The 57,671-nt window shown below is 60.1% G+C and carries 12 protein-coding genes and 1 pseudogene (1 of these 13 cut by a window edge); 10 read left to right on the plus strand and 3 right to left on the minus strand.

Going from position 1 to position 57,671, the window contains the following annotated elements; all coding sequences use genetic code 11:
* Nucleotides 1-330 precede the first annotated feature (330 nt).
* The 3 genes from PM3016_RS38680 to PM3016_RS16110 form a co-directional block, all read right to left on the minus strand.
* Entirely contained in the window at nucleotides 331-492 is a 162-nt protein-coding gene (locus PM3016_RS38680) for a hypothetical protein (RefSeq protein ID WP_164923384.1), read from the minus strand.
* 87 nt (nucleotides 493-579) lie between these two features.
* Nucleotides 580-2,301 (minus strand): hypothetical protein, encoded by a 1,722-nt coding sequence (locus PM3016_RS16105; RefSeq protein WP_013916729.1) that lies wholly within the window; start codon nucleotides 2,299-2,301, stop codon nucleotides 580-582.
* A 24-nt stretch (nucleotides 2,302-2,325) separates the two neighbouring features.
* Entirely contained in the window at nucleotides 2,326-3,627 is a 1,302-nt protein-coding gene (locus PM3016_RS16110; protein WP_014370151.1) for an AAA family ATPase, read from the minus strand.
* 197 nt (nucleotides 3,628-3,824) lie between these two features.
* On the opposite strand from PM3016_RS16110, the gene PM3016_RS16115 reads away from it, so the two are divergent.
* From PM3016_RS16115 to PM3016_RS16165, 10 genes and pseudogenes are all read left to right on the plus strand, one after another.
* Nucleotides 3,825-4,304: a glutathione peroxidase gene (locus tag PM3016_RS16115; protein WP_014650941.1), complete on the plus strand. Its 480-nt coding sequence runs from the start codon at nucleotides 3,825-3,827 to the stop codon at nucleotides 4,302-4,304.
* Nucleotides 4,305-4,727: 423 nt separating this feature from the next.
* Entirely contained in the window at nucleotides 4,728-5,588 is an 861-nt protein-coding gene (gene larE, locus PM3016_RS16125; RefSeq protein ID WP_013916732.1) for an ATP-dependent sacrificial sulfur transferase LarE, read from the plus strand.
* 35 nt (nucleotides 5,589-5,623) lie between these two features.
* Entirely contained in the window at nucleotides 5,624-6,622 is a 999-nt protein-coding gene (locus PM3016_RS16130; protein WP_014370153.1) for a 2-hydroxyacid dehydrogenase, read from the plus strand.
* Nucleotides 6,623-6,811: 189 nt separating this feature from the next.
* On the plus strand, nucleotides 6,812-7,591 hold the full coding sequence (locus PM3016_RS16135; RefSeq protein WP_014370154.1) for an ABC transporter ATP-binding protein: 780 nt from the start codon (nucleotides 6,812-6,814) through the stop codon (nucleotides 7,589-7,591).
* Nucleotides 7,578-9,506 carry an FtsX-like permease family protein gene (locus PM3016_RS16140; protein WP_014370155.1) on the plus strand — a complete coding sequence of 643 codons (1,929 nt, stop codon included), beginning with the start codon at nucleotides 7,578-7,580 and terminating at the stop codon, nucleotides 9,504-9,506. Before PM3016_RS16135 ends, PM3016_RS16140 begins: the two co-directional genes overlap by 14 nt.
* 526 nt (nucleotides 9,507-10,032) lie before the next feature.
* Nucleotides 10,033-30,266: pseudogene (locus PM3016_RS16145) on the plus strand (non-ribosomal peptide synthase/polyketide synthase).
* Nucleotides 30,267-30,418: 152 nt separating this feature from the next.
* Nucleotides 30,419-43,501 carry a non-ribosomal peptide synthetase gene (locus PM3016_RS16150; protein ID WP_238540519.1) on the plus strand — a complete coding sequence of 4,361 codons (13,083 nt, stop codon included), beginning with the start codon at nucleotides 30,419-30,421 and terminating at the stop codon, nucleotides 43,499-43,501.
* A gap of 102 nt (nucleotides 43,502-43,603) precedes the next feature.
* Nucleotides 43,604-56,299, plus strand: a complete 12,696-nt coding sequence (locus PM3016_RS16155) for a non-ribosomal peptide synthetase (protein WP_014370156.1) — start codon at nucleotides 43,604-43,606, stop codon at nucleotides 56,297-56,299.
* A 230-nt stretch (nucleotides 56,300-56,529) separates the two neighbouring features.
* Complete coding sequence (locus PM3016_RS16160) at nucleotides 56,530-57,207, plus strand: response regulator transcription factor (protein ID WP_014370157.1); 678 nt, start codon at nucleotides 56,530-56,532, stop codon at nucleotides 57,205-57,207.
* Nucleotides 57,204-57,671 carry the start of a sensor histidine kinase gene (locus tag PM3016_RS16165; RefSeq protein WP_014370158.1) on the plus strand. Its footprint extends 594 nt past the window's final position, so only the first 468 of its 1,062 coding nucleotides appear in the window; the start codon lies at nucleotides 57,204-57,206; the stop codon falls past the right edge of the window. The genes PM3016_RS16160 and PM3016_RS16165 overlap by 4 nt, the downstream gene beginning before the upstream one ends.

The raw sequence follows: 57,671 nt of genomic DNA on the forward strand, positions 1-57,671 counted from the left end.
TGGGTGTCTATAGAATCAGGAAAGCAGGAGGGAAGTAGTTGATAGGAGCACTTCACCTAAGGAGATACCGCTACGCTGATGAACGCCCGGAAGCCTTGCTGTTACGCAGAAAGCTGCCTTCCCGCATATCACCGCTACGTTATCGTAACGGCCCATGCGGAATGCTGAAGTGAGAAGACCTGCACTGCATCGAGTGTGGGCGCAATGCATACGTGTGAAAACCGGCCAGTTGCGCTCACGGCGAAGCAGCTGGCTGGTCTGTTCCACTTGGAATTGTAGTGGTGTCTTCGGTAAGCAGGATGTAGAGCAGCGGGATACCATGGACTACCACTACCACACATAAGAGACGCCGCTGCGCAGACGGACGCCTGTACAAGCCTGCAGCAGTTCCGCTGCGCTGGCATAGCGCATACGCAGCGGGACACACGTTCGCTTCCTCAGCGTGCCAACTGCCGGCACGGCCCTCGGCTCCGTCGCGGGCCGTGGCAGCACAAATCAGCCCCACCTCCCTTTGGTCCGGAGGTGGGGCTGATCCTGCTCGGCCGGGGCACTTATAAGCCCGGCCACCGCCGTGCAGCCTCAGCCGCGGCGCACGCGGCTGTCTTTGAACACGTCGAGCAGCAGCTCGCTGCCGGACTGCGCTTCCCACGTGGAGGCGAAGCGCACATTGTGCGAGACGCCGAGCATCTCGTAGCGGCCCACGAGGTGCTGGCGCGCCGTGCCGATGACGAGCGTGTGCAGCCGCACGTCCTTCTCACGGCCGAGCTCGGCGAGCGCATCGCGCACGGGCGGCGACACGGTGCCGACGCCGTCGGTGACCATGACGAAGTCGGCATCCCCGTAGCGCTTCTCGGTGCGGACGATCTCGATGCCGCGCTTCAGCGGGGCGTCGAAATGCGTGCCGCCGCCGAAGGCGAGCTGCGACAGGGCGTGGAACGACGGCCAGTCCGGCTTGCGCCAGAAGAGCGGCCGTTCGATGAGCTCGCCCTTGGCGCCGAAGAGCATCAGCAGGAAGTCGCGCTGCTCGAGCAGGGAGAACGCGGCGAAGGTGCCGACGAACACCTGGGCGAGCTGCAGCTTGCTGCCGCGCATCGAGTGCGAGGTGTCGAGCATGCAGACGACGGGGCCCTTCTGGGGCTCCTGCGTCCAGCCCGTGATGTTGTAGGTGAGGAGCTTGCGCTCAAGCCACTTCACCATGAAAAAGGCTTCATAATCCGGGTCCGCGAGCAGGCTGGCCTCGCTCGGAAGCAGGTGCGAGATATCGCCGGACTGCCGCAGGTCGTCGTAGCTCTCCGGCACGCGCGGCGAGCGGAGCTTGCGCCGCTGTGCCTTGAGATGCTGCACGCTGCGCCCGACCTCCTGCAGGAAGGCCAGCAGCTGCGGCTGCTTCTTGAGCTTCTCGACCCACGCCTGGTAGTTCGAGAACGCCTGCCGCTGCAGCCGGCCGAGGTCGCTGCCCCAGAGGCGGTTGGCCACCCGCTGGCTCGCCTGCACGAGCTCGTGCACGCTGAGCGTCTCGGTCTCCTCGCGGCCGAGCGACTCCTGCAGCGCCTTGTTCAGCCAGCCGCCGAGCTGCTCCTCAAGCTGCCGGACCGATTCCTGCTCGCGCTTCGTAAGCCGCTCAAGCTGCTTCTCCCGCTCGGCGAGCTCGCTCTCGGCCTTCTGCAGCTTCTGGCGCAGCTTGTCCCGGCGCACGAAGTCCGTGCGCATCTCCTCCTGCAGGGAGCGAACCCGCTCCTTCAGCTCGGCGATCTCCGAGGCGGCGAGCGGGCGGCTGTCGAGGGCGGCCTGCTTTTCCTCCACATTGCGCTTGCCGCGCTGCAGCGTATAGCCGACGAGGCGCAGCTGCTCGACCTGCTTTTCCGTCAGGTGCTCCTGGATCTGGGATTGATCCTGTCCCTGCTGCCGCTGCTTGTCGTTCAGGCCGATCGTACGCAGTGTCTGCTCCTCCTTGCGCCGGCGCTTCACTTCCTCCTCGAAGCTCTCCGTGAGCCACATCAGCGCCTTCAGCGCGGTCTTGAATGAAGCGTTGACTTCGCCGGCGGTCCGGGGGTGAATCGTCCGGTAGAAGAACTGCTTCTGCAGCGCCCCCACGAGCCAGCGGTGGAACGGGGTGGCGTCCGTGCCCCGCTCGGTCTCGGGATTCGCGAGATAGAAGCACATGAAGAAGTCGGCAAAAAGCTCCAGGGAGAACCAGGGTGTCTGGGCCTGCGCCTGGCGGATCCACTCCTGGGCCGTTCGCGAGGAATGCACATAGCCGTCAAACACATAGCGGTCGATCCTGGCGGCGCGAATGATCAAAGGGATCCCCTCCTGGCGCTGCGGTTACAGCGTGTAGTCGTACTGCAGGCCGGGAATCTCCCGGTCGAACAGGGTGCGGTAGAGGCCCTGCAGACTCTGGAGCGTCCGCTCGCCCTGGATGCGCAGGTGCGTGTACTTGACCGCATACTGGGCCGTGTGCAGAAGCAGGAAATTGCGGTTGTGGATGAAGCCCGGCAGGTCCTTCTCCCGCTGCAGCCACTGCACCAGCTTGCCGCGCAGCTCGCGGGCCGTCTCTTCGAGCTCGGTGCGGCACTCCTCGAGGTTCGCCCTCGCTTTGTCGAGATCCTCCTTGCTCATCCGCGCGCCGACTTCCTTCTTGAACTGGAACGCGTGCAGCTCGTCTTCCTTCTGGAGCCAGTGCTTCGCCGTCTGCTCGTAGCGCTTCAGCGGCAGCTCCCGTTCCGTCTCGGCCTTCAGCGCTTCCTGGAAGGACTTCTGGAAGATCTCCTGGAGCGTGCTGTAATCCTCAGGCAAATCCCACAGCATGTGCGGGGTGAACACGGTATCCCACACGTTCACTTCCGTGCGGCCGTTGAGCGCGGCCGACGTCTTCCACAGCTGCCCGATCTTGCGCCAGCGGCGGTCGGAGAGCGAGTATTCCTTGGCTTCCATCTCGTTCTTGACGCCGTACAGCATGTAGATCAGGGACTCGGGGATCGTCACCTTCGCGGCGGCCTCCCGGATGCGGCGCACATCCGCCAGCGACAGGACCTCCGGCAGCGGGCCTTCGGGCACCTGGAACATGCGCTCGTAGCTAGACATGAGCTTCAGGTACCCGACCTCGTAGCGGATCAGGAAGCGGTCGTACAGGGCGGCGAGCTGTTCATTTTCTTCCGGCAGCTCGTTGGAGGCTGCCATGAGGAAGAGCAGGGGAACCTCCTGCTTCTCCTGGCCGTTGAAGAAGATCCGCTCGTTCAGGATCGAGAGAAGCGCGTTCAGGATCGCGCTGTTCGCTTTGAAGATTTCATCGAGGAAGGCAAAATCCGCCGAAGGCAGGTACCCCTCGGTCTGCCGTATATAGAGATCCTGCTTCAGCTGCTGGAGCGAAACGGGACCGAACATTTCATCGGGCGTGGTGAAGCGGGTAAGCAGGTAGTCGAACCACCGGCCGCCCCCGAACAGCTGGGATACGGCGCGCGCGAGCTGGGATTTGGCGGTGCCCGGAGGGCCGATCAGCAGGGCGTTCTCCCCGGCCATCAGGCCGAGCAGAAGGAGGCGGATAAGCTCCTCGCGTTCAAAAAACCGGGCTTCGAGCAGCGAAATGGCCCGCTCCATTTTGTCTTGAATCGTCTGGGTATCGTTCATTGCGGCAGTCCTCCTCGGGCATCGAAAGGTGTCGTGCATGGAATGCATTCCTATATTGTAGCAGACCTTCCGTATTTTCTCTAACCGGCAGGGAGCCGATGCGGTGGGTTTTATTTCCTGAGCCTCCTCATGATACAATAGGATCAACTGCCGTCAGTAGGGATACGGCCATTCCAAACCAGGGAGAGATGAATACGATGTCGGTATACGATTATGCGGTCCGCACGATCGACGGCCAGGAGAAGACGCTGGCGGAATACAAAGGCAAGGTGCTGCTCATCGTGAACACGGCGAGCGCCTGCGGCCTGACGCCGCACTACCAGGGACTCCAGGAGCTGTATGAAGGCTACAAGGACCAAGGGCTGGTCGTGCTGGGCTTCCCGTGCAACCAGTTCGCCGGGCAGGAGCCGGGCACCGAAGAAGAGATCAAGCAGTTCTGCGAGCTGAAATACAACGTAACGTTCCCGATGTTCTCCAAGGTGGATGTCAAGGGCGAGAATGCGCACCCGCTCTTCACGTACCTCGTCGGCAATGTGCCGGAGGACACGCGCACGGGCGACATCGAGTGGAACTTCGTGAAGTTCCTGGTCGACCGCGAAGGCAGGCCGGTCAAGCAGTTCAGCGCACGTACCGAGCCGTCGGCCCTGCGGGAGGACGTCGAGAAGCTGCTCGGATAGAAGGTATACAATAGAAGGGTAACCATAGGACGAGCCGTCGGCGGCAGTCCGTTTCCCGGAAGGGGGCGGGCTGCCGTTTTTGAATGATAGAATTGATGATGCCGGACGGCCTGTTTATTCATGGGAAAGTGACCTGGCGCATAGACTTTTGGGGTCACGAAGAAGCTTTTCTGCAATGCCCCCTAGTGCTCCCGGGAAAAAGAGACTATAATAAGCGGGAAGGGTGCGGCACATGCAATGCAAACGTGTGCACCAACCTGTCAGGCCATGCGCTGGAGCAGCCGGCCTCCCGGCCCCTGGAAAAGCGCTTTGCCGGACCCGGCCTTCGCAGGGCAGCGGCGGAAATGATAGCATGATGAAAGGCTGCTCCTGTCCTTTTACACCTAACCTCATACAGATGACAACAGACCAGGAGGAATGCACATGGAATCCATGGAGCTATTGATAGAGCAGAAGTACGAACGTCTCGGGGAAATTCTCCGTTCGATGGGCAAGGTGGTCGTGGCGTTCTCGGGCGGCGTGGACAGCGCCTTCCTGCTGAAGGCGGCCCTCGAGTTCATGGGGCCGGAGAACGTGCTGGCCATAACCGCGGATTCCGAGACGTATCCGGTCCGTGAGAAGCTCGAGGCGATCGAGCTGGCGAAGGAGCTGAACGCTCCCCATGAAGTGATCCACACGAGCGAGCTCAATATTCCGGGCTATGCGGAGAACCCGACGAACCGGTGCTATTTCTGTAAAAACTCGCTGTTCGACCACCTCATCCCGATCGCCCGTGAACGCGGGTACGCGCATGTCGTCTTCGGTGCCATCGCCGACGACCTCGGCGAGCACCGTCCGGGGCTGCAGGCGGCTCATGAGCAGGGCGTCCGAGCGCCGCTGCTTGAAGCGGGCATCAAGAAGTCCGAGATCCGTCATCTCTCCCGCCGATTCGGGCTGAAGACCTGGGATAAGCCGTCGTTCGCCTGCCTCTCCTCGCGGATTCCTTACGGCGAAGCGATCACGGCCCAGAAGCTGTCGATGATCGACCAGGCGGAGGACTTCCTGATCCAGCTCGGCTTCCGTCAGGTGCGCGTCCGCCAGCATGAGAACCTGGCGCGCATCGAGGTGCCGGCATCGGAGCTCGGCGAGCTGCTGCCGGTCGCGGAGACCGTGCATGCCAAGCTCAAGGAGATCGGCTACGCCTATGTGACGCTTGACCTCAAGGGCTACCGTTCCGGTTCCCTGAATGAAGTGCTGCCGGCGGACCAGCAGGCGGTGCAGGCCGGCGCAGGCGCGGCGAACTAACGTTAAGCTTACGGAAGAGAGGAGCGGTGGAGACTGTGGCCAAACCGAAGGTGTACATATCCAAGCAAATACCGGCGCAAGTGCTGAGTTATCTCGAGGAGTACTGTGAATGCAAGATGTGGGACGGGAGCGGCGGGGCTTCCCGCCAGGGGCTCCTGGCCGAGCTGCAGGACGTGGAGGGGCTGCTGACCACCGGCGGCCCGATCGACGCCGAGCTGCTCCAGCATGCGCCGAAGCTGCGTGCGGTGAGCAGCATTTCGGTGGGGTATAACCATTTTGACCTGGATGCGATGCGCACGCGCGGCGTTCTCGGCATGCACACCCCGTATGTGCTGGATGATACCGTGGCCGACCTCGTGCTGGCGCTGATGCTGGCGTCCGCCCGGCGCGTTCCCGAGCTCGATGCTTTCGTCAAGGAGGGCAAGTGGCAGCGGGGGCGAGGGCTGAAGGAGGAGGACTTCTTCGGCATGGACGTGCATCATGCGACGATCGGGATCCTCGGCATGGGCCGCATCGGGGAAGCCATCGCGAAACGGGCGGTGCACGGCTTCGACATGGAGCTGCTCTACTACAACCGCACCCGGAAGCCCGAAGCGGAAGAGCGCTTCGGTGCGCAGTACGTCACTACCGAGGAACTGCTGCGCCGCTCCGACTTTGTCGTGCTGATGACGCCGCTGACGGCGGAGACGAAGATGTATTTCCGTAAGGAGCACTTCGAGCTCATGAAGCCGACGGCATTCTTCATCAACGCCTCGCGCGGGCAGACGGTGGACGAGGCGGCGCTGATCAAGGCGCTGCGCAGCGGCCGGATCCGCGGAGCGGGACTCGACGTCTTCGACCCCGAGCCGCCGCAGCCGGACAACCCGCTGCTGTCGATGCCGAACGTCGTCACGCTGCCTCATATCGGCTCGGCGACGGAGAAGACGCGCTTTGACATGGCGATGCTCGCCGCACGCAACCTGGTTGCCGCCTTGACCGGCGGCCGGCCGCCGCATGTGGTGAAGGAGCTGGCGGATCTCGTGGAATCGAGATAGGCTTCCGTCAAGGACTGGCCTGTAACAGTATCAGAAGAAGGATCCCCGTTTGCCGGGTAACGGCGGGGGTTCTTTTTTTGTATGTGACAAGAATGTCACTTTGAGGCCCCCAAATGTAACCTGGAGCCATGGCAAGGCAAAAATCAATTCACTTATAATGAGAGCATATCAATTGCCAAAGGGAACTGGATGGAGGTGGAGCTGGAAATGAATATGGTGGAAGTATCGAACGTCACGAAGCAGTACGGTGAAAAGACCAATGCCTTCCAGGTCTTGAAAGGAATCAGCCTGGACATACAGGAAGGTGAATTTGTCGGAATCATGGGGCCTTCCGGATCGGGCAAAACCACGTTATTAAACATCATGTCCACGATCGATAAAGCTTCCTCGGGGAACATCTCGATCAACGGTATCGATATCACGTCCATTAAGAACGAGGAGCTGGCCCGGTTCCGCAGAGATACCATCGGCTTTGTGTTTCAAGCCTTCAACCTGCTCGATAATATGACGGTACGGGATAATATCGCCCTGCCGCTAACGCTGAACAATGTAAAGCTGGAGGTGATTCTGAGCAAGATCCAGGAGCTCACGCAGATGCTTGGCATTGCCGAGCATGTGGACAAATATCCGTATGAGCTGTCGGGCGGCCAGAAACAGCGGGCGGCCATCTGCAGGGCGCTGATCACATCGCCGAGTGTGATTTTTGCGGATGAACCGACAGGGGCGCTCGATTCGAAGTCGTCCTCGGAGGTGCTGGAATGCTTCAAAAATGTAAATAAACAGCTGAGAACGACCATCATTATGGTCACCCACGACGCCGCTGCCGCAAGCTACTGCGACCGGATCATGTTCTTGAAGGACGGATCGATTCACGGCCGGATCGACAGTGACGGCAACAAGCAGGAACTGTTCAAGAAGGTGCTGAACATGCTCGCGGTGATGGGGGGAACGAGTCATGAATTCCATTAAAATCGCCTTTAAGCTGTTAAGAAACAATCTCCAGATTTACGAATTTTATTTGATCGTCCTCGTGGTCACCGTGGCCACTTATTATAACTTTGCTGCAATTCAATATAATGAAACCTTCGAGCAGATTGCGGAGCGGATTCAATCGGCCTCGGTTGCGAGCATGACCTGCGGATTCGTGCTGCTGTGTACGGTGGTCTTCTTCATGTGGCATGCCAACGGATTTTTTTTCAAGCGGCGGCAGAAGGAAACCGGAATCTACATGCTGGCCGGCATCAGCACGTCCAAGATTGGAAGGGTATTTGCATTTGAGAGCATCCTGCTCGGAGTTCTGTCTTTGCTGCTCGGACTCGCGGCAGGGATCCTGTTTTCCAAGCTGTTCTTCATGTTTCTGGGCAAAGCGATGTATCTGGACGTGGATATCGCGTTCTCGGTTTCGATGAAGGCGATTATTCAGCTCGTGATTGTGTTCGGTCTTATCTTCATCGCACTCGGGTTTAAGAATTACAGGGAAGTGAAGAAAAGCCAGCTGATCGATATGCTGAACGCGACGAAAGTCAAGCCCACCGTGCCCCAGTCCAATTACTTGAAGGGCTTGTCCGGGGTGTTCTTTATCCTGACCGGCTACGTCGTGGCGACCGGGTTCGCGGACTGGCGCTGGGATTTGCTGCTCTCCTCGATGGCGACGCTGATTCTGGTCAGCCTGGGGACGTACCTGTTCTTCGGCAGCTTCCTGACGATTGTGTTCAGCAAGCTGATTCAGTCGAAGCGCATGATTTACAAAAGTGTACGGCTTGTGAGCATCAGCAATATTTTCTTCCGGTTAAAAGCGAATTACCGGAGTCTTGCCATGACGGCGATTCTGGCCGCGGCCACCGTGACGGCCTTCAGCGTCAGTCTTTCCTTCAAACAATATGCAGAGGATCACAAGATCATTGAGGTGCCGTACAGCCTGAGCTATGTCAGCAGTGATGCGATGAAGAATGATCAGGTGAAGGAGGGGGTGACGGAAGCGATTCAGGCGTCAGGACATCAGCTTGCGGGCTGGAACGAAGTGCGGCTTGCGGCAGTGAAAGTCGAGTACGACGGAAGCAAGAAAATCGATTCCAACAACGAAGCTTTTGCCATCCGTTATTCCGAACTGGTAAAGACGCTGGAATTTTTGAAGGTTGAAGACCGGGAATCCCTGCTTGCGGAGCTGAAGCCTCAGGACGATGAGGTTTCGTTCATCCTGAACGCCCGTTCCTTGGCTTCGCCTATACGTGTGAAAGGCGATTCCATCCGATTGAACGGAGGAACGTACACGGTGAAAGAGAGCCGCCAGGTCCCGGTGACGGGGAATGCCCTCGGCTTCGGCAGCAAAAACATCTACGTACTGTCGGATGAGCAGTATAACAAGATGGTCACGGGCACCTCCGAAACGACTCTGAACGGGCTGCGGATTACGGATCAGGAGCACAGCGAGCAGCTGGTAAAGAATCTGACCGCCCTGGTTCCCGGCGGCAAGGTGAACGGGTTCAGCACGCAGTATGTTCAGGATTACTATACGCTGAATACCTTCTTCTTTTTAGGGCTGATCATGTCGCTAGTGTTTGTTTTGGCTACGTTCAGCACGATTTATTTTAAAATTTTGAGCGATGCGCTTATGGATCAGGAGCAGTATGAAATTCTCAAAAAAGTCGGTATGAGCAAACTGGAAATTCAGCGCTCTGTCTACCTTCAGGTAGGAATGGCCTTTCTGCTGCCCGTCGTTGTCGGAATCATCCACAGTGTCGCAGCCATGGATATGCTGGAAGACATCATGAATGCAAGCTTTTTCCTGCAAATCGCCTTGGGCATTGGGCTGTTTGCGGTACTGATGATCGCCTTTTATATCGGGATCAGCAAAAATTACACGAAAATGGTATACGGAGATTAATTGGAAACGAATAGGAATTAAATGGAAATCAAGTCCCCTCAGGGGTGACAGTGCAAGTGAAGTTCTTGGGATCCAGGGACTTCCTCACTGCTCACCGGAGGGGATTTTTTTTATGCATTCAAAAGAGGAGGAGACATCCAAATTCAATTGTTATTTACTAAATCATGGGATCGGTGTATGATTATAACAAGTGTTTATTGTACATTATTGTATAATTTTAGGTGATTTGGTCATAAAAACTCGTTGTTATCCTCAAAATGGAAGCCTGAAACGGAGGTGGAACGGTCAAATGATATCCAGAATTAAGGCCGGCGAAGACCCGATTCGTCCAGCTGCGGTGTGATGAGCTCGGCATGAGGAGTGCGGGCATCGTCCCGTCTCATGACGGTTTTGACCATCGGATAGAGAGAACCTCCCACTTGATGACCGCTCAAAAAACTCTCTACGGTTACCCATCCTTCCTTGTGACCACAAACGCAATCATGCCTCCGTTAGTGAGTGAACACGCCTAACCTTAATCCTACTCATGCAAGGAGTGACTGTGTTGAATACGTATTCCCGCGAATTATTTCCTCTGACCCAGGCGCAGCAAAGAATCTGGTACACGGAGATGTTATATCCGGGCACCACGGCCTGTCTGCTCTCCGCAACAGTCAACATCGAAGGTCCGTTTCAGCCGGAGATTCTCAAGCAGGCCATTCAATGGGCGATCCGGCACAACGACGCTTTTCGGATCAGAATGACTCAGCAGGATGGCATACCGATGCAGTATGTCGAACCTTATACATATAAAGACATTGAATATGTCGATTTCTCGGATGCGCAGGACGAGCGTCAAGCTCAGCAGTGGCTGTATGAACATAACCGCAAGCCTTTAGTTTTTCTGGAATCAGATTTGTTCCGGTTTGTGATTCTCAAAATAAAAGACGGTTATTATCAATACAACGTCCAGATGCATCATATTGCCGCCGACGGGATCGGCCTCAACCTGGTTATCAACCAAATCTCGGACTATTACGCCGCCATCGTGAATGAAGACCCGGCTGCGGCGGATATCAAAAGAAGCTCTTATATCGATTACATTCCTGCGGATCAGGCTTACGAGAGTTCGGAAAGGTACCGGAAGGATCAAGCGTTCTGGCTCGACAAGTTCAGCACGCTCCCGGATCTGACCGGACTGAAATCGTATGACCCGTTCTTAACGAGTACGGCTGCGGAGCGGAAAACCTTCATCCTTGATCACGAGCTCTTCAAGGACATCAAAGCGTTCGGCCAGCAGCATAACGTAAGTGTGTTTACCATCTTCCTGGCGGCATTGTATATCTACCTGCATAAAGTAACGAACGAGCAGGACGTGGCGGTCGGAACGAACTTTGCCAACCGGACCAGCAAGCAGGAGAAAGACATGGTCGGGATGTTCGTCAGTACGGTGGCGGCCCGGGTCAGCGTGGATCCGGAAGCGGATCTGCTGTCGTTCCTTCAGCAAGTCGCCAAGGAGCAGCAGTCCCTTCTCCGTCACCAGAAATATCCGTATAACCATTTGATACAGAACCTCCGGGAGAAGCACCAGAATCATTCCATTCAACGGCTTTTCGGGATCGTGATGGAATACCAGGTGTTGAGCTTTCCTGAAGTCGACCACCTCAAGCTGCTGACCAAACCTGATTTTTGCGGCCATGAAATGAATGATTTTGTGATTCACATTAAGGAATCGATCAACGAGAACCAGATCGATCTCGATGTGGATTATCGGACTCATGTTTTTCAGGAGAGCGAGATCGAAGGTTTGATTCAGAGGCTTCTTCTTACTGTACAATTTATGCTCCGCAGTCCGCACACCACGATAGCCGAGATTTCGTTGATCAGTGAGGAAGAGCGAAGGCTGATCTTGACCGAATGGGCAGACACGGCGGCTCCGTATCCGAAGGAGAAGACGATTCATCAGCTGTTCGAGGAACAGGCTGCGCGTACTCCGGAGCGGACAGCCGTCACGTTCGGCAGCGAGCGACTGACCTACCGCGAGTTGAACGAGCGTGCGAATCAATTGGCACATACGCTGCGGGCCAAGGGAGTCCAGCCGGACGGGCTCGTTGGTGTCATGGCCGAGCGCTCCCTCGAAATGATCGTGGGTATCTACGGGATTCTGAAAGCCGGTGCCGCCTATGTGCCGATTGATCCTTCCTTTCCTGAAGAGCGCATCCGGTACATTCTGGAGGATTCGGGTGCAGGGCAGCTCCTGCTGAAGAGCCATTTGGGCAGCCGCATCCCCGCGGAATTTGCAGGAGAGCTCGTCGAACTGGATGACGAGTCGGTCTATGCGGAGAACCGTTCGACCCCGCAGGGGACCGCCGGGCCGAACCACTTGGCTTACGTTATTTATACGTCGGGATCTACAGGCAACCCCAAAGGGGTGATGGTCGAGCACCACTCGGTTATCAACCGGCTGCTGTGGATGCAGGAGGCGTATCCCTTGGATTCGTCGGACACCATTATGCAGAAGACGCCGGTGACCTTCGACGTCTCCGTATGGGAGCTGTTCTGGTGGGCACTGGCGGGCGCGAAGGTGCATCTGCTGCCGCCGGGAGGGGAGAAGGACCCGGGCCTCATTCTGCATACGATCGCGGAGCAGCATATCACCACGATGCATTTTGTACCGGCGATGCTGCAGGCGTTTCTCGATCATATCGAGCATCTGCCCGAGCAGGAGCGTGCCGGCAAGCTGGTATCGCTGAAGCAGGTGTTCGCAAGCGGTGAAGCCTTGACGCTGCCCCAGGCGTCCAGGTTCCAGCGCTTTATCGCGCCGGTGCACGGGGCGAAGCTCATCAATCTGTACGGTCCGACGGAAGCTACGGTCGACGTATCGTATTATGAGTGCACGGAGGATCTGTCGGGGCTTGCCTCCGTTCCGATCGGCAAACCGATTTCGAATATTCAATTATACATAACAGGAGCAGGAGCGAAGGAGCTGCAGCCGATCGGTGTGCCCGGAGAGCTGTGCATCGCCGGAGTCGGCGTAGCGCGGGGGTATTTGAACCGGCCCGAGCTCACGGCGGAGAAATTTACGGACAACCCGTTCGTTCCGGGCGGACGGATGTACCGTACCGGGGATTTGGCGCGCTGGCTGCCGGAGGGGCAGATCGAATACCTGGGACGGATCGACCACCAGGTGAAGATCCGCGGATACCGGATCGAGCTTGGCGAAGTCGAAGCCAAAGTATCGAAGATCGAGTCCGTGAGAGAAGCCGTCGTCATGGCGCGGGAGAAGGAGGACGGACAGAAGCATCTTTGCGCATACTTCGTGGCGGACCGGGAGCTGACGGTCGGAGAACTGAGAAAGGCGCTGTCCCTGGAACTGCCGGAGTACATGATCCCGTCGTACTTCATCCAGCTGGCGAAGATGCCGCTGAGCCCTAACGGCAAGATCGACCGCAAAGCGCTGCCGGCTGTCGAAGGGAACGTCCATGCGGACGCGGAATATGCCGCTCCGCGCACGCCGGTGGAGAAGGCGCTGGTCTCGGTTTGGGAATCGGTTCTCGGCATGAAGACGGTCGGCATTCACGACCACTTCTTCGAGCTGGGCGGGAGTTCGATCAAAGCCATGCAGGTTTCTTCCCGGCTGCAGCAGGCAGGATACAAGCTGGACATGAAGCATCTGTTCACCTACCGGACGGTGGCCGAGCTGAGCACGTTTGTTCAGCCGCTTACGCGGACGGCCGATCAAGGGGAGGTCATGGGAGAAACCCTGTTGATCCCTATTCAACACTGGTTTTTTTGAACAGGAGTTTGCGGCTCCGCATCACTTTAATCAGGCATTCCTGCTGTACCGCGAGGAGGGATTTGATGAGGCGGCGCTGCGCTTGACGGTTCAAAAGATCGCCGAGCATCATGACGCCCTGCGGATGGTCATGGTTCTCCGGGAAGACGGCTATAGGGCAAGGATTCGGAGTGTGGACGAAGGGGAGCTTTACAGTCTGGAGACGGTGGATCTGCGGGAGGGGGCTGCGGCCGAGACCTCCGAGCCGTCGCCGATCGCCCAGGCGATTGCAGAGAAGGCGAACGAAATCCAGAGCCGTATGGACCTTGCGAACGGCCCGCTGCTGAAGCTGGGTCTGTTCCGCTGCGCGGATGGCGACCACCTCCTGATCTCCATTCATCATATGGCAGTGGATGGGGTGTCGTGGCGAATCCTGTTCGAGGATCTGGCGGCAGGGTACGAGCAGGCGGTACAGGCACAGCCTATCCGGCTTCCGGCCAAAACCGATTCCTTCCGGCTTTGGTCGGAGAGTCTCGCCGCCTATGCGGACAGTCCGGCCATGGAAGCGCAGCGGGCCTACTGGCAGGGAATCGAGCAGGCGCATACCGAGCGGCTGCCGCTGGATTTCGGCGGACACGGCCTGGAAGCTCCGGAGCGGGATCATGCAGCCGGCGGTAAGCTCCCCGAGCAGGGGAGTGAAACGGGCCGTCCGCATGAGCCTGAGCGTGAGCGTCCACTCCTGCGGGACAGTGATATCGTCACCGTCCGCTGGTCGAAGGAGGACACGGAGCGCTTGCAGAAGCAGGCGCATCGGGCCTACAACACCGACATGAACGACCTGCTGCTTACGGCGCTGGGCCTCGCGATCCACCGCTGGACTGGGCTGGAGCGGGTGCTTGTCAATCTGGAAGGCCATGGCAGGGAACCGGTGGTTCCGGATATGGACGTGACGCGGACGGTCGGCTGGTTCACGAGCCAATTCCCGGTGCTCTTGGAGCTGGACCAAGAGAATACCGATTCGCCGGAAGGTCTGGGCGCCCGTATTAAGCGGGTCAAAGAAAGTCTGCGCGGCATCCCGCATAAGGGGATCGGTTACGGCATTCTTCGTTATCTCTCGGCTCCTGCGGGGACGCCGTCCGCCGTCCGCTTGGGGGTTGAACCCGAGATCAGCTTTAACTACCTGGGTCAATTCGACCAGGATCTGGAGAGCAGCGGGCTGAAGCCGTCGCCTTATTCGGGCGGTGCGGACCGGAGCGAACGGAACGCAAGGCCTTATGTGCTCGATATGAACGGCGCGGTAACCGGCGGGGAGCTGATCATGACGGTCAGCTACAGCACCACTCAATACCGGCGGGAGAGCGTGGAGCGGCTGGGCGAATGCTTCCAGGCCGCTCTGCGGGAGATCATCGCCCACTGCACTGCGCAAGAGAGGGCGGAGCTGACGCCGAGCGATGTCTTGTTCAAGGGGCTCACGGTAGAAGAGCTGGACCGCCTTCAGCAGCAGACGCAGCAGATCGGCGAGATAGAGAATGTCTACGCACTGACGCCGATGCAGAAGGGCATGTGGTTCCACCGCAGGCTGGATGAGGGGTCTCATGCGTACTTCGAGCAGGTCACCTTTACCTTGAACGGCCTATTGGATCCGGACACCTTCCGGCAGAGCCTCGACCATCTGACCCGGCGGCATGATGCTTTGCGGACGAATTTCTACAGCGGCCGGGGCGATCAGCCTCTGCAGGTCGTATACCGGAGCCGGAAGCCCGGTTTTGCCTATGAGGATCTTCGCGGACTGCAGCCGGGGGAACGACAAACACAGGTGGACGCGCGGATCCAAGGCGATAAAGCCAGAGGGTTTGATCTCGAGCAGGATCCGCTCTTCCGGGTAACGATTCTCCGCCTTGCCGATAAGGAATATCAGTTCCTCTGGAGCTTCCATCATATCGTGATGGACGGCTGGTGCCTGCCTTTGATGATTCAGGAAGCGTTCGACGCTTATGCGGCCTTCGGGAATGGGAGCGAACCGGCGCTCGGAACCGCCGGATCGTACGGCCGCTATATCGAGTGGCTGGAGCGGCAGGACGGCGAAGCGGCGTCCGGTTATTGGAAGACGTACCTGGACGGGTATGACAGCCAGACGGATCTTCTGCCGGCAAAGTCTCAACAGGGACAGGGGAGCGCGGACGGATATACGCCGGAGAAGCTGGTCAGCAGCCTTGGGAAGCCTCTGACCGAGGGACTGCAGCGCACCGCGAACCGGCTTCAGGTGACGATGAATACGATGATTCAGACGGCCTGGGGAGTGCTGCTGCAGCGGTATAACCGCACGGACGACGTCGTATTCGGCAGCGTCGTGTCGGGCCGGTCGGCGAACATCCCGGGCATCGAAACGATGATCGGACTGTTCATCAATACGATCCCGGTGCGCGTCCGCAGCGGGGCGGAGGAGACGGTGGCCGGACTGCTGAGAAGCGTTCAGGAGCAGTCGCTTCTCTCAGCGGCGTACGATACGTATCCGCTCTATGAAATTCAAGCGTTAAGCGGGCAAAAGCAGGACCTGATCCGCCACCTTGTCGTGTTCGAGAACTACCCGATGGATCAGCGTCTGGGACAGTTCCAAGAAGAGAAGGGAATCGTGCTCAGCGGATTCCAAGCCGAGGAACAGACCAATTATGACTTTAATGTCATTGTTCTGCCCGGAGAGGAACTCACGCTGCGGCTCGAATTCAACGGCGGAGTGTATGACCGTGAAGGCGTGGAACGGGTCCGTGGGCACCTGGTTCGCCTGCTGGAGCAGTTCGCGGGCCGGCCGGAAGCCCGGATCGGCGAGCTGGAGCTGCTGACCTCGGCGGAGCAGACGGATCTGCTGGAGATGTTGGATGCCGCTGCAGCCGAGTATCCGCGCGGGAAGACGATCCATGAGCTGTTCGCGGAGCAGGCGCAGCGTACGCCGGACCGTACTGCGGTCGTGTATGAAGACCGTCAGCTCACCTATCGTCAGCTGGACGAGCAGTCCAGCCGGCTTGCCGTCTGGCTCCGTGAACAGGGGGTCGGTGCGGAGACGCTCGTCGGGGTGATGTTGGAGCGTTCGGTTGACATGATCGTGGCGATGCTCGGAACGCTCAAAGCCGGCGGCGCTTATGTGCCGATCGATATCAAGCTGCCGCAGGAGAGAATCGACTATATCATCGAGGATTCCGGGATCGGCTACTTGATCACTGCGGATGCGCTCGATCAAGCGGCCGGGTTCGCCGGAACCCGCATCGATATCAAGCATGAACGGGTCAGCACCGGACCTGCCGATGCGCCGGAGGCGGTCAGCACCAGCCGGAATCTCGCTTATATCATCTACACGTCAGGCACGACAGGCCGGCCCAAGGGTGTGATGGTCGAGCATAACCAGGTCGTGCGGCTTATGGTGAACGACAGAATGCCGTTTGATTTTACGGAGAACGATGTGTGGACGATGTTCCATTCGAACTGCTTCGACTTCTCCGTCTGGGAAATGTACGGTGCCCTGCTGTACGGAGGCAAGCTGGTCATTGTACCGGAGGAAACGACGAAGGACTTCGAAAGCTATCTGGCCCTCCTGAAGAAGGAACACGTTACGGTGCTGAATCAAACGCCGGGCGCCTTCTACCTGCTCATGAATCTGGCCGTACAAGACGCCCGCCGGGATGCCGGGCATGGTCAGCCGCTCAGCCTGCGGTATGTGATCTTTGGCGGGGAGGCGCTCAAGCCGGCCCTGCTGCAGGACTGGAAACGGACTTACCCGGACACCCGGCTCATCAATATGTACGGGATTACCGAAACGACCGTACACGTTACGTTCAAGGAGATCGGGCTGCAGGAGATCGCCAGCGGAATCAGCAATATCGGCCGGGCGATTCCGACGTTAACCACGTACGTCATGGATGAGCATCTCAACCTGCTTCCGTTCGGGGTGGCAGGCGAGCTGTGCGTCGGCGGTGACGGAGTGGCGCGGGGGTACTTGAACCGCGCGGAGCTGACGCAGGAGCGCTTCCTGCCGAATCCGCATCGGGAAGGCGAGCGGATCTACCGGTCGGGCGATTTGGTGCGGCTTTTGCCAAACGGCGAGCTGGAGTATTTGGGACGGATTGATCATCAGGTCAAGATCAGAGGCTACCGGATCGAGCTCGGCGAGATCGAGAACCGTCTGCTTGGCCATGAGGAGATCGAAGATGCGGTCGTTCTGGCCAAGGAAGACAAGCAGAGCTTAATGTACCTGTGCGCTTATTTCGTAAGCCGCCGGGAGCTGACGCAGGCCGACCTGAAAGCCTATCTCAAGCTGAGCCTGCCCGAATATATGGTTCCGGCGTTCTTCGTCAGGCTGGAGGAGTTCCCGCTGACCGGCAACGGCAAAGTGAACCGCAAAGCGCTGCCGGAACCGGCGATCAGCAGCTTGGCGGCCGCGTCCTATGAAGCACCACGGACCGAAGCGGAGCGGAAGCTGGCGGCCATCTGGCAGGCGGTGCTGGACGTGGAGCGGGTAGGCGTGGACGATAACTTCTTTGAGCTCGGCGGGCATTCCCTCAAGGCGACGGCCGTAGTCAGCGAGATCGGACGTGAGTTCCACATCCGGCTTCCGCTGAAGGAACTGCTTCTGCATCCGACGGTGCGGGAAATCGGCGCCTATCTCGAACGGAGCGGGGCGGGGGATGCCAAGCCAAGCCTCGAACGGATCGAGCCTTGCGTGATCAGCGAGACCTACGAGACGTCTTCGGCACAGAAACGGCTGTATGCGGTACAGCAGAGAGAGCCGGACAGCACGGCTTACAATATGCCCGGCTGCTTCGAGCTTGGGCCGGACGTGCAGGAGGATCGCCTGGAGGCGGCACTGCAAGCGTTGATCCGGCGGCATGAGGCTCTGCGGACTTCGTTTGAGACGGCGGATGGGGAGATTGTGCAGCGGATCGCGGACGACATCCGGTTCCAGCTGGAAGTCCGGCAGGAAAGCGAATCCGATCCGGCTCTGGTCGCAAGCCGGTTTGTGCGTCCGTTCTCCCTGGACCAAGCTCCCCTGTTCCGGGCTGAGCTTGTTCGAAGCGGAGACAAGCGGTACCTTCTGCTCGACATGCATCATATCGTGACGGACGGGTTATCCCTGCGGCTGTTCCTGGACGAGCTGCTCGCGCTGTATGAGGGCGCCGTACTGGAGCCGCTGCCCATTCAGTACAAGGATTATGCCGTGTGGCATAACCGGTTCCTGCAGTCGGACGAGCTGAAGAAGCAGGAGCAGTACTGGGTGAGCCAATACCAGGATGAGGTGCCGCAGCTCCGTCTCCCTTATGATTTGGAGCGGCCGGCGGTCCAAAGCTTCGAGGGCGGTACCGTCATCCTCTCGGTTGCTCAGGGGACAACCGAGCGGCTTCGCAGGTTGGCGAAGGAGCGGGGATGCACCCTGCACATGGTCCTGCTGTCCGCCTTCCAGCTCCTGTTATCCAGGTACAGCGGTCAGGACGATCTTGTCGTGGGCGTGCCGGTCGCAGGACGTTCCCGGGCGGAGCTCCAGACCATGATGGGGATGTTCGTCAATACCCTTGCACTCCGCAGCAGGCCCAGCGGAGACAAGACGTACCTCGACTATTTGAACGAAGTACGGGAGTACACCCTGGAGGCTTACGAGAACGACAGCTATCCGTTCGACCGCCTTGTGGAGCGGTTGGCATTAACGAGAGATTCCAGCCGAAATCCGCTGTTCGACGTGATGTTCGATACGTATACGGTCGAGGCTCCGGGAAGAAGGAGTCCGGGCGCGGGGGCAGGCGGGCTGACTCTCGAACCGCGGAGCTTAGACCGGGGCATGGCCAAATTCGATATCGAATTCAACGTGCTGGAACAAGGCGGCGCCCTGGAGCTCAGCGTCGACTATGCCGCCAGGCTGTTCCACCGGGAAACCATCGAAAGAATGGCATCGCATTATACCCGGATTCTGGAGGATATCGCCCTGAACGGCGGCAGTGACAAAAAGCTTTCGGACATCGAAATGCTTCTCCCGGAAGAGAGAGAAGTGCTGATACACCGCTTTAATGAAGTGGCGGCGGATGAGCCGGCCGAGCGGCTGTTCCACGAATGGTTCGAGGAGCAGGCGGACCTGACGCCGGATCAGACGGCCGTGGTCTACGAGGAACAGCGGCTCACCTACGGGGAGCTGAACGCAAGGTCGAATCGCCTTGCCCGCACCTTGAGGCAGGCGGGCGTGCAGCCGAACCAGCTGGTGGGCATCCTGGCGGACCGTTCGGTGGACCTGCTGGTCGGCGTGATGGGCGTGTGGAAAGCCGGAGCCGCCTATGTGCCGCTTGATCCGGATTACCCGTCCGAACGCATTGACTTTATGCTCGAGGACAGTGGCGCCAAGGTGCTGCTGACCCAGACGGGACTCCGAGAGCGCGCCGAAGGCTGGCTCAGCGGGAACGGTCATCTGCAGGCGGTGCTTTGCCTGGACGACGAAGCCTCTTATGACGAAGCTTCTTATGACGAAGCCTCTTTTGCCGAGGAATCGGCGAACCTCTCTCCTGCGTGCAGGCCGCAGGACCTGGCGTATGTCATCTATACGTCCGGCACAACCGGACGGCCGAAGGGCGTAATGATCGAACACCGCAGCTTGATGAATACGGCGTCAGCCTACCGCCGGGAGTACCGGCTGGGCGAGTTCCCTGTACGGCTGCTGCAGCTGGCCAGCTTCTCCTTCGACGTATTCGTCGGCGACATCGCCCGGACGCTGTATAACGGCGGCACGATGTTCATCTGCCCGAAGGACGACCGCATTGATCCGGTCCGTCTGTACGAGCGAATTCGTCAGGACGGGATCACCATCTTCGAATCGACGCCTGCCCTGATCGTGCCGTTCATGGAATATGTGGCGGAGCAGGCACTTGACATGAGCGCAATGGAGCTGTTGATTACAAGCTCGGACAGCTGCAGCGTGAAGGATTACCGGCTGCTGCAGGAGCGCTTCGGCTCCGGGTTCCGCATCATTAACGCTTATGGCGTGACGGAAGCGACGATTGATTCGAGCTTCTACGACGAGCCGTTGGACAAGCTGCCGGCAGGAGGCAGTGTGCCGATCGGCCGGGCGTACCTGAACGCGAAGTTCTACATCGTGGACGCCTTCCTGAACCCCGTGCCGGTAGGGGTGCTGGGCGAGCTCTGCATCGGGGGTCCCGGTGTGGCGCGCGGGTACTGGAACCGGCCGGAGCTTACGGCGGAGAAGTTCGTGGACAGTCCGTTTGCCGCCGGCGAACGGCTGTATCGAACGGGCGACCTGGCCCGCTGGATGCCGGACGGCAACGTTGATTTTATCGGGCGGATCGATCATCAGGCCAAAATCCGCGGATACCGCGTCGAAACCGGAGAAATCGAGACGGTGCTGCTCAAGGCGGAAGAGGTGCGGGCAGCGGTGGTCGTCGTACGTGACGATGCGGCCCGGCAAAAGGTGCTGTGCGCTTACGTCACGAGCGACCGGGAGCTTGATCCGGATCTGCTGCGCAGCCGGCTTGCCCAGGAGCTGCCAAGCTACATGGTGCCGTCGTATTTCATCCAGCTGGCTCATCTGCCGCTGACGGCCAATGGCAAGGTCGACCGGAAAGCACTGCCTGAACCGGATTTTGGTGCCATGAAGGCCGCTGACTATGAAGCTCCCCGCAGTGATGCGGAAGCGAAGCTTGTGGAAGTGTGCAGTGAGGTGTTGGGCGGGGAACCGGTTGGGATCCAGGCCAATTTCTTCGATCTCGGCGGGGATTCGATCAAGGCGATCCGTATCATCTCCAAGCTGCAAAAGTATGGTTACAGCCTGGAAGTGAAGCATATTTTCGGTGACGGAGCGCTGAAATCGATAGCCGGCCACTTGAAGCGGCAGGAATCGGCCGTCCGTCAGGAGACGGTGACCGGGGAAGCGGCGCTGACTCCGGTTCAGAGATCCTTCTTCGAGCAGGAGCTGACCGATCCGCACCATTACAATCAATCGGCGATGCTGTTCCGCTCCGAACGGTTCGATGGGGAGCTCGTCCGCCAAGTGTTCGAGGAGATCGTATCGCACCACGACGCCCTGCGGATGGTATACCGCGAGGAAGGCGGCCGCATCGTCCAGTATAACCGGGGAGTCGAAGCTTTCCACGAGCTGTTTGCCCTGACTGTGTTCGATTACACCGGACGGGGCGACTGCGCGGAGGAAGTCGGAGCCCGCAGCAGCGAGCTGCAGAGCAGCATGGATCTGGAGCATGGGCCGCTGGTCCAACTCGGATTGTTCCGCTTAGACGAAGGCGATCACCTGCTGATTGCGGTTCACCATCTGGTCATCGACGGCGTGTCGTGGAGAATTCTGCTCGAAGATTTCACGGAGGGGTACCGTCAGGCGCAGGAGGGGCCAGCCATCCGGTTCCCGGCGAAGACCAACTCCTTCCGGGACTGGGGCGCCTACTTGCAAAAGCAGGTGGAGAGCGGGGCGCTGGAGGAAGAATTTGGCTACTGGGACCGGATCCAGCAGGCGGCGATCGAGCCTCTGCCTGTCGATGGGAACAGCGGCGGGAAAGACAGCAGGCTCAGAGATGCGGGAGAGCTCCGCGTGGAGTTCAGCCTCGATGAGACGGATCGGCTGCTTAAGCAGATCCACCGGGCTTACCGTACGGATGTGCAGGATATTTTGCTAACGGCGCTGGGCTTATCCGTAAGGGAGTGGACCGGGCAAGACCAGGTTCTTATCCAGCTGGAAGGCCACGGCCGACAGCTCCTGGAAGGCGGCATCGAGATCGGCAGGACGGTAGGCTGGTTCACGGCGGAGTATCCTGTGCTGCTTGAGATGGGCGCCTCTGCGCTGCCTCAAGCGGTTAAGCGGGTCAAAGAAACGCTGCGCCATGTACCGAATAAGGGAATCGGGTACGGCATGCTGAAATATCTGGGCGGCGGTAGGACGGAGTGGAACCGGAATACGCCGGAGATTAGCTTCAACTACTTGGGGCAATTCGACGGGGAGCTGCAAGGCGACCTGTTCGAGGTGTCACGCTTATCTGCGGGAGATAACCTCGGTCCGGAGAACAAGATGAGCTTCGCGCTGGATATCAACGGAATGGTCGTGGACCGGAAGCTGAGCTTTACCTTCGCCTACAATACGAAGCGGCACCGGGAAGCAACGATCCGGGAGGTGGCGGACGGCTTCAAGCGTCATGTTCAGGCCATCATGGAGCACTGCCTGGCGCTGGAGGCTCCGGAGTCGACGCCTTCCGATTTCTCCGACCCTGGCTTGACGCTGGAGGAGCTGGACCGCTTAAAGGAGCAGTACGAAGCCGGCGGACGTTACAAGATCGCCGATGTTTATCCGCTCTCCCCGATGCAGGAAGGAATGCTGTTCCACGCGCTGCTGGATCCCGAGTCCGCCGCTTATTTTGAGCAGACGACTTATACGTCACACGGGCCTCTGGATATGGAGCTCGTCAACGAGAGCTTCAACAAGCTGCTGGAGCGCTATGAGATTCTGAGATCGGTGATCGCCCACAAATATGTGGAGCGTCCCCGGCAGATTGTGCTGGCGGGGCGCAGAGCGGACGTGATCTATGAAGATCTGACCCACCTGGATGAGCAGCAGCAGAAGGCTTACTTGGAGCAGTTCGAGCGGACGGACCGTGCGAAGCGGTTTGATCTGAGCCGGGACCTGTTGATCAGGCTGTCCGTCTTGAAGCTTGGAGACCGGGAGTACCGGGTGATCTGGAGCTCGCACCATATTCTGACCGACGCCTGGAGCACAGGCATCCTGATGAAGGAATTCTTCGACCTGTACGCCAAGCTTCGAAACCATGAGGCAACGGATGCTCCCAAGCCCGTTCCTTATTCCCGCTACATCCAGTGGCTGGAGAAGCAGAATAAAGCCAAAGCCCGGTCGTATTGGGCGAGCTGCCTGGAAGGGTACGAATCCGCTGCGGAGCTGCCGGACCTCAGCTCGACCGGAGCGGCCGCTGCCGGTGCATACGTCCTGGCGCGTCACGATTTCCGCATGGACCGGACGCGCAGCGAACGGCTGAGGAAGCTGGCCCAGCGCACCCAAACGACGATGAATACCGTGATTCAAGCCGCATGGGGAATTTTGCTGCAGAAGGTGAATCATACCCCGGACGTCGTCTTCGGCTCCGTCGTATCCGGACGGAATGCGGAAGTGGATGGAATTGACGAGATGGCAGGGCTGATGATCAATACCATTCCGGTGCGCGTGCGGGGGGCGGCGGACAGCCGGTTTGTCGACCTGCTGAGACAGACGCAGCGGCAGTCGCTGGATTCCGCGTCGTACGATTATTATCCGCTGGCTGATATTCAGGCCTTGTCGGAGCTCAAGGAGAAGCTGATCCATAATAAGATCACCTTCCAAAACCATTACGTTGACGAAAGCTTTGGAACCGGGGATTTCCTGAAAAGGCTTGGCTTCCGCGTGTCGGATATCGGCGGGTTCGAGCAAACCAGCTTTGATTTCAATATGAAGGTCGTGCCGGGTGACGAACTCGAGTTCACCTTTGCTTACAATGCCGCTGTGTATGACCAAGCGAGCGTCGTCCGGTACCAGCGCTATTTTGAACAGATTCTGGAAGCCGTGGCGCTGAATGAGGAGATGCCGCTCTCGCACATCGGGATGCTTCCCCAGGAAGAGAAGCAGCAGATCTTAACGGAATTCGGCGCCGATGCGGATGTGACCGCAGAGCCTCAGGAGGCCGGCACTGTCGTGGAGCTGTTCGAGGCTCAGGCGCGCAGGAGACCGGATCACCCGGCCGTGGTGTTCCAGCAGCGCCGGCTTACGTACCGTGAGCTGAGCGAAAGGTCGAGCCGACTCGCCCGAGTGCTGCGCAGCTGCGGGGTTCAGGCGGATACGATCGTCGGACTGCTGGCGGAGCCTTCGCCGGAGCTGGTCGTCGGCATCCTCGGCATCATGAAATCCGGCGGGGCTTATCTGCCAATCGACCCGGGGCAGCCGCAGGACCGGATCGGATTCATGGTGGGCGATGCGGCCGCCAAGATCGTGATCACGGCCGGGGACAGCGAAGATGGCCTCAAGGAGCGGCTTGCCGGTTATGACGGCACCGTCCTCGCACTCGCGGAGGGCGGGTTGTCCGTGAGCGTAGACGGCAGTGAGGTTATGGGTCATGACGGAGACAGCGAACAGCTCGACTCGCTGCCTGCCCGTGACAGCCTGGCTTACGTGATCTATACGTCAGGCACGACAGGCAGGTCCAAGGGGGTCATGATTGCACACTCCAGCCTGGCGAATTACGTCCAGGCGATGGCGGCGAAAGCTTCGATCACGGATGATGACGCTGCGGCACTGACCTCTTCCTATGCTTTTGACCTGGGCTACACTTCGCTCTATACCGCCTTGGCGAGCGGGGTTACGCTGCACCTGCTGTCCGAGGACATGTACAAGGACCCGGATGTATTGGTCCGCTATGTAAGGGAGCACTGCACTTATCTGAAAATGACGCCTTCCTTGTTCCAGCTTCTGCTGCAGGGAGCAGGCGTGGAGCAGATGGTGGAAGCCGGCCGTCTGAGGCTGATCCTTCTCGGAGGCGAACCGTTCAACGCCGGCCACCTGGAGCAGTTTTACCGGATGGACCCGGGCGGACGGGTCCGCTTCATGAACCATTACGGACCGACCGAAAGCACGATCGGCTGCGCGGCCGCTCCGCTTCCGCGGGAAGGCATCTCTTCGCTCGCCGGTGTGATCGGCCGGCCGCTTCCGGGCAGCCGGATCTACATTGTGGATCACCTGGGCGATCTGTGTCCGATCGGCGTGCCGGGGGAACTGTGGGTCGCCGGCGCCGGGGTGGCGCGGGGCTACTTGAACCGTCCGGACTTGACCTCCGAGAAGTTTATGGAGAATCCTTTTGTCCCCGGCGAGCGGTTGTACCGGACCGGAGATCTCGCCAAGTGGCGGGCGGACGGACGGATCGAGCTGATCGGCCGGATGGACAGCCAGGTGAAGGTGCGCGGCTTCCGGATCGAGCTCGGCGACGTTGAAGCGAAGCTGCTGAGCCATCCTGCCGTCAAGGAAGCGGCGGTCGTTGCCCGGGTGAACGAGGAGAAGGAAACCTTCCTCACGGCCTACTATGTTGGCAGCGGAGGGATGGACGCAGCGGAGGTCCGCGGCTACTTGAAGGAAAGCCTGCCGCCGTACATGGTGCCGGCGTACTTGGTTCCTCTGGATGTCATGCCGCTGACGAGCAACGGCAAAATCGACCGCAGAGCGCTGCCGGAACCGGAATTCGGCGCAGCGGCCGACGGGGACTATGCCGCGCCGAGAACCGACATGGAAGCGAGGCTGGCCGAGGTGTGGAGCGAGGTGCTGGGCACCGGGCGCGTGGGCATCCGCGATAACTTCTTTGATCTTGGCGGGCACTCGCTGAAAGCGACGGTCCTGATCAGCAGGATTCATCAACGGCTGAATATGGAAGTGCCGCTCAAAGAAGTGTTCCGAAGCCCGACGGTCGAGGCGATGGCGAGGTACGCGGAAGGCAGCGGACAAACCCGCTTTGCCGCGATCGAGCCCTGCGCACCGCAGGAGAGGTACGAAACATCCTCCGCCCAAAGGCGCATGTACCTGGTTCAAGCCTTGGAGCAAGGCGTCGCGTACAACGTGCCGGTGATCTGCGAGGTCGGGTCGGTCGAGCCGGACCGGATCGAATCCATTTTCCAACGGCTGGTGGACCGTCACGAGGCCTTAAGAACGTCTTTCGTCTCCATGGACGGCCGCATCCTGCAAAAAATCGAGCCTCAGCTTACGTTCAAACTGGACTACCGGACGGTGGCTCCTTCGGAGCTCGAAGCGGAATTCCAAGCCTTCATCCGTCCGTTTGACCTGGGCCAAGCTCCGCTGCTGCGGGCCGCGCTTGTCCGGACGGACGGCAGGACGTATCTGTGGGTCGACAGGCACCATATCATCAGCGACGGGGTCTCATCCCAGCTGTTGACCCGGGAGATCACCGATCTGTATCAAGGCAGGCCGCTGGAGCCGCTCCGCATTCAATACAAGGATTATGCCGCTTGGCAGAACAAGTGGATGGAATCCGGCGGGATGAAGGAGCAGGAGGCTTACTGGACGGGACGGTTCCAAGGGGAGATTCCGATACTGACGCTCCCTTACGATTATGAACGGCCGGCGGTGCAGAGCTTTGAAGGAAGCGTTCAGACCTTCGAGCTGGACAAGCCGGCGGTGGAAGGGCTGCGCAAGCTGGCCCGCGAAACCGGAAGCACCCTGCACATGGTCCTGCTGTCGGCCTTCCATATTCTGCTGTCGAAGTACAGCGGGCAGCACGATATCGTGATCGGCAGCCCGGTTGCCGGAAGACCGCATGCCGATTTGCAGAACATCATGGGGATGTTCGTCAACACGCTGGCCCTGCGGAACCAGAGTGAGCCGGACCAGCCTTACCGCGAGTTCCTGCAGACCGTGAAGGAACACGCGCTGGAAGCTTACGAGCACCAGAGCTACCCCTTCGAAGAACTGCTGGACAAGGTACAGGTGAAGCGGGATACGGGCCGCAATCCTTTGTTTGACGTGATGTTCATCATGAGCTATGCGAATGCCGTGCCGAAGGATGGGCCGGCTCTGCAGGTCGTGCCTGCGGACAGCGGCATATCCAAATTCGATCTGACGCTGGAGGCTTTGGAGAGCGGGGAAACGATCCGTTATACGCTGGAGTACGCATCGAAGCTGTTCCATCCCGATACAATCGCCCGCCTTGGCCGTAATTTTGCGGTGCTTCTGAACCGTTTGTGCGCGAATCCTGCGGAGAGCATCTCGGCACTCGGCGTGCTGGACGAAGCGGAACAGCGCCAGCTGACCGAGGAGTTCAACGCTACGGCTCTGGAGTTCGCACGGGAGCAAACGGTGCACGGACTGATCGAGGAGCAGGCCGGGCGGACGCCGGAGAGGACCGCGGTGCACTTCGGCTGGCAGTCGCTCACGTACCGCGAGCTGAACGCGAAGGCGAATCAGCTGGCCCGCGTCCTGCGGAGGGAAGGAGTCGGCCCGGATACGGTCGTGGGACCTCATGGTCCCCAGGTCGCTGGAGATGCTCGTCGGCATCCTCGGCATCCTGAAGGCCGGCGGGGCATACCTGCCGCTGGACCCGAGCCATCCGAAGGACCGGATCGGCTATATGCTCGAGGATGCGCAGGTCCGCCTCCTGCTGACCTCCGGCGGGCTGGAAGGGCTGGCCGGGGAGCTGCGCTTCGGCGGAGCGCTGCTGGATGTCATGTCGGAGGAGCTCTACCAGGGCGACGACACCAGCCTGGAGTCCGTGAACTCAAGCCGCGACCTGGCGTACGTGCTGTACACGTCCGGTTCAACGGGCAACCCGAAAGGCGTCATGGTCGAGCACCGGCAGGTGAGCAATTTCATCACGGCGATCGTGGAGGCCACGGAGCTGACGCGCAGCGACTCGATCCTGTGCCTGACGACGATCTCCTTCGATATCTTCGGCCTGGAGACGCTTGTGCCACTGGCACACGGGATGCAGGTGATTGTCGGCAGCGAGGAGGAAGGCAGCGACGGCACGAAGCTGGCGGCCCTGATCCGGCGCTTCGGCATCGAAGCGATGCAGAGCACGCCGTCGCGCCTGAAGCTGCTGCTGGAGCATGCGGCGTTCCGGGAGGCGCTGGGCGGCATGCAGCGCATCCTGATCGGGGGCGAAGAGCTGCCCGCCGCCCTGTGGGAGCGGCTGCAGGCGTATGACCGCCTGGCGGTCTACAACGTGTACGGGCCGACGGAGACGACGATCTGGTCGACCGTGAAGCGGATGGAGACAGGGGCGGCGCGCCTGACCATCGGCAAGCCGATCGGCAATACGCAGATCTATATGGTCGATGCCCAGGATCAGCTCACGCCGGTCGGCGTGCCGGGCCACATGTGCATCGCGGGCGACGGGGTCACCCGCGGGTACTTGGGCCGTCCGGAGCTCACGGCGGAGAAGTTCGTGGACAATCCGTTCGTACCGGGCACCCGGATGTACAAGACCGGGGACCTCGCCCGCTGGCTGCCTAGCGGGGAGATTGAATTCCTCGGGCGGATGGACAACCAGGTGAAGATCCGCGGGTACCGGATCGAGCTCGGTGAGATCGAGCACCGGCTCGCGGGCCATGCCGCGGTGAAGGAAGCGGTGGTGACGGCACGGACGGACGAGAGCGGACAGCCGTACCTGTGCGCGTACTTTGTCGGCCGGAGCGGGCCGGTGGAGAAGGGCGAACTGAAGGGGCACCTGAAGGCCGGCCTGCCCGAGTACATGATACCGGCGTACTTCGTGCAGCTCGAGGAGATCCCGCTGACGAGCAACGGGAAGGTGAACCGCAAGGCGCTGCCGGCGCCGGACGAGAGCGCGCTGGTGACCGGCGGCTACGAAGCGCCGCAGACCGCGGTCGAAGAGACGCTGGCGGCGATCTGGAGCCGGGTGCTGGGCGTAGCGCAGGTCGGCATTCACGACAGCTTCTTCGACCTGGGCGGGCACTCGCTGAAGGCGACACTGCTGATGAGCGGAATCCACCAGAAGCTTCAGGTGGAAGTGCCGCTGCAGGAGCTGTTCCGGCGGCCGACGATCCGCGAGCTGGCGGGGTATATCGAGACGGCCGGCGCCCGGGCATACGAGGCGATCGAGCCGGTGGCGGAGCAGGCGTGGTACGAAGCGTCGTCCGCGCAGAAGCGGATGTACGCGCTGCAGCAGCTGGATCCGCAGAGCACGGCCTACCATATGCCGGGCGTGTATGAGCTGGAAGGCCGGGTGGACGCAGGCCGGCTGGAGCGGGCACTGAAGGGTCTGGTGCAGCGGCATGAAGCGCTGAGAACGTCGTTCGCCGCGGAAGACGGCGAGATTGTGCAGCGCATCGAGCGGGAAGCGTCCTTCGGGGTGCCGGCGCGCACCTACGGGGAGAAGCCGATCGAGGCGATCGCCGCGGACTTTGTGAAGCCGTTCGAGCTGGAGCGGGCGCCGCTGTTCCGGGCGGAGCTGGCGGAAGCCGGAGGCCGGACGTACCTGCTGCTGGACATGCACCATATCATCTCGGACGGGGTGTCGATGGGGATTCTGGTGAAGGACTTCGTCCGGCTGTACAACGGGGAAGAGCTGGAGCCGCTGCGGATCCAGTACAAGGATTATGCGGCGTGGCATAACCGGCGGCTGAAAGAAGGCGAGCTGGCGAAGCAGGAAGCGTACTGGACGGCGCAGTTCGAGGACGGCGTGCCGGTGCTGAGGCTGCCGTACGATTACGAACGCCCTGCGCTGCAAAGCTTCGAGGGCGAGCGTCTGCACTTCACGCTGGGCGGGGAGGCGACGCAGGGTCTCAGGGTGCTGGCGAAGGAGCAGGAAGCGACGATGCCGATGGTGCTGATGTCGGTGTTCACCATCCTGCTGTCGAAGTACAGCGGACAGGAGGACATCGTGGTGGGCACACCGGTGGCGGGAAGACCGCACGCGGACCTGCAGGAGATGGTCGGGATGTTCGTCAACACGCTGGCGCTGCGAAGCCGTCCGGCGGGCGGGAAGACGTACCGGGCGTATCTGCAGGAGGTCAAGATGAGCTCGCTGCAGGCGTACGACCATCAGAGCTACCCGCTGGAGCAGCTGGCCGAGAAGCTGGGCACCCGCCGCGATCTGAGCCGCAACCCGCTGTTCGACGTGATGCTCGATATGTCCGGTCTGGAAGAAACGGACGGGATTGCGCTTGATGATACTGCACTTCATCCGTACCGTGTGGAGAATCCCGTCTCCAAGTTCGATTTGACGCTGAAGGCCTATGAAACGGAGTCCGCCATCGAACTGACCTTCGAGTATGCCACCGCCTTGTTCAAGAAGGAAACGATGGAACGTACCGCCGGGCATCTGCTTCGGCTGATCGATGAAATCCTGGGCAATCCGGACGTTGAGCTGAAGCATCTCACGGTCCTGAGCGAAGCGGAGGAGGCGAAGCTGTCGGATCTGGAGGAGGAACTGAACCGGTTGAAAACCACCGCATTCAGCTTCTGATCCGGGGGTCCGGGAACTGGAATCAACTGAAAGAATCCATAGCATACCCGCTTTACATGCCTGAGCTTGACCGCTGTACCGGACGGTTCTGCGATAAGCCGCGATGACCGTCCGGCACCACCGGCGGAATTAAGGGAAAGAGGAGGAACATCATGATCAACCCGAAGGAAAAGATTTCACTGGGCGAGAAAATGGCTCAATCCAGTGAATATTGGAAGAGTCTGGGGTTATCGGAGGTGGACCGGGCAGCGGTGCCGCATGATTTCTTCTCGGAAGGAAAGTACGAGAGCCGGACGGAAACGCTCGTGCTGCACGAAGCGCTTCAAGATCGGCTGCATGCGTTGACGCAGGGACATGATCTGCCGCTGTTTGTCTTGATGACGGCGGCCCTTTACGTGGAGCTCTCCAAATACAACCGTCAGCCGGCCTTCACGGTCGGGATTCCCGCTTACGGGGGCAGCCGGCAGCAGGGGGAGCAGCCGCTGGCCAACCAAGTGCTTCCCTGCAAAATCGGTATTCCTCCGGAATCGACGGTCAGGGAGCTGCTCCGGGCGGTCCAGGCAGGGGTGCTCGCCTGTTATGACCACCAATACTGCGACGTGGAGCAGGTGCTGAGAAGCGCGGATCTCTGCGGCGACCTGCTGGAATTGACATCCGCCAACATCTCGCTGAACACGCTGCACTCGCCGGGGCACATCGACTCGATCTGCCGCTCCCCCAAAAATCAGCTTGCCGTATGTGTGGACAAGCGGGAGGACGGCTCCCTTGCCGTCTCGTTTGTTTACAACAGCAGGCTGTTCAAAGAAGAGTCCATCTCGCTCTTCGGAGCCCGATTTATACATATCATCCGTGAGCTTGCCGCCGATCTGGACCGGCCGGTTTCCGGCATCGAGATCATAACCGCGGAGGAAAAGCAGCTTCTGCTGCATGACTTTAACGACACGTTCGCGGGCTATCCGCTGGACTCTACGGTCAAAGAGCAGTTTGAAGCGCAGGCAGCCGCGACGCCCGATCATATTGCGGTTGAATGCGGCGGCCAAACGTTAACTTACCGGGAACTGAATGCCAAGGCGAACCAACTCGCACGGCTGCTGCGGGAACAAGGCGTGGAACCTGATCAGCTCGTCGCGATTCTGGCTCATGGCTCGCTGGAGCTGATGATCGCGATGGCGGCGGTATGGAAGGCGGGCGGGGCGTACGTGCCCATCGACGTCAGCTATCCCGACGACCGTAAGGAATACATGCTGCGCGATTCCGGGGCCCGTCTGGTTTTGACGACGCCCGGATTGACGGACGGCCTTGCGTTTGACGGTAAAGTCGTGGATTTGACGGACGGGCGCCTGTATACGGGAGACGACAGCAATCTGGAGACGACCGCTTCGGCCCGAAGCTTGGTTTACGTGATCTACACGTCCGGCAGTACGGGGAATCCGAAGGGCGTGATGATCGAGAACCGTTCCCTGCTCAATTATCTCTCCTACTGCCGGGCTTCTTATCAGGAGAACGGGATCGGCGATTTCCCCCTGTTCACTTCGATTTCCTTCGATCTGACGGTAACCTCGATGTACGTACCGCTCTTAAGCGGGCATAAGCTGACGATCTACGACACGAGCGACAAGCTCTCCTTCCTGCACATCGTGAAGCAAAAGCTGGACATCATGAAGCTGACGCCTGCCCATTTGAGCGTCATTAACGGGTTGTCTCTCGATGAGATCTCGATCTCGAAGTTTATTGTCGGGGGCGAGGAGCTGTCTTACCCGCTAACGGACAGTGTGTACCGCAAATTCGGGGGGAATACGGACATTATCAACGAATACGGACCGACGGAAGCGACCGTGGGCTGTATCGTCTACCGGTATGAGCCGAAGGAGCGATGGGAAAAGACGCTGCCGATCGGAAAGCCGATCTCCAATACGCGGATTTACATCCTGGATCAGGATCGCCGGCTTGCGCCGATCGGCGTCGTCGGCGAGCTGTGGATTGCCGGAGACGGTCTGGCCCGCGGGTATTGGGGACAGCCGGAGCTGACGGAGCAAAAATTCGTCCCGGACCCGTTCCGCGCCGGCGAGAGAATGTACCGTTCCGGCGATATCGCGAGATGGCTGCCGGACGGCAATATTGAATTTTTCGGCCGGGCGGATCATCAGGTCAAGCTGCGCGGCTTCCGGATCGAACTGGGCGAGATCGAAGCGAGGCTGCTCGGCCACCCGGACGTGAAGGAAGCGGTCGTGCTGGCCTTGGAGAACGAACAGGGCGAGAAGTATTTGTCGGCTTATTATGTGGGAACGACTGAGGCTAACGCTGCAGAGATTAAAGAGTATTTGAGAATCAATCTGCCGGAGTATATGGTGCCGTCCTACTTTACCCCGCTTCGGCAGATGCCGCTGACAGGCAACGGCAAGGTGGACCGGAAGGCACTGCCGAAGCCGGACGTTCATTCACGCCGGGCCTTGTATGAGGCTCCGCGGGATGAGGTGGAGGCGAAGCTGGCGGAGATCTGGTCGGAAGTGCTGGGTGTGGAGCAGGTCGGCATTCACGATAACTTCTTCGATCTCGGCGGAGACTCCATCAAGGCGATCCGCATCGCCTCCAAGCTGCAGAAGTACGGCTATCAGCTGAAAGTGAAGGAGCTGTTCGACCACGCCACCCTGCAGGAGGCCGGCCGGAGAGTAACCGCAGGCCAAAGCGCCGTCCGCCAGGAAGCCGTAACGGGAGAGGCCGTGTTGACGCCGATTCAAAGGATGTTCTTTGAGCTGAACCTGACCGATGCGCATCATTGGAACCAGTCCGTCATGCTGTACCGCAGGGAAGGCTTCTCGGAGGAGATTCTCCGCGAGGTGCTCACCTGCCTTGTCACTCATCATGACGCCCTTCGGATGACGTACCGGCAGGACAACGGACGGGTCATCCAATGGAACCGGCCGGCCGATGACCGGTTGTTCGAGCTCACCGCCGTCGACGTGCGGGGCGAAGCGGAGGCGGAGGAGGCCATCCGCCGTCATGGGCTGCGCCTGCAAAGCAGCATGCGGCTGGAGCAGGGACCGCTCGTGAAGGCCGGACTGTTCCGCACCGGTGAAGGAGATCATCTGCTCCTTGCGATTCACCACTTGGTTGTGGACGGGGTTTCCTGGAGAATCCTGCTTGAGGACTTCTCAGCGGCTTACGAGCAGGCGCTCCAAGGGGAGACGCTCAGGCTTCAAGCGAAAACGGACTCGTTCCAAGCGTGGGGAGCCTACCTGCAGGGGATTGCGGACAGCGGGCGGCTTCAGGAAGAAGCGGGCTACTGGGAACGCATCGAGAGTGCGGATGTGAAGCCGCTGCCGGTGGATCATCATCTCAGCCCCGATTCTTGCAGACCCCAAGTGAAGGATCAGCACCAGGTGAGCATCGAGTTCAGCCGGGAAGAGACGGACGATTTGTTAAAAAGAACGAACCGGGCATACGGTACGGACATCAACGCGATCCTACTGACGGCGCTTGCGCTTGCGGTGCGGGAGTGGACGAAGGAACCGCAGGTGCTCGTGAGCCTTGAAGGACACGGCCGGGAGCCGCTGGACGGGACGCTTGACATCAGCCGTACGGTGGGCTGGTTCACGACGCATTATCCCGTGCTGCTGCAGACGGGGGCGGACGTCCGGCTTGCGGAGGCGATCAAAGGGGTCAAAGAAACGCTGAAGCGCATTCCGGGCAAAGGCATCGGCTACGGCATCTTGAAGCACCTCGGCGGGGGGAGAGCCTGGAAGGCCAGTCCCCAAATTTCCTTTAACTACCTGGGCCAGTTCGACGAGGCGCTCCAGGGCGGCCTGTTCGAGCTCTCGAAGCTGTCCGGCGGTCCTTCGATCAGCCCTGACGGCGAGCCCCTGTACGATCTGGATATCGTAGGGGACATCTCCGGCCATCGGCTGGCCCTTACCCTGGCGTACAGCAGGCACAGCTATGAGGATTCGACCATGGCGGAGCTGGCCGCTTCCTACAAGCGCCATCTGCTGGCGATCATCAGCCACTGTGTGAGCAGGCCGGACACAGAGCGAACGCCGTCGGACTACTTGGCAGGCGATCTGGAGCTCGAAGAACTCGAGGCCTTGAAAGCGAGGTACGAGAGCGGCCTGGGACTGCGGATCAAAGAAATCTATCCGCTGACGCCGATGCAGGAAGGGATGCTGTTCCATTCACTGCTCGGTGATCCTTCGGGCGCTTATGTGGAGCAGAGAGCCTTCACGGTGGAAGGGCGCTTTGACGTGGAGCGGTTCGAGGAAAGCTTCCACCGGCTGCTGGATCGATACGAGATTCTGAAATCGGTGGTCGTTCATGAGGGCTTGCAGTCGCCGAAGCAGCTCATTGTGGAAGGACGGCGGGCCAGCTTCCGCTGCGAGGATCTCAGCGCATGGACGGAGAGCGAGCGCACGCTGCATGTCCGTGAATTCGAGACCGCGGACCGTGCGCAGCGATTCCGGCTCAGCGAAGATCCTCTGAACCGCCTCACCGTGTTCCGACTCGGCGGGGAGCGGTTCCGGATCGTGTGGAGCTGGCACCATATCCTGATGGACGGCTGGTGCGGCGGCATCGTCCTGCAGGATTTGTTCCGGCTGTACGCTTCGCTTGCTTCCGGTGAGGAGGCTGCGGACCAAGCTTGGCGTGAACCTGCACCGTATTCCGATTACGTCAAATGGCTGCAGCGGCAGTCCAGAAACGAGGCCGGACGTTACTGGGCGCGCTATCTGGAAGGGTACGAGACGATGGCGCAGATTCCCGGCAGCCCGGCGGCCGGCGGGCAGGCTTACCGGAAGGCCAAGCTCGAGTTTACGCTGAGCCAAGCCTCGAGCGAAGCGCTGACGGCTGTCGGCCGGCAGGCGCAGGTGACGCTGAATACGGTCATAGGGGCCGTCTGGGGCATCCTGCTGCAAAACTATGTGAACAGCGAGGATGTCGTGTTCGGAGCCGTCGTATCCGGACGCAATGCCGAAGTGGAACGGATCGAGGAGATGGTCGGCCTCTTCATCAACACGATTCCTGTGCGCGTCAAGTCCGATCAGACCAGCCGCTTCACCGATCTTCTGCAGAGCATGCAGCGGCAGGCGCTGGAGTCGGCCCCCTACGATTATTATGCGCTGGCGGACATCCAGGCTTTAGCCGGGGTCAAGCGGAAGCTGGTCAACCACCTGGTGACCTTTCAGAACTATTATGTGGACGAATCGCTGGACCGCCTGCCCTCGAGCCTGGAGCTGCGCGTGACGGACGCGTCGATCCACGAGCAGAACAACTACGATCTGGCGGTCATGGTTATTCCGGGCGACGAGGTCAAGTTCGTCATCTCCTACAACGAGCAGGTGTATGATCCGGCGGCTGTAGACGGGATTCGCCGCCATCTGATGCATATCATCCAGACCGTCAGCGCCGATGCGGACATCCCGGTATCGGGCATCGAGCTGACCACACCGGAAGAGAAGCGGCAGATTGTATACGACTTTAACCGTGCGGTGTCCGCCGATGCGGCGGATCCGGCCACGATCGTGGAACGGTTCGAGGCCCAGGCCGCGAGAAGACCGGAGCACCCGGCGGTCGTGGCCGGGAATCGGCAGCTGACGTACCGCGAGCTGAACGAGAGATCGAGCCGCCTGGCCCGTATGCTGCAAAGTCACGGAGTCGGGGCGGATACGCTCGTCGGATTGCTGGCAGAGCCCTCCGTCGAGATGGTCATCGGCATGCTGGGGATTCTGAAGTCCGGAGGAGCCTATGTACCGATGGACCCGGGGCAGCCGGAGGAGCGGATCCGCTATGTGCTTGACGATGCGGGTGTACAGATCGTGGTTACCGCCGGCGGCGGAGCCGGCACAAGCGGAGAGGGAAGCTCTAAGCTGAAGGCGTTTCAGGGACTCGTCCTGGATCTTACCGACGGAGGACTCCCTGTGAACGAAAGCGGGCTGCACAGCGGAGAAACCGGGAATCCGGCGCCGGTCCACACGCGCGACTCTCTGGCCTATGTGATCTATACGTCGGGCACCACAGGGCAATCGAAAGGCGTGATGGTGACCCATTCGGGTCTTGCGAATTATGTGAACGCCATGATCGAGAAAGCCGGCATTACCGATGAAGACGCCACGGCGCTGCTTTCTTCCTATGCGTTCGATCTCGGCTATACCGCTGTGTACACGGCGCTGGCCGGCGGCATTACCCTGCATCTGCCCCCAGAGGAAACATACAAGGATCCTGACGCTCTCGTCCGGTATGCCCTGGGGCACTGCACGTATCTGAAAATGACACCGTCGCTGTTCCAGCTTCTGCTGCTCGGGGAGAACCTGGAGCAGATCGTGCAGACGAGCCGCCTGCGCCTGATCATCCTGGGCGGAGAGCCGTTCAATCCTAAGCATCTCGAGCAGTTTTATGGGATGGACCGGGAGGGCCGGGTCCGGTTCATGAACCATTACGGGCCTACGGAGAGCACGATCGGCTGCGCGGCCGAGCTTCTTCCACGGGAAGGAATCGAATCGTTCGCCGGCGTGATCGGCCGGCCGCTCGCGGGCTGCCGGATCTACATCGCGGACCGGCAGGGCCATCTCGCACCGGTCGGCGTGCCGGGGGAGCTGTGGGTGGCCGGGGCCGGCGTCGCACGCGGTTACTTGGGCCGTCCGGACTTAACTGCCGAGAAGTTTACGGAGAATCCTTGGGTATCCGGGGAACGGTTATACCGGACGGGAGATCTCGCCAAGTGGCGCGCCGACGGCCAGATCGAGTATATCGGCCGGATCGACAACCAGGTGAAGATCCGCGGCTACCGCATCGAGCCCGGGGAGATCGAAGCGAAGCTTCTGAGCTGCCCTTCGGTTCAGGAGGCCGTGGTGCTCCCCTGGAGGGGCGGCGGGCAGGATGCCCTGCTCGCGGCATATCTGGTCGGACCGCAGCGGCCGGACATCGCGGGTATCCGGGACGAGCTCATGCAGGCCCTGCCGCATTATATGGTGCCGTCCGTGTTCACCCTGCTGGAGCGGATGCCGCTGACGAGCAACGGCAAGGTGGACCGCCGGGCGCTGCCTGAGCCGGACTTCCGCGCCGGGGCTGCCGGCGAATACGCGGCTCCAAGAACGGAGATCGAAGCACGGCTCGCGGAGGTATGGAGTGAAGTGCTCGGCGCTGGACGCGTGGGCATCCGTGACAACTTCTTCGATCTGGGCGGCGATTCGATCAAAGCGATCCGCATCGTCTCCAAGCTGCAGAAGTACGGGTACCGGCTGGATATGAAGGAGCTGTTCCAGCGGGTCACGATTCAGGAATTGAGCGCGAAAGTAACGACAAGCCGGCGCGTCGTGAGTCAGGCGGCCGTCACCGGGGAAGCGGCGCTCACCCCGATTCAGGCGATGTTCTTCGAGCAGAACCGGAGGGACCCGCATCACTGGAACCAAGCGGTCATGCTGTACAGCCGGGAGGGCTTCGACGAGCGGGCGCTCCGGCAAGTGTTCCGGCAGATCGCTGTGCACCACGATGCGCTGCGGATGGTTTACCGGGTGGAGGGGGCACGTATAGTCCAGTTTAACCGGGGCGTGGAGGAGCCGCTGTTTGATTTGACCGTTATAGATTACAGAGGTCAGGGCAGCGTCAGCGAAGCGGTGGAGGAGCAGTGCAGCCGCATTCAGGGCAGTATCGATCTGCAGGGCGGCCCGCTGGTCCAATTGGGCTTGTTCCACACAGACGAGGGCGATCATCTGCTGATTGCCATTCATCATTTGGCCGTGGACGGGGTATCGTGGAGAATTCTGTTCGAAGATTTCTCGGCGGGGTACAGCCAGGCTCTGCAGGGTCAACCGGTTGTGTTCCAATCCAAAACGAATTCGTTCCGGGAATGGGCGGCATTCCTGCAGGAGCAGGCGGCCGGCGAGCTCCTGCAAGCGGAGCTGCCGTATTGGCAGCGTCTGAAGGAAGCGGCGGCTTCGGCGTTACCTGCGGGCCGCGGACCGGATGAACATCCCGGCAGGCAGCTGAGGCATTACCGGAAGGCTGCGCTGTCCCTGAGCCCGGAGGAAACGGAAGCTTTACTGAAGCAAACGAGCCGCGCGTACCGTACGGAAATCAACGATCTTCTGTTAGCGGCGCTGGCACTGGCGGTCCGGAAGTGGACGGCAGCCGATCAGGTGCTGGTTACGCTCGAAGGCCACGGAAGAGAGAACCTGGAAGGCGATATCGATATCTCCCGAACCGTCGGCTGGTTCACGACGCATTATCCGGTGCTGCTTCCTTTACAGGAGGCGGGCCATGTCGGCACGCTCATCAAAGAAGTGAAGGAAACGCTTCGCCGGGTTCCTCATAAAGGCATAGGGTACGGTATGCTTGCATACCTGGGAGATCATCCGGCCCTGCGTGAAGTGAAGCCGCAGATCAAATTCAATTACTTGGGTCAGTTCGACGGCGACATCGACCAAGGAGTGTTCGAGCTTTCGCCTTTGTCCGCCGGACAGGACGTCAGTCCACATGGAGACAAAGCGTACGATCTGGAGATCGTCGGCACCATTACGGACCGGCGCTTGGAGATCGTCCTCTCTTACAACGGCCTTCTCTTCGACGAAGAGACGATGGAGCAGGTTGCGGCCTGGTATCAAGCCGGTCTGCTGTCGGTCATCGATCACTGCAGGAGCCGGGCTCACAGCGAAACGACGCCTTCCGATTACCCGGCGGCTCCGGACCTGGATCTTCAAGAGCTGGAGAGGCTCAAGGCCAAGGTTGAGGGGGAGAAAGGGTACCGGATCGAGGATATCTATTCCCTGACCCCGATGCAGGAAGGGATGCTGTTCCATTCGCTGCTGAATCAGGGGGCGGGCACGTATGTGGAACAAAAATCGTTCATTGCCGGCGGCGACCTGGATACAGGCTTGCTGGAGCAAAGCTTCCGCCGATTGGCCCGGCACTATGAGATTCTGAGAACGGCCGTCGTGCACGAGGGGCTCAAAACGCCTAAGCAGCTGATTCTCGGAGGCCGGCCGGCGGAGTTCCATTACGAGGATCTCAGCGGATTGGACCCGCAGCGGCAGGCGGACTATGCGGCCGAATGGGAAGAAGCGGACCGGCGCCGGGGCTTCGACCTGGCGGAGGACAGCCTGCTCCGTCTGTCGGTACTGAAGCTCGGCGAAGCGCGCCACAAGGTCGTGTGGAGTTCGCATCATATTCTCATGGACGGCTGGTGCAGCGGCATCATTATCGGAGATTTGTTTGTCATTTACGGAGCCATGAAGCATGGCCGCACGCCGGTATTGAGCCAGCCTCCCCGATTCGCCGATTACATCCAGTGGCTGCAGAGCCGCAATCCGGGGAAGGCCCGGCAGTACTGGGCGTCGCAGGTGGAAGGGTACGGGACGGTCGCCCGGATTCCAGGATATAACGACGAAGCGGGGGACGGGCCGTTCCAGCCGGGCCATTTGAGCTTTACCGTTGGCCGGGAGCTGACCGCGGCTTTGACCGAGATCGGGAAGGAAGCGCAGGTTACGCTGAATACGGTGATCCAGGCCGTGTGGGGCCTTCTGCTGCAAAGATACGCGAACTCGGACGATGTCGTCTTCGGATCGGTGGTTTCGGGCCGCAATGCGGAAGTGGACGGGATCGAGCAGATGGTCGGTCTGTTCATCAATACGATTCCGATCCGGGTTCGCACGGATGAACACACCCGTTTTGTGGATGTGCTGGGACGTCTCCAGCAGGAAGCGCTGGAAGCCGCGAAGTACGATTACTACCCGCTTGCGGAGATTCAGTCCTTGTCGGAAGTGAAGGGCAAGCTTGTGAATCACATTCTGATTTTCCAAAACAATGCGATCGATGAATTGGTCAAAGCTCCGGACGGGGAGCTGGGCTTTACGATGAGCGACATCACCGTTCACGAACAAACCAACTATGATCTGGACGTCATGGTGTTCCCGAACGAAGAGCTGACGTTCATGCTTTCGTACAATGAAGCGGTATATGATCGGCAGCAGGTGCGGAAGTTGGAGGATCAATTGCTGCGGATCATGGAAGCGGTGGTCCGCAGCCGCGAGGTGAACGTTTCGCGTATCGATATGCTGACTGAAGCGGAGCAGCGGCAGTTGACCGAGGAGTTCAACGCTACGGCTCTGGAGTTCGCACGGGAGCAAACGGTGCACGGACTGATCGAGGAGCAGGCCGGGCGGACGCCGGAGAGGACCGCCGTGCACTTCGGCTGGCAGTCGCTCACGTACCGCGAGCTGAACGCGAAGGCGAATCAGCTGGCCCGCGTCCTGCGGAGCGAAGGAGTCGGCCCGGATACGGTCGTGGGACTCATGGTCCCCAGGTCGCTGGAGATGCTCGTCGGCATCCTCGGCATCCTGAAGGCCGGCGGGGCATACCTGCCGCTGGACCCGAGCCATCCGAAGGACCGGATCGGCTATATGCTCGAGGATGCGCAGGTCCGCCTCCTGCTGACCTCCGGCGGACTGGAAGGGCTGGCCGGGGAGCTGCGCTTTGGCGGAGCGCTGCTGGATGTCATGTCGGAGGAGCTCTACCAGGGCGACGACACCAGCCTGGAGCCCGTGAACTCAAGCCGCGACCTGGCTTATGTGCTGTACACGTCCGGTTCAACGGGCAACCCGAAAGGCGTCATGGTCGAGCACCGGCAGGTGAGCAATTTCATCACGGCGATCGTGGAGGCCACGGAGCTGACGCGCAGCGACTCGATCCTGTGCCTGACGACGATCTCCTTCGATATCTTCGGCCTGGAGACGCTTGTGCCGCTGGCACACGGGATGCAGGTGATTGTCGGCAGCGAGGAGGAAGGCAGCGACGGCACGAAGCTGGCGGCACTGATCCGGCGCTTCGGCATCGAAGCGATGCAGAGCACGCCGTCGCGCCTGAAGCTGCTGCTGGAGCATGCGGCGTTCCGGGAGGCGCTGGGCGGCATGCAGCGCATCCTGATCGGGGGCGAAGAGCTGCCCGCCGCCCTGTGGGAGCGGCTGCAGGCGTATGACCGCCTGGCGGTCTACAACGTGTACGGGCCGACGGAGACGACGATCTGGTCGACCGTGAAGCGGATGGAGACAGGGGCGGCACGCCTGACCATCGGCAAGCCGATCGGCAACACGCAGATCTATATGGTCGATGCCAGGATCAGCTCACGCCGGTCGGCGTGCCGGGCCACATGTGCATCGCGGGCGACGGGGTCACCCGCGGGTACTTGGGCCGTCCGGAGCTCACGGCGGAGAAGTTCGTGGACAATCCGTTCGTACCGGGCACCCGGATGTACAAGACCGGGGACCTCGCGCTGGCTGCCGAGCGGGGAGATTGAATTCCTCGGGCGGATGGACAACCAGGTGAAGATCCGCGGGTACCGGATCGAGCTCGGTGAGATCGAGCACCGGCTCGCGGGCCATGCCGCGGTGAAGGAAGCGGTGGTGACGGCACGGACGGACGAGAGCGGACAGCCGTACCTGTGCGCGTACTTTGTCGGCCGGAGCGGGCCGGTGGAGAAGGGCGAACTGAAGGGGCACCTGAAGGCCGGCCTGCCCGAGTACATGATACCGGCGTACTTCGTGCAGCTCGAGGAGATCCCGCTGACGAGCAACGGGAAGGTGAACCGCAAGGCGCTGCCGGCGCCGGACGAGAGCGCGCTGGTGACCGGCGGCTACGAAGCGCCGCAGACCGCGGTCGAAGAGACGCTGGCGGCGATCTGGAGCCGGGTGCTGGGCGTAGCGCAGGTCGGCATTCACGACAGCTTCTTCGACCTGGGCGGGCACTCGCTGAAGGCGACACTGCTGATGAGCGGAATCCACCAGAAGCTTCAGGTGGAAGTGCCGCTGCAGGAGCTGTTCCGGCGGCCGACGATCCGCGAGCTGGCGGGGTATATCGAGACGGCCGGCGCCCGGGCGTACGAGGCGATCGAGCCGGTGGAGGAGCAGGCGTGGTACGAAGCGTCGTCCGCGCAGAAGCGGATGTACGCGCTGCAACAGCTGGATCCGCAGAGCACGGCCTACCATATGCCGGGCGTGTATGAGCTGGAAGGCCGGGTGGACGTCATCCGGCTGGAGCGGGCACTGAAGGGTCTGGTGCAGCGGCATGAAGCGCTGAGAACGTCGTTCGCGGCGGAAGACGGCGAGATTGTGCAGCGCATCGAGCGGGAAGCGTCCTTCGGGGTGCCGGCCCGGTCCTATGGGGAGAAGCCGATCGAGGCGATTGCCGCGGACTTCGTGAAGCCGTTCGAGCTGGAGCGGGCGCCGCTGTTCCGGGCGGAGCTGGCGGAAGCCGGAGGCCGGACGTACCTGCTGCTGGACATGCACCATATCATATCGGACGGGGTGTCGATGGGGATTCTGGTGAAGGACTTCGTCCGGCTGTACAACGGGGAAGAGCCGGAGCCGCTGCGGATCCAGTACAAGGATTATGCGGCGTGGCATAACCAGCGGCTGAGAGAAGGCGAGCTGGCGAAGCAGGAAGCATACTGGACTGCGCAGTTCGAGGACGGCGTACCGGTGCTGAGGCTGCCGTACGATTACGAACGCCCTGCGCTGCAAAGCTTCGAGGGCGAGCGTCTGCACTTCACGCTGGGCGGGGAGGCGACGCAGGGTCTCAGGGTGCTGGCGAAGGAGCAGGAAGCGACGATGCCGATGGTGCTGATGTCGGTGTTCACGATCCTGCTGTCGAAGTACAGCGGACAGGAGGACATCGTGGTGGGGCACCCGGTGGCGGGAAGACCGCACGCGGACCTGCAGGAGATGGTCGGGATGTTCGTCAATACGCTGGCGCTGCGAAGCCGTCCGGCGGGCGGGAAGACGTTCCGGGCGTATTTGCAGGAGGTCAAGATGAGCTCGCTGCAGGCGTACGACCATCAGAGCTACCCGCTGGAGCAGTTGGCCGAGAAGCTGGTCATCCGCCGCGATCTCAGCCGCAACCCGCTGTTCGACGCGGTGTTCAACTGGAACAACGTGGATTACGAGCAGGCCGGTGACGAAGACGGACTTTGGTTCAAGCCGGTTCCGCTCGAGTCGAACAGCTCCCGCGTGGATATCAGCCTGTCCGCTTTCGAGTCCAGCGATGACATCGAGCTGACCCTCACCTATGTAAGCAGGCTGTTCAAGCGGCAGACGATGGAGCGGCTGATCGGAGACTTCAGACGGATTGTCGACGAAGTTACAAATGACAGCGAGATGCGGCTTCAGGATATCGAGCTGTTAAGCGATGAGGAACGCACGCAAGTCATGCAGGAGAAAGAAGCCGTATTGAGCCTGAGAGGCAGCGACTTCGACTTTTAACAAATGATGTTCGCTCGTAGCCCGTCCGTGAGGCATTGCCGCGGGTGGCGTGCCCGGACCGGCACGGGCGGACTGCTTTGTACAATAGAATGGAGGTTTGTCATGAACAAAGAAACCCCAGCGGGCATTTTGCATGAGGACCCCACCCCTTCCATGACGTATTGGACAAGTCTCGGTCTCGATGAAGTGGAACGAAACGGCCTGAGCTTCGATTCCTTCGACAGTTCAGCAGTTCGGCAGGAGCGGATCGTACATACCCTTCCGGATGAGCTTGCCGGGAAAGTCATCAACATTACCAAAAACAACGACATGCTGCTGTATGTCGTGTTCCTGTCGGCACTCTCTATCGGACTCATGAAATATACGGGGCGCGAGGAGCGGATCATCGGGATTCCGGCGTATGCGCCCGGCGGACAGAAAAACCGCGCGGTGCCGAATAAAGTGCTGCCGCTCAAAACCGGCGTGTCCGGTGAATGGAGCGTCAAGCAGCTGCTCAAAGACATGCAGCAAAAGACGCTTGACGCGTATGAACATCAGTATGTGGACGTGGAAGCCCATCTTCAGCAGGCGAACGTGTGCCGGTCCCTGACGGAGCTGATCCCGATCCGGGCAGCCCTCAACACACTGCACAGCGCGAGCGATATCGAATACATAGTGAACTCCAGCAGCAGCGAATTGACCTTGGCTTTGAACAAAGGGGAAGACGGCTCGCTCGAAGCCGTGTTCGTGTATAACGCGGGATGGCTGCAGCGGGAGACGGTCGAACGGTTCGCCGGCGCCTTCTTCGAAGTGCTTGGGCAAATGCTGACGCAGCCGAACCAGGCCATTGCGGCGATCTCGATTGCAGCGGAACATGAACGGTCCCAAATTCTGTACGAGTTTAACCGTACGGACACCGCATACGCAGACAGCCGGCTGACCCTCCCGGAGCTGTTCACGGCACAAGCCGCGAAATCGCCGGACCGGACGGCCGTATGGTTCCAGGATAAGCCGTACACGTTCCGGGAGATCGAGGAGCAGTCCAATGCGCTGGCCAGGCTGCTCCAAGCCCGGGGCGTGAAGCCGGAGTCGGTTGTCGGCATTCTGCTGGAACGTTCGGTGGAGCTGATCGTCGGCATCCTGGGCGTACTGAAGTCGGGAGCGGCATACCTGCCGCTGGATCCGGGCCATCCGAAAGCCAGGAAGGAATACATTCTTCAGGAAGCGGGAGTGAAGCTGCTGCTTTCGGTTTCCCCGCTTGCAGGCGAATTGGACTACTCCGGCGAGCTGCTGGATGCCGCCGATTCCGGGCTGTTTGCAGGAGACATCCGTCCTGTCGAGCCTTGGGCCGGGCTTCACGATCTGGCCTACGTCATCTATACATCGGGAACCACAGGCAACCCCAAAGGCGTCATGGTCGAGCACCGCACGTTAAGCCTGACCCTGCTGTGGGAGCAGCAGGAATACGGTTATGGTGACCGTCATCTTTCGCTGCCGATAATCAACCATGCGTTTGACGGCTTTATCACGTCGATCTTCGCACCGCTCCTATCGGGAAGCGGCGTGATTCTGGTCAGCGGCGAGGAGATGACGAAGCCGGATGCCATCAGCGAATATGTGAGGCGCCTTCCGGTCACCCACTACATCAGCGTGCCTTCCATCTATCTGACTTTGGTCGAGTTTTTGGAGGCGGAAGACGTCCGCCACCTGCAGATGGCGACCTTCGTAGGAGAGGAGCTGCCGCTGAAAGCTATCGAGTATACCCGTCAGCTCAACCCGCAGATTGAGATTGTAAACCGGTACGGACCGTCGGAGAACACGGTAGATACGACGATCATGAGACATGTCAGTGCGGACCGGCGGCCGGGCGGAAGCGTTCCGATCGGAAGGCCCGTGGCGAACACCAAGGTATTCATTGTGGATCGGCATCATGCGCTCGTCCCGGTCGGCGTGCCGGGAGAGCTGTGCATCGGCGGCGAGCGGCTGGCCCGCGGGTATCTGAACAGGGACGATCTGACGGCCCGAAGCTTCATCCCGAGCCCCTTCGAGCCGGGCGGGACGATCTACAAAACCGGAGATTTGGCCAAGTGGCTGCCGGACGGTACGATTGAATTTCTCGGCCGAATCGACAATCAGGTAAAAATCAGAGGGGTCCGTATTGAGCTCCGGGAGATCGAAAACCGGCTGCTGAGCCACCCGGAGCTGAAAGAAGCCGTCGTCCTGGTCAAGATGAGCCCGCAGAAAGAGCCCTATCTTACAGCCTATTTCGTAGGAACCCCGCAGGCAGATCCGGCCGCTGTGAAAGCTTATCTGAAGGAGCATTTGCCCGCTTACATGGTGCCGGCTTATTTCATCCCCTTGGACCGCATGCCGCTGACCACGAACGGTAAGATCGACCGGCGGGCTCTGCCGGAGCCGGACTTCGAGCGTGCAGGGGCAGGCTTCTACCAAGCTCCGCAGACCGGGACTGAGCAGCGTCTGGCGCAGCTCTGGAGCGAAGTGCTGGGAGCGGAGCGCGTCGGCATTCACGACAACTTCTTCGATCTTGGCGGCCATTCGCTCAAGGCCACCTCGCTGCTCAGCAAGCTTCACAAGCAGATGAAGGTCAAGCTGACGCTGAAGGAGTTGTTCGGGCATCCGACCATTCGGGAGATGGCCGGCTTGATCGATACGGGAGCGGATGCTGCAGACAGCCCCTACGACCGGATCGAGCCCTGCGGTCCGCAGGAATGGTACGAGACCTCCACCTCCCAGAAACGGATGTATCTCATCCAGCAGCTCCAGAAGGGGACCGCGTACAACATGCCGCTGCTCTGCGAAGTGGAGGGAGAGTTCGACAGGCAGCGCATGGAAGCCGTGTTCCGGGGGCTGATCGACCGGCACGAGTCGCTTCGCACCTCCTTTGACAACCGGGACGGCATGATCCTGCAGAAGGTTCATCCCGAAGGCATCCCGTTCCAGCTTGTTCTGAGGCAGGCGGACGGCGAAGACGCCGAATCGCTGATGCAATCCTTCGTGCGGCCCTTTGATCTGTCGGAGGCACCGCTGTTCCGGGCGGAGCTGGCCGAGACCGGCGGGCGGATCTATCTCATGACCGACATGCATCATATCGTCAGTGACGGCGTGTCGGCTCAGCTGCTCATGCGGGAATTCGCCGAGCTTTACCGCGGCGGCGAGCTGGAGCCGCTGCGCATCCAGTACAAGGATTATGCCGCCTGGCAGAGCCGCTTTCTCCAATCGGAAGCCATGAGCCGCCAAGAGGCCTATTGGAAGGGACGGTTCGAGGGCGAGATTCCGGTGTTGACCCTGCCGTATGACCGCGTGCGTCCCGTCATGCAGAGCTTCGAAGGGGGGCGGGTCGGATTCTCGCTGGATGAATCCGAGGCGGATCTTGTACGGAGCATCGCGCGGGAGACGGGGAGCACGACCCAGATGGTGCTGCTGTCGGCCTATTACATCCTGCTGGCAAAATACAGCGGCCAGGAAGACATGGTCATCGGCAGCGCAGCCGCGGGCAGACCGCATGCGGATCTGCAGAACATCGTGGGGATGTTCGTCCATACGCTGGCGCTGCGCAATCAGGCGGCCGGTGCGAAGCGGTATTCCGAATTTTTGGCGGAAGTGAAGCGGCATGCGCTCGAGGCTTACGAGAATGACGCTTACCCGTTCGAATCGCTGGTGGATGCCATTCAGGTTGAACGCGATCCGGGCCGCAATCCGCTGTTCGACGTGATGTTCAACATGAGCCATGACGAGGAAGAATCCGAAGCGGTGCTGGAAGGCTTCCGGCTGAACCAGGTGAAGCGCGAGAGCGGTCTGTCGAAGTTTGATCTGACGCTTCATGCCAGTGAGAACAAGCGCACCATCGAATGCGGGCTGGAGTACAGCCGGGCTTTATTCGAGGCGGACACCGTGGAGAGAATGGCCCTCCATTACAAGCACATCATCAGGCAGATCGGCAGGAACCGGGAGACGCAGCTTGCCGACATCGACCTCATCACCGAGGAGGAGAAACGGGAGATCCTGGAGCAGTTTAACGCCACAAGTACCGAGTATCCGCGCGGCTTGACGATTCATGCGCTCTTTGAGGAGCAGGTCCGTAGAACGCCGGAGAGGACTGCCGCCATATACGATGGCAGGAGCGTTACCTACCGCGAACTGAACGCCCGGGCCAACCGTCTGGCGCGCGTGCTCAGAAACGAGGGGGTCGGGGCGGATATCGTCGTGGCGATCATGGTCGAACGCTCGATTGAGATGCTGATCGGTCTTCTCGGCATTCTGAAGGCCGGCGGGGCTTATCTGCCGGTCGATCCGGATTATCCGAACGAGCGGATCGAATATATGCTGAACGACTGCGAAGCGGGCATTCTGCTGACTTCCGGAGGGACGGCCCAACGATTCGCGTTTGCGGGCATCACATTCGATATCGCAGCCGAGTCGGAAAGAGCGGGCTTGGCGGAGTCTGATCCAGACACCGAGACGCAGGTCTCGCATTTGGCTTACGTCGTGTATTCGTCCGGCAGTACCGGGCAGCCGAAAGGGATCCTTGCCGAGCACCGCAATGTGGTGCGGCTGGTGAAGAATACCAACTATGTCGAGTTTCGGGAGGACGACCGCATCCTGCCTACCGGGGCGCTCGTCTTCGACGCTACGACCTTCGAGATCTGGGGCGCGCTGCTGAACGGGCTGACGCTGGTTCTGGTTCCGCAGGATACGATCCTGTCGGCGGAGAAGCTGGGACGGGCGCTGGAGGAGCACCGGATCACCATTCTGTGGCTGTCCGTAGCTTTGTTCAACCAGCTGGCCCAGGAGAAGCCGGAGATGTTCCGGCCCGTGCGCTTTATGGTCGTGGGCGGCGAAGTCCTGTCTCCGAAGCATATCAATCTCGTGCGGCACGCCTGCCCCGATCTGCAGATCTCCAATGTGTACGGGCCGACGGAGAACACGACCTTTTCCACGAGCTACCCGATCCACAGAGACTTTGATACGAATATCCCGATCGGCAGGCCGATCAGCAATACGACGGCTTATGTTGTAGGCAAGCGGGGAGAACTGCTGCCCAAAGGCGTGTTCGGAGAGCTGGTGCTGGGAGGGGACGGAGTAGCCCGGGGGTATTTGAATCTTCCGGAGCAGACGGCGGATAAATTCGTGCCGAGTCCGTTCGTCCCCGGGGAGCGGTTGTACCGGAGCGGCGATGTGGTCAGGTGGCTGTCGGACGGCAATATCGAGTTCCAGGGCCGGGCGGATACGCAGGTCAAAATCCGCGGCTTCCGCATCGAGCTGGAAGAAATCCGCCGCAGGCTGACCGGCCATCGGTCGGTCAAAGAGGCGTACGTCACCGTCCAGGAGACCGAAGAGCAGGGCAGGTTGTTGTGTGCTTACCTCACGGCGGAAGGCGGCTTCGACCGATCAGCCGTGAGGTCGTATCTCAAGGAAAGCTTGCCGGACTACATGGTTCCTTCCTATATGAAGGTGCTGGACCAGCTGCCGCTGACGACCAACGGCAAAGTGGACAAGCGGGCGCTGCCCGGCATTTCGCCGGAAGAGCTTGCGGAAGGCACTTACGAAGCGCCGCGGAACGCCGCGGAAGAGAAGCTGGTCGAGATTTGGCAGGGTGTGCTCGGCGTGCGCAGGATCGGAATCGAGGATCATTTCTTCGATCTGGGGGGACATTCGCTGAAAGCGATGGCGGCGATCGGCCTCATTCACAAGGAGCTCCATAAAGCGGTTCCTCTGCGGACGTTCTTCGAATGCCCGACAATCAAAAGCTTGAGCGGGTACTTGGAACAAACCGCTGCCGGCGTGCATGAAGGCATTCCCAAAGCCGGGGCCAAGCCTGTATATCCGGCATCCTCCGCGCAGAAGCGGATGTACACGCTGCAGCAGCTCGATCAAGAGAGCACCGCCTACAACATTCCCGCCGTGTTCCGATTGAACGGTACGATTGACCAAGCGAAGATCGAGCGCACGCTGCAGCAGCTGGTGAAGCGGCATGACGCGTTCCGCACCTCCTTTGAGACGAGGGATGGGGAAGTCGTGCAGCTCGTGCACCCGGACATTGCTTTCCAGGTGGAGGTTAGCGAAGGAGCGGGGAGCGCGGATGACCTTGCGGGTACGATTCAGCGGTTTATCCGGGTATTTGATCTCGCCCAGGCGCCGTTATTCCGGGCGGAGCTGGCCTTCACCAGTGAGGGCACGTATTTGCTGCTCGATATGCACCACATTATCTCCGACGGGGTGTCCATGGGGATTCTGGCGGAGGAGTTTGCCGGGCTGTACAGGGGAGAAGCGCTGGAGCCGCTGCGGATTCAGTACACGGATTACTCCGAATGGCAGAACGGAGGCCTGCGGTCGGAGCCTATGAAAGAGCAGAGGAACTATTGGGTCAGCCTGTTCCAGGACGAGCTGCCCGTGCTGAATATGCCGTATGATTACGAGCGGCCTGCGGTGCAAAGCTTTGAAGGCAGCACGCTGCGCCTGGCCCTCGGCGAGGCCGGGACGGAGCGGCTGCGGTCGCTCGCCAAACAAACGGGAAGCACGCTGAACATGGTGCTGCTCTCGGCCCTGTATATTCTGCTGGCCAAGTACAGCGAGCAGGAGGATATCATCGTCGGTACGCCGGTGGCAGGCCGGAACCATCCGGAACTCGCCGGCGTCGTCGGGATGTTCGTCAATACGCTGGCGCTGAGGGCACAACCTGCCGCCGCCAAAACGTATGCCGAGTTTTTGCACGAGGTCAAAGAACATTCCTTGAAGGCGTACGAGTATCAAAGCTATCCGCTGGAGGAGCTGCTCGAGCAGATCAACGCAGTCCGGGACATCAGCCGCAATCCGCTATTTGATGTCATGTTCGCTTTGAATACGGAAGAAGGTCCGCCTCCAGGGGAAGCGGAGTCCGGATGGGACGGGCTTGTCATGGATCCTGTTCGATTCGACAGCAGCATCTCCAAGTTTGACCTGAGCGTGAATGTGCTGGAGAGACCGGGCTCCCTGGACATCAGCTTCGAATACAGCTCCCGGTTGTTCAGGGAAGAGACGATCCGCCGGCTGGGCAGCCATTATCTCCAGCTGATTACCGACCTTCCCCATCTGCTGGAGGCCAAGCTTGCCGACATCGAGATGATCACGCCGCAGGAGAGGGTGAAGCTGCTGGAGGAATTCGCGGGCGTCGGCGTGAGAGAGGGGTATGCCCCCGAGGAGACGTTCCATCCGCATGTGGAAGCTCAGGCCATCCGGACCCCGGAGGAAACGGCCGTCGTGTACATGGAAGAGCGGCTGACGTACCGGGAGCTGAACGGGCAGGCCAACCGGCTGGCGCGTAGGCTCCGGGAAGCCGGGATCGGCCGCGAGTCGGTTGTCGGTATTCTGGCGGACCGTTCGGTCCATCTGCTCGTGGCCGTCCTCGCCGTATGGAAAGCCGGCGGCGCGTATGTTCCGCTGGACCCGGACTACCCGTCCGACCGCATCAGCTATATGCTGCGGGACAGCGGCGCTGCCGTGCTGCTTACCGAGAGGAGCCTCACTGGCGGTCCGCTGGCGGATGCGCTGGGAGAAAGCCCGGCCCTTCGCACGGTGCTCTGTCTGGATGATGCGGCGTCTTATGCGGAGGATGCTTCGAATCTGCCGCTGATAAACGAGCCGGGCGACATGGCCTACATCATCTACACCTCGGGAACGACAGGACTGCCCAAGGGGGTGATGATCGAACACCGCGCACTCTTGAACACGGCCGCCGCTTACCGCCGGGATTACCGGCTGGAGCGAGGCCCGGTCCGGCTGCTGCAGCTGGCCAGCTTCTCCTTCGACGTATTCGTCGGGGATATCGCCCGGACGCTGTATAACGGCGGGATGATGGTCATCTGCCCGAAGGACGACCGCATCGATCCGGCGCGGATGTACGGCTGGATTCGCGATTATGGGCTTACCGTGTTCGAATCGACGCCGGCGCTGATCGTCCCGTTCCTGCACTACCTGGCCGACAACGGGCTCGAGCTGAGCTCCATGGAGCTGCTGATTACCAGCTCCGACAGCTGCAGCGTAGCGGACTACCGCTTCATGCAGGAGCGGTTCGGCTCCCGGTTCCGGCTGATCAACGCCTATGGCGTGACCGAAGCCGCGATTGATTCCGGCTATTACGACGAGCCGCTGTGCAATCTCCCGGAAGCCGGCAATGTTCCGATCGGCAGGCCTTGGCTCAACGCCCGGTTCTACATTCTGGATGCCCGGCTGCGGCCGGTTCCCGTCGGTGTGCCCGGGGAACTGTGCATAGGCGGAGCCGGGGTCGCAAGGGGGTACCTGAACCGGCCGGAGCTCACGGAGGAGAAGTTCGTTCCGAATCCGTACGTGCCGGGCGAGAAACTGTACCGGACGGGCGATTTGGCGCGCTGGATGCCGGACGGCAACGTGGATTTTATCGGCCGGATCGACAATCAGGTCAAGATCCGCGGGTACCGGATCGAACTCGGCGAGATCGAGGCCCGTTTGCTCGGCCTCCCAGGCATACAGGAAGCGGTCGTCATCGGCCGGAAGGACGGCTCGGGGCAGATGCAGCTGTGCGCTTACTTTACGGCGGAGCATTCCCTGCCGGCAGGCGACATCAGAAGACAGCTGGCGCAGGACCTGCCCGGTTATATGATCCCCTCCTTCTTCGTGCAGCTGGAGAAGATGCCGATCACGCCGAACGGGAAGCTGGACCGCAAGGCCCTGCCCGCACCGGACGGCAAACTCCATCTCGGTGCGGAATATATCCGTCCGAGGACTCCACTGGAGGAGCAGCTTGCCCGAATTTGGCAGGAGGTGCTGGGGGTGGAGAAGGTCGGAGTCAGCGATCATTTCTTCGAACTTGGAGGACACTCCCTGAAGGCTGCTCTCCTAGTGAACCGAATACACAAGGAGCTGAACGTCGAGCTTCCGCTTCGCGAAGTGTTCCGCTGCCCAACCGTGGAGGACATGGCCCAGGCCATTGCAGGAATGGAGAAGATCGCGTACGCGGGCATCCCGGCTGCGGCTTCAAGCGCCTATTATCCGGTTTCGTCGGCGCAAAAACGTCTGTACATCCTTCAGCAGCTGGAAGGCGCGGAGATCAGTTACAACATGACAGGCGTGCTCGTGCTGGACGGAGAGCTGGACCGGACCCGGTTCGAGGAAGCATTCCGCAAGCTGATCGCCCGGCATGAAGCGCTGCGCACCGGCTTTGAGCTGGTGGAAGGCGAACTAGTTCAGCGGATCGAGCCGGAGGTGAAGTTCGCTGTGGAATTCACGCAGGCGGACGAGGAAGAAGCGCATGACATCGTACGCCGCTTTGTCCGCAAGTTTGAACTGACGCAGCCGCCCCTGCTTCGCGTAGGATTGATCGAGCTGTCGAAGCAGCGGCATCTTCTGATGCTGGATCTGCATCACATCATCTCCGACGGGGTGTCGATGGACATTCTGACCGAAGAGTTCGGGCGCTTGTATTTCGGTGAGGGGCTCCCTCCGCTGTCCGTTCAATATAAAGATTATGCCGTTTGGCAGCAGTCGGCGGAGCAGCAAGCGCTGGCGGCCGGCCATGAAGCGTACTGGCTGCAGCAGTTCCAAGGGGAGCTGCCCGTACTGCAAATGCCGACGGACTATGACCGTCCTGCCGTGCGAAGGTTTGAAGGCAGCACCTATTCTTTCCATATGGATGCGCAGCTTGGCGGGAAGCTGAAACGGCTGGCCGCGGACAACGGAGCGACCCTGTATATGGTGCTGTTTGCAGCGTACGTCATACTTCTTCATAAATACACCGGGCAGGAGGACCTGATCGTTGGAACGCCGGTTGCCGGCAGAACCCACCCGGACGTGCAGCCGCTGGTCGGGATGTTCGTCAACACGCTTGCCATCCGCAGCTATCCGGCGAGAACCAAGAGCTTCCGGTCGTATCTGCAGGAAGTGAGGGAAGCGACGCTGGAGGCCTATGAGCATCAAAGCTATCCGTTCGAGGAGCTGGTTGAGAAGCTGCAGGTGTCCCGGGATTTGAGCCGCAATCCGTTGTTTGACGTGATGTTTGTCCTGCAGAACACGGAGAACAGGGCACTGGAGCTGGAAGGACTGCAGCTTACCGCCTATCCGAACCAAAACACGGTGGCCCGCTTTGACTTGACCCTGGATGTAACGGAGAACAGCGAAGGGCTGGCCTGCCGGATCGAATATGCTGCAGCGCTGTATGCGAAGGAAACCATCGAACGCTTTGCGGTGCACTTCAGACAGCTGCTTACGGCCATCGCCGGTGGACAAGATGCGCCGATTGCCGCGCTGGGCATTCTGACGTCTGCCGAGCAGAAGCAGCTGTACCGGGAATTCAACGATACCGCCGCGGACTATGAGTCCGGCAAAACGATTCATGAGCTGATCGAGGAGCAAGCGGAGCGGACGCCGGATGGCACGGCTGTCGTGTTCGAAGGCCGGCGGCTGACGTATAGTGAGCTGAACCAACGCGCAAACCGGCTCGCACGCAGGCTGAGAGCGCTCGGGGTACAGCCGGACCAGCCGGTCGGACTGATGCTGGAGCGCTCCCTGGAGATGGTCGTCGGGCTGCTCGCGGTCTTGAAGGCCGGAGGCGCCTACGTGCCGATCGACCCGGAATACCCGGAGGACCGGATCCGTTATATGCTGGAGGATTCCGGCACGCAGCTTCTGCTGCTGCAGAGCCGTTTGCGGGAGCGAATCCATTTTACTGGCACGGTGGTTCCGGTCGATGACGAATCCCTGTACGGCGGCGAAGACAGCTCCAACCTTCCGCCGGTGCCCGGCCCAAGCCATCTCGCTTACATCATCTATACGTCAGGGACAACAGGCAGACCCAAAGGGGTGATGCTGGAGCACCGCGGGTTATGCAGCTTGAAGCGGGTGTTCGACGGGGTCCTGCGCATGACGCAAGAGGACCGTGTCGTTCAGTTCGCCAGTCTGTCCTTTGATGCGGCCACGTGGGAAGTGTGCCAAGCCTTATTCTTTGGCGCAGCCCTGTATATTCCGTCCAAGGAAACGATTCTCGACTATCCGGCTTTCGAGCGGTACATGAACGCGAATGCCATCACCACGGCTACCCTGCCGCCGGCGTATGCCGCATATTTGAAACCGGAGCGGCTGCCGGGCATGACCAAGCTGATCACAGCCGGCTCCGCCTCCTCCATGGAGCTGGTCCGCCAGTGGCAGAGCCGGGTCCGCTATTTCAACGCCTATGGCCCGACCGAGGATTCCATCTGCACGACGGTCTGGGAGGCTTCGGCGGGAATCAGCGGGCTGAAGTCCGTGCCGATCGGCCGACCGATCGCCAATCACCGGATTTACATCGTGGACGCGGACCTGCAGCCTCAGCCGGTCGGGGTGGTCGGCGAACTGTGCATCGCAGGAGTTGGCCTGGCCCGGGGGTATTGGAACCGGCCGGATCTTACGGCAGAGAAGTTCGTCATGAGCCCGTTCCTGCCCGGCGAGCGGATGTACCGAAGCGGCGACCTGGCCAGATGGCTTCCGGACGGCAGCATCGAATATGTGGGCCGCGCGGACCATCAGGTGAAGATCCGCGGCTTCCGGATCGAGCTCGATGAGATTGAGCGCAGGCTGGCCGGTTATCCGGCCATTACCGAGGCGGCCGTGATAGCCAAAGAAAACGGGCGTCGGGGCAAATATCTGTCCGCTTATGTCACGGTCAGCGGTGTCTTCGACAAGGCCGGCATCATCGCCTATCTGAAGGAAAGCCTGCCGGATTACATGGTGCCGGCTCACTTGAAAGCACTCGATGGTCTTCCGCTGACGCCGAACGGCAAGGTGGACAAGCGGGCCTTAGCGAATCTTCCGGCGGACGAGCTGGAGGGCAGAGTATATGAAGCGCCGGGGAACCCGACGGAAGCCCGGCTGGCTGCGATCTGGGAAGAGGTGCTCGGGATCCCGGGCATCGGGATCCAGGATCATTTCTTCGAAGCGGGCGGCAGCTCGCTGAGCCTCGTGAAGCTGTCGTCGATGATCAAGGATGAGTTCCATGTCAGTCTGCCGTTAACCAGCCTGTACAAATATCCGACGATCAAGCTGCTCTCGCCGTTCCTCCTGCATGAAGAGCTGAGATCCAAGCTGGAGGAAGACGGGCTGGCCTTATTGAATGAGAAGCAGGATGCGCATCTGTTTGCCTTTCCTCCGATCGCCGGACTCGGAATCGTGTACAGCGAATTGGCCCGGAGTCTCGATTCGCATTCCTTCTACTCGTTTGATTTTATCGAAAGCGAGGACCGCATCGAGCGGTATGTGAAGCTGATCACGGCTGTGCAGCCGGAAGGGCCGTACGTGCTGTTCGGTTATTCGGCGGGAGGCAATCTGGCGTTCGAAGTGGCGGTGGAATTGAACCGGCGGGGCCTGGAGGTCTCGGATGTGATCATGCTGGACAGCGGCAAATTCGACAGCACGGCCGTCCAAATCCAGGACGGCGATCAGCGGCGCCTGCACGATGAGCTGATGGAAGAAGCCGCGGGCCATCCGTATTACAAAGCGCTGCTGGACAACGAGTCCTTCCGGCAGAAGCTGGTGGAACGAATCCGCATCTATTCCGGCTATCTGAACAGCATGAGCAACGATGAGATCATACAGGCCTCTATCCATCTGGTCGAATCCGAGAAGGAAGGAGAGGCTCCGAACAGCGTGAATGCCTCCTCTGCCCCTCTGGATTGGAGCCATTATACGACCAAGGACTTCAAGCGTTATCCGGGGTTTGGAACGCACGGGGAGATGATCGCCGGCGCCAACCTGCTCTCCAATGCAGCCGTGCTTGCGGAGATCTTGAAGCAAACGAGCAAAATCGAAGTTTTTTGATATCAAAGTATCGTGTAAAATGAAGGCCTCCGCTTGAGCGGTGAGAAAATGAAAGATCCAAGAGGATGAGCGGTCCGCAGGGAATTTCCCTCGGCGCTCATCCTTTTTGGAATGTAAGAAGGTGTATCTCACCAGGGTTCGATCCGCATCCCCCGAAGTTTGAAGATCGCTCCATAGCATGGTACTATTTTTATATAAAACTAGATATTGAGGAAGAGGTTGGAAAATGAATGTACAACGTGCTCATCATCGAGGATGACAAGGACATGGCGGAAGCGATGCGGAAGCTGCTTGTCAATTGGGGCTATCAAGCCAGCGTCATCTGCGAAGGGTTCGAACAGATCTGGAAGCCGTTCGAAGCGGCCGAGCCTCATATCGTGCTCCTTGATATAAACATTCCTGCATTTGACGGGTTCTATTGGTGCCGCAAAATCAGAGAGGTGTCGAGCGTTCCCATCGTATTCGTTTCCTCACGGGACAGCGCTATGGATATCGTTCTGGCGATGAACAGCGGGGGGGACGATTATATCCAGAAGCCGTTTGACGCCCATGTCCTCGTAGCGAAGCTGCAGGCCATCATTCGGCGCACGTATGAATACAGGACGGCGGAGACACAGCTCATCGAATGCAGTCAGGTCATTCTGAATCTGAACGATACCAAGCTATATTACGGGGAAGAGTGCCTGGAACTCACGAAGAACGAATTCCGGATGCTGCGGACGCTGATGGAGAACAGAGGCCGGGTCGTGACGCGGGAAAGCTTGATGAAGCAGCTTTGGAATGATGACCTGTACGTAAACGAGAACACGCTCACGGTGAACATGAACCGTTTAAGGAAAAGGCTTGAGGAGATCGGGGTCGGAGATTGGATACAAACGAAAAAAGGAATGGGATACCTGATTCCATGAGGCTGCGCGATTATGTGAGGATGAACAAGCTGTGGCTCACCGGCAATCTGGTGCTGCTGCTTCTGGTGAACGGAGTGCTGTTCAGCAGCTCAGCGCTCGCCCAGGAGACGGCGGATCTCGTTTATATGGACGTGCTGATTCTATCGGCACAGCTCTGCCTGTTCGGATACGGTTATGTCCGGCAAAGAAGGGCTTATGCCGCTTTCCTGGACCATTTCGGGCCGCAGCGCAAGGGACGGGGGACTGTGCCTGCCGGTGATGTGTATTTCGATACGATGACGAGGCTGCTGAGCGATCACAAGCAGCAGTACCGGATCGCGGAGGAAAGCTATAAGAAAAACATGAACGATACCCAGGAGTACATGACGCAGTGGGCGCACGATATCAAGGTGAATCTGGCCGTGTGCGATTTGCTGCTCGGTGAGGTGGAGAACGGCCACGAGCTTCGCACCCAGGTCGAGCAG

Origin of the sequence: Paenibacillus mucilaginosus 3016 (genome assembly GCF_000250655.1) — a bacterium.
Classification (GTDB): Bacteria; Bacillota; Bacilli; order Paenibacillales; family NBRC-103111; genus Paenibacillus_G; species Paenibacillus_G mucilaginosus.

Bases quoted from the DNA above. Each gene is read 5' to 3' on its own strand.
- PM3016_RS16110 (WP_014370151.1), bottom strand. From the start codon at position 3,627: ATGAACGATACCCAGACGATTCAAGACAAAATGGAGCGGGCCATTTCG.
- PM3016_RS16115 (WP_014650941.1), top strand. From the start codon at position 3,825: ATGTCGGTATACGATTATGCGGTCCGCACGATCGACGGCCAGGAGAAG.
- larE (WP_013916732.1), top strand. From the start codon at position 4,728: ATGGAATCCATGGAGCTATTGATAGAGCAGAAGTACGAACGTCTCGGG.
- PM3016_RS16135 (WP_014370154.1), top strand. From the start codon at position 6,812: ATGGAGGTGGAGCTGGAAATGAATATGGTGGAAGTATCGAACGTCACG.
- PM3016_RS16140 (WP_014370155.1), top strand. From the start codon at position 7,578: ATGAATTCCATTAAAATCGCCTTTAAGCTGTTAAGAAACAATCTCCAG.
- PM3016_RS16150 (WP_238540519.1), top strand. From the start codon at position 30,419: ATGATCAACCCGAAGGAAAAGATTTCACTGGGCGAGAAAATGGCTCAA.
- PM3016_RS16155 (WP_014370156.1), top strand. From the start codon at position 43,604: ATGAACAAAGAAACCCCAGCGGGCATTTTGCATGAGGACCCCACCCCT.
- PM3016_RS16160 (WP_014370157.1), top strand. From the start codon at position 56,530: ATGTACAACGTGCTCATCATCGAGGATGACAAGGACATGGCGGAAGCG.